The 57,671-nt window shown below is 59.7% G+C and carries 35 protein-coding genes and 1 other RNA gene (2 of these 36 only partly in view); 18 read left to right on the top strand and 18 right to left on the bottom strand.

Going from position 1 to position 57,671, the window contains the following annotated elements; all coding sequences use genetic code 11:
• Positions 1–578, top strand: partial view of an AAA family ATPase gene (locus H0921_RS03500; protein ID WP_194536605.1) — the 3' portion only. Its footprint begins 469 nt before the window's first position; the window shows 578 of its 1,047 coding nt (coding positions 470–1,047); the start codon falls outside the window, past its left edge; it ends in the stop codon at positions 576–578.
• A gap of 65 nt (positions 579–643) precedes the next feature.
• A complete protein-coding gene (locus H0921_RS03495; protein ID WP_194536604.1) occupies positions 644–1,543 on the top strand; it encodes a DUF58 domain-containing protein in 900 nt (299 codons plus the stop codon).
• A gap of 175 nt (positions 1,544–1,718) precedes the next feature.
• On the opposite strand, the gene H0921_RS03490 is transcribed toward H0921_RS03495, so the two are convergent.
• Both H0921_RS03490 and H0921_RS03485 read right to left on the bottom strand, forming a co-directional pair.
• Positions 1,719–2,849, bottom strand: a complete 1,131-nt coding sequence (locus H0921_RS03490; RefSeq protein ID WP_194536603.1) for a lactonase family protein — start codon at positions 2,847–2,849, stop codon at positions 1,719–1,721.
• A 257-nt stretch (positions 2,850–3,106) separates the two neighbouring features.
• On the bottom strand, positions 3,107–5,728 hold the full coding sequence (locus tag H0921_RS03485; protein ID WP_194536602.1) for a S9 family peptidase: 2,622 nt from the start codon (positions 5,726–5,728) through the stop codon (positions 3,107–3,109).
• Positions 5,729–6,297: 569 nt separating this feature from the next.
• Between H0921_RS03485 and H0921_RS03480 the strand changes: the two genes are divergently transcribed.
• Positions 6,298–8,094, top strand: a complete 1,797-nt coding sequence (locus H0921_RS03480) for an amidohydrolase (RefSeq protein WP_194536601.1) — start codon at positions 6,298–6,300, stop codon at positions 8,092–8,094.
• 101 nt (positions 8,095–8,195) lie between these two features.
• Here the strand turns inward: H0921_RS03480 and H0921_RS03475 are convergent, their stop codons facing one another.
• From H0921_RS03475 to H0921_RS03455, 5 genes are all read right to left on the bottom strand, one after another.
• Entirely contained in the window at positions 8,196–8,522 is a 327-nt protein-coding gene (locus H0921_RS03475; protein WP_194536600.1) for a hypothetical protein, read from the bottom strand.
• Positions 8,523–8,577: 55 nt separating this feature from the next.
• The gene (locus H0921_RS03470) at positions 8,578–10,224 is read right to left on the bottom strand and encodes a thiamine pyrophosphate-dependent enzyme (protein WP_194536599.1); all 1,647 of its coding nucleotides are present in this window, start codon (positions 10,222–10,224) and stop codon (positions 8,578–8,580) included.
• Between the two features lie 127 nt (positions 10,225–10,351).
• Entirely contained in the window at positions 10,352–12,343 is a 1,992-nt protein-coding gene (locus H0921_RS03465; RefSeq protein WP_194536598.1) for a 2-oxoacid:acceptor oxidoreductase family protein, read from the bottom strand.
• A gap of 102 nt (positions 12,344–12,445) precedes the next feature.
• Positions 12,446–12,835, bottom strand: a complete 390-nt coding sequence (locus H0921_RS03460) for a hypothetical protein (protein ID WP_194536597.1) — start codon at positions 12,833–12,835, stop codon at positions 12,446–12,448.
• A gap of 250 nt (positions 12,836–13,085) precedes the next feature.
• The gene (locus tag H0921_RS03455) at positions 13,086–14,156 is read right to left on the bottom strand and encodes a hypothetical protein (protein ID WP_194536596.1); all 1,071 of its coding nucleotides are present in this window, start codon (positions 14,154–14,156) and stop codon (positions 13,086–13,088) included.
• Positions 14,157–14,443: 287 nt separating this feature from the next.
• Between H0921_RS03455 and aceE the strand changes: the two genes are divergently transcribed.
• The 3 genes from aceE to H0921_RS03440 all read left to right on the top strand — a co-directional run bounded on the left by aceE (position 14,444) and on the right by H0921_RS03440 (position 21,222).
• On the top strand, positions 14,444–17,272 hold the full coding sequence (aceE, locus tag H0921_RS03450) for a pyruvate dehydrogenase (acetyl-transferring), homodimeric type (protein WP_194536595.1): 2,829 nt from the start codon (positions 14,444–14,446) through the stop codon (positions 17,270–17,272).
• A 78-nt stretch (positions 17,273–17,350) separates the two neighbouring features.
• Complete coding sequence (locus tag H0921_RS03445) at positions 17,351–19,081, top strand: 2-oxo acid dehydrogenase subunit E2 (protein WP_194536594.1); 1,731 nt, start codon at positions 17,351–17,353, stop codon at positions 19,079–19,081.
• A 398-nt stretch (positions 19,082–19,479) separates the two neighbouring features.
• Positions 19,480–21,222: an alginate export family protein gene (locus H0921_RS03440; protein WP_194536593.1), complete on the top strand. Its 1,743-nt coding sequence runs from the start codon at positions 19,480–19,482 to the stop codon at positions 21,220–21,222.
• 146 nt (positions 21,223–21,368) lie between these two features.
• Here the strand turns inward: H0921_RS03440 and H0921_RS03435 are convergent, their stop codons facing one another.
• From H0921_RS03435 to cobA, 6 genes are all read right to left on the bottom strand, one after another.
• Positions 21,369–22,682, bottom strand: a complete 1,314-nt coding sequence (locus H0921_RS03435) for a nitrate/nitrite transporter (RefSeq protein WP_194536592.1) — start codon at positions 22,680–22,682, stop codon at positions 21,369–21,371.
• A 79-nt stretch (positions 22,683–22,761) separates the two neighbouring features.
• Positions 22,762–24,198: an FAD-dependent oxidoreductase gene (locus tag H0921_RS03430; protein WP_194536591.1), complete on the bottom strand. Its 1,437-nt coding sequence runs from the start codon at positions 24,196–24,198 to the stop codon at positions 22,762–22,764.
• The gene (locus tag H0921_RS03425) at positions 24,195–26,315 is read right to left on the bottom strand and encodes a molybdopterin oxidoreductase family protein (protein WP_315851835.1); all 2,121 of its coding nucleotides are present in this window, start codon (positions 26,313–26,315) and stop codon (positions 24,195–24,197) included. The genes H0921_RS03430 and H0921_RS03425 overlap by 4 nt, the downstream gene beginning before the upstream one ends.
• Before the next feature lie 19 nt (positions 26,316–26,334).
• The gene (locus H0921_RS03420) at positions 26,335–26,709 is read right to left on the bottom strand and encodes a Rieske (2Fe-2S) protein (RefSeq protein ID WP_194536590.1); all 375 of its coding nucleotides are present in this window, start codon (positions 26,707–26,709) and stop codon (positions 26,335–26,337) included.
• A gap of 132 nt (positions 26,710–26,841) precedes the next feature.
• Positions 26,842–29,313 (bottom strand): nitrite reductase large subunit NirB, encoded by a 2,472-nt coding sequence (gene nirB / locus H0921_RS03415; protein ID WP_194536589.1) that lies wholly within the window; start codon positions 29,311–29,313, stop codon positions 26,842–26,844.
• A complete protein-coding gene (gene cobA, locus H0921_RS03410; RefSeq protein ID WP_194536588.1) occupies positions 29,310–30,092 on the bottom strand; it encodes a uroporphyrinogen-III C-methyltransferase in 783 nt (260 codons plus the stop codon). The genes nirB and cobA overlap by 4 nt, the downstream gene beginning before the upstream one ends.
• Positions 30,093–30,692: 600 nt before the next feature.
• Between cobA and H0921_RS03405 the strand changes: the two genes are divergently transcribed.
• Positions 30,693–31,274, top strand: coding sequence for a hypothetical protein (locus H0921_RS03405; protein ID WP_194536587.1), 582 nt, complete (start codon positions 30,693–30,695; stop codon positions 31,272–31,274).
• A 115-nt stretch (positions 31,275–31,389) separates the two neighbouring features.
• Positions 31,390–32,448, top strand: a complete 1,059-nt coding sequence (locus tag H0921_RS03400; protein ID WP_194536586.1) for a galactose-1-phosphate uridylyltransferase — start codon at positions 31,390–31,392, stop codon at positions 32,446–32,448.
• 50 nt (positions 32,449–32,498) lie between these two features.
• Here H0921_RS03400 and H0921_RS03395 read toward each other — a convergent pair whose 3' ends face one another.
• The gene (locus H0921_RS03395; protein WP_194536585.1) at positions 32,499–33,902 is read right to left on the bottom strand and encodes a M20/M25/M40 family metallo-hydrolase; all 1,404 of its coding nucleotides are present in this window, start codon (positions 33,900–33,902) and stop codon (positions 32,499–32,501) included.
• A 726-nt stretch (positions 33,903–34,628) separates the two neighbouring features.
• Here H0921_RS03395 and H0921_RS03390 point away from each other — a divergent pair.
• The 4 genes from H0921_RS03390 (at position 34,629) to H0921_RS03375 (ending at position 45,416) form a co-directional block, all read left to right on the top strand.
• The gene (locus H0921_RS03390; protein ID WP_194536584.1) at positions 34,629–38,690 is read left to right on the top strand and encodes a hypothetical protein; all 4,062 of its coding nucleotides are present in this window, start codon (positions 34,629–34,631) and stop codon (positions 38,688–38,690) included.
• Between the two features lie 347 nt (positions 38,691–39,037).
• Positions 39,038–40,456, top strand: coding sequence for an ABC transporter permease (locus H0921_RS03385; RefSeq protein ID WP_228498914.1), 1,419 nt, complete (start codon positions 39,038–39,040; stop codon positions 40,454–40,456).
• Between the two features lie 568 nt (positions 40,457–41,024).
• The gene (locus H0921_RS03380; protein WP_194536583.1) at positions 41,025–42,944 is read left to right on the top strand and encodes a hypothetical protein; all 1,920 of its coding nucleotides are present in this window, start codon (positions 41,025–41,027) and stop codon (positions 42,942–42,944) included.
• A gap of 246 nt (positions 42,945–43,190) precedes the next feature.
• A complete protein-coding gene (locus tag H0921_RS03375; protein WP_194536582.1) occupies positions 43,191–45,416 on the top strand; it encodes a HEAT repeat domain-containing protein in 2,226 nt (741 codons plus the stop codon).
• A gap of 76 nt (positions 45,417–45,492) precedes the next feature.
• Here the strand turns inward: H0921_RS03375 and H0921_RS03370 are convergent, their stop codons facing one another.
• The gene (locus H0921_RS03370; RefSeq protein WP_194536581.1) at positions 45,493–45,894 is read right to left on the bottom strand and encodes a sirohydrochlorin chelatase; all 402 of its coding nucleotides are present in this window, start codon (positions 45,892–45,894) and stop codon (positions 45,493–45,495) included.
• 73 nt (positions 45,895–45,967) lie between these two features.
• Here H0921_RS03370 and H0921_RS03365 point away from each other — a divergent pair, with 73 nt between their 5' ends.
• From H0921_RS03365 to H0921_RS03355, 3 genes are all read left to right on the top strand, one after another.
• A complete protein-coding gene (locus H0921_RS03365; protein WP_194536580.1) occupies positions 45,968–47,569 on the top strand; it encodes a serine/threonine protein kinase in 1,602 nt (533 codons plus the stop codon).
• A gap of 149 nt (positions 47,570–47,718) precedes the next feature.
• A complete protein-coding gene (locus tag H0921_RS03360) occupies positions 47,719–49,407 on the top strand; it encodes a serine/threonine-protein kinase (protein ID WP_194536579.1) in 1,689 nt (562 codons plus the stop codon).
• Positions 49,408–49,450: 43 nt separating this feature from the next.
• The gene (locus H0921_RS03355) at positions 49,451–50,626 is read left to right on the top strand and encodes an N-acetylglucosamine-6-phosphate deacetylase (protein ID WP_194536578.1); all 1,176 of its coding nucleotides are present in this window, start codon (positions 49,451–49,453) and stop codon (positions 50,624–50,626) included.
• Positions 50,627–50,705: 79 nt separating this feature from the next.
• Here H0921_RS03355 and H0921_RS03350 read toward each other — a convergent pair whose 3' ends face one another.
• Positions 50,706–52,223: a carboxypeptidase M32 gene (locus tag H0921_RS03350; RefSeq protein WP_194536577.1), complete on the bottom strand. Its 1,518-nt coding sequence runs from the start codon at positions 52,221–52,223 to the stop codon at positions 50,706–50,708.
• 206 nt (positions 52,224–52,429) lie between these two features.
• Here H0921_RS03350 and H0921_RS03345 point away from each other — a divergent pair, with 206 nt between their 5' ends.
• The 3 genes from H0921_RS03345 to H0921_RS03335 all read left to right on the top strand — a co-directional run bounded on the left by H0921_RS03345 (position 52,430) and on the right by H0921_RS03335 (position 56,314).
• On the top strand, positions 52,430–53,827 hold the full coding sequence (locus H0921_RS03345; RefSeq protein ID WP_194536576.1) for a tRNA modification GTPase: 1,398 nt from the start codon (positions 52,430–52,432) through the stop codon (positions 53,825–53,827).
• 168 nt (positions 53,828–53,995) lie between these two features.
• A complete protein-coding gene (locus H0921_RS03340) occupies positions 53,996–55,489 on the top strand; it encodes an ABC transporter permease (protein WP_194536575.1) in 1,494 nt (497 codons plus the stop codon).
• An 81-nt stretch (positions 55,490–55,570) separates the two neighbouring features.
• Complete coding sequence (locus tag H0921_RS03335; protein WP_194536574.1) at positions 55,571–56,314, top strand: ABC transporter ATP-binding protein; 744 nt, start codon at positions 55,571–55,573, stop codon at positions 56,312–56,314.
• A 140-nt stretch (positions 56,315–56,454) separates the two neighbouring features.
• Here H0921_RS03335 and ssrA read toward each other — a convergent pair.
• Positions 56,455–56,862, bottom strand: a transfer-messenger RNA (tmRNA) gene (gene ssrA, locus H0921_RS03330).
• 92 nt (positions 56,863–56,954) lie between these two features.
• Positions 56,955–57,671, bottom strand: partial view of a helicase HerA-like domain-containing protein gene (locus tag H0921_RS03325; RefSeq protein ID WP_194536573.1) — the end only. The gene runs 2,409 nt beyond the window's last position; the window shows 717 of its 3,126 coding nt (coding positions 2,410–3,126); the start codon falls outside the window, past its right edge; its stop codon occupies positions 56,955–56,957.

Here is a 57,671-nt window from a genome sequence, read left to right as displayed (position 1 = left end):
TGCCTGATCCTTTCTTCGTCCTGGCTACCCAGAATCCGATCGAGCAGGAGGGAACCTATCCTTTGCCCGAAGCCCAACAGGATCGCTTCATGTTCACGATTGTGGTAGATTATCCGCCCGAAGAGGACGAGTTCCGCGTGATTGCCACGACGACAGGCGGCCCAACACCTCAGGTCGAACAGGTCATAACGGCTTCGCAGATTGGCCAAATGCAGGCATTAGTCCGGCGGATACCGGCGGCGGATTACGTGATACGCTACGCCTTGCGGCTGACCCGCTGGACGCGTCCTGTATCTTGGGACGCCCATGCCGCCGTCCCGAAGGATGTGCCAGACTATGTGCGGCAGTATGTCACCTGGGGCGCTGGACCGCGGGCCGGCCAGAACCTAGTCCTGGCCGCAAAAGGCCGGGCGTTGCTTCACGGCCGGCACCATGTGGCCGTCGAGGATATCCAGGCAGTAGCCTTGCCCGTGCTGCGCCATCGCATCATCACCAATTATGCAGCCAAGGCGGACAATGTCACCCCGGATGATCTGATCCGGAGGCTACTCCGCGATGTCCCGGCCCGGACCGCCTAAGGCAAGGAGTGCGGTTGAGCACTCTTCAAGGGAGTGCATGCGCCAAATCCGCAGGAACGTGTCTTATGACCCCGCAACAGCCTTCACCGCTCGATCCCGCGGTTTTGGCACGGATCGAACGCTTAGAACTGGAAGCCCGGCAAGTGGTGGAAGGAATGCTGGCGGGCCGGCACCGCAGCCCCCGGCATGGATTCGCCGTCGAGTTCGCCCAGCACCGCCCCTATGTTCCAGGAGATGATCTCAAACACATCGATTGGAAAGTGTACGGCCGCACCGAACGTTTCCACCTCAAGCAATACGAACAGGAGATCAACCTGGTCGCCTGGATGCTCGTGGATGCCAGCGAGTCGATGAGCTACGCCTCGGCGGAGCGCAGCAAGTATGACGTAGCCGCGATCGCCGCCGCTGCCCTCAGTTATATGGTCTTGGCCCAGACGGACAGTGTCGGCCTGATGACGCTGAGCGGCCTTTCCTCTGGGGCCGAATTGCGGCCTTCCAGTCAGCGAACGCATCTGCGCGAAATCTGCCGGGTGCTAGCTCCAGGACCGGGACGACAGACCACGAACATTGGGCAGGCCTTGCACCAGCTCGCGCCGCGTATGGGCCGCCGCGGAATCGTCTTTCTCTTGAGCGATCTGCTCGATGAGGTGGGGGCCATCCGCCAGGGTTTGCAGCATTTGGTATTCCACAAGCACGAAGTCATCGTGTTCCACGTCTTGGATGCGGCAGAGCTGGACTTTCCCTTCCGCCATTTGACGCTCTTCCGGGGTTTGGAAGGGCTGCCGGATGTCCTCACCGACCCGGCGAGCATTCGGGAGAGCTATTTGAGGGCATTGGCCCAGCACCAAGCCGCCCTTCAGTCCTGTTGCCGGGAACTGGAGATCGACTACGTGTTGCTCCGAACGGACGCCGATTTGGGGCACGAACTGGCCGCCTATCTGCAAAAGCGGCGTCAGCAGCGGTAGCCGGGCCATCTTCCCGCCGGTGCGATGGCCTTGCCGGTTTGGATTGGCCTGTTGGCACGGCGATCCTGATCGTAGGACGGCATCGCTGCAATCCAGATGTTTCGGCAGGCCAGGCACCCTGCTGATGAGGACAGGTCAGTTGGCCCAAACTCCCGGCTCCAGGATGAGGCCACGATTATCGTGCGATAGGTACGAACTTGATGCAAACCGGCCGGCTCACTGGGATCGTTTGGCCTGTCTCCTTAGCCAGACCTGTGGCAGCATCCCGACTCCAAACGCCGACTTTGTCCCCATCTTGGCTAGCGATGAGCAGCCATTTCCCGGTGGGATCGATGTTGAAATTGCGGGGGATTTTGATGTCGCCGGTGATGTGGCCGACTGCCTCCAGAGTGCGATCCGGACGGACACGGAAGACGGCGATGCTGTTATGGCCGCGGTTCGAAACATAGACAAATCGGCCATCGGGAGAAAGGATACACTCGGCGGTAGTGTTTCCTTTGACGGGCTGGGGGAGAGTCGAGAGGGATTGCAAGACTTCGTGTTTCCCCTGGGCGAGGTCCAAGCGGACGGTGTGGACGGTGGAATCCAGTTCGCCGTTGACGTAGGCATATTGGCCGTCGGCTGCCAAGGTGATGTGGCGCGGGCCGCAACCCGCTGGCAGGCGGATGTCCGCTAGGGCTGCATCGTCGATGGCCCCCGAATCGGGTTCGAGTCGGAAGACCTTAACTTGGTCGATTCCCAAATCGACGCTGAAGGCGTACCGTCCATCGGCGCTGAAGGCCGTGCAGTGGGCGTGGGGTGCTTCCTGGCGCCCCTTATTCGGCCCGCTCCCCTGATGCTGGAGCACGGCCAAGCGTTCTCCCAGCCCGCCGTCTTCCCGTAAGCGGAACAAGGCCGTGCTTCCCCCGCCGTAATTGGCCACAAGCAGAAAGCGGCCCTTCGGGTCCACTACGAGATGGCATGGTCCCGCCCCGCCGCTGGTGCTTTCATTGATCAAGGTCAGGGCGCCGGTTTTCGCGTCGATAGCGAAGGCCCGCACGGCTCCGCCGCCTTTGCCGCTCGTTTCTCCGACGGCGTAGAGGAACTTGTGGTTCGGATGGATCGCCAGAAACGATGGACTACCTACCTCGGCGGCCAGCTCCGGTTCGCTGAGCTTCCCCGTGCTCGCCTCCAGCTTGGCCCGATAAATCCCCTTGCTGCCTTTGGCGCTCGTGTAGGTGCCGATGTAAACCCAGTACTCCTGGGCGCTGAGAACGCCGGTGCTTGCCAGTAGTACGCTCCATACCATCGCCAATCGATGTTTCATGATTCATCCTCCTGGAGAAAACCACTTCCGGCTGCCCTGTCCATTTCCACCAGAATCCCAGGACACATCGGCAAGCCGATGGTGTCAGCGCGCCTGCGTTGGTTTATTCGGATCGGTGATAGTGTTTGCAAGTCAGGAAGTCCCTGGGGTGATGTCGTGGCTCGCTCACACGCCACAGTAGGAGTTCCTTTGAGGAATATAGGGGGCATCTGCCAGAAAAACAAATGGTTTTCTGACTGATCTGGCGGCGGATGATGTCACGGATTCACTCCCAACGAGCGGCGGATGAAGTCCAGTTGGACGCGCATGTAATGCTGCCCGCGGATCCCGTGGCGAGACGAGGGATAGAGCATCATCTCGAACGGCTTATTGGCTTTTTGCAGGGCTTCCGCCAATTGCATCGTGTTTTGCACATGGACATTGTCGTCGATCATGCCGTGGAGGATCAGCAAGCGGCCCTGCAGATTTTTGGCGGCGTTGAGACAACTGCTCCGTTCGTAGCCCTTGGGGTTTTCCTGGGGCGTAAGCATGTAGCGTTCTGTATAGATGGTGTCATACAGGTGCCAGTCTGTGACGGGACCCGAAGCGATCCCCGCGGCGAAAAGGGAGGAATGGGTCAGGGCATAAGCGGTCAGGTAGCCTCCGTAGCTATGTCCGCTCAGGCCGAGGCGTTTGGGATCGGCCCACTTTTGGGCTGTGAGCCAGCGGACAACTTCTTCCAGGTCTTTCAATTCCTGGACGCCGAGCTGTTTGTAACAGCTCCAGGCCGACTGTGCTCCCTTGCCACTGGCACTGCGTGGATCGACTCGGACGACGACGATGCCGCTTGATGCCAGCGATTGGTCCAGAACGCGGCCCGCGCTGTAATCATCCCGAATCGTAGGCATCCGCGGCCCCCCATAAATGAACAGCCAGACCGGATAGCGTTTCTGCGGATCGAAGTCGGGCGGATAGGTGATTGCCCCTTCGAGGATGAAGCCGTCCGCCAGAGGGATGCGGACCCGTTCGTGTTTGCCGAAGCGGAAGCGTTCCCTCTCGCGCACCGGGTTGGTATCGAGGCGGCGGATCGTCCCTCGTCCGATCTCCGCGAGGACTTGCTGGTGGGGCGTGTAGGGATCGCTCCAGCGGTCGATGTACAACGATCCTTGCGGGGCCAGGGTGATCTGATGGGTTTTGCCCTTTTCACTGAGCAGCTCGACTTTGCCGTCGAAAGTGGCGGAGCAGAAATCGACCCCCGTCGGTGAGGTCCATCGGGCCGTGAAGTAAATCCGCTGCCGGTCCGGGTCCACCCGGAGGACATCTTGAATCTCCCAGGTGCCATGGGTGATGCGGCGCAGGTAACGGCCATCAGCGGCATAGTGGTATAGATGCTTCCAGCCGCTGCGTTCGCTGAGGAACAGGAAGGAGCCGTCGGGGAGAAAGTGTGGCGGCCCGGCATCTTCGACCCAGGCGGCGGTGGTCTCACGCAGCAAGCGGCGCGGAGGTTGATCGGGGGCCTCCCATACGAGCAAATCGAGCCACGTCTGCGTCCGGTTTTGCACATAGGCATACAAGCCGTGGGTGCTCCAGAAGCGGTCCGAGGAAGGCGGTGCTTCCCGTGGCGGCGGCGGATTCGGAATTGCCTCGGGCGTTGCCGGAGGTTGAGGTGCCGGTGGGTTTTGAGGTTTCGCCATGATAAGCGGACGCCAACCCACGCGGACAATCAGCGTATTGGCCGGGGGATATTCCGGGGGCAGGTCCAACCAGCGAGGCTTTCCGCCTCGGACAGAGACGACCCCAATACGAACATGGGGGTTGGCTTCGCCCGCTTTGGGATAGGGATAACGCTCCACTTCCCCGTAGGTTCCCTCGAAACGAGTGATGGTGAAGCGGCGCACCGGACTGTCGTCAAAACGGAGGAAGGCGATCTGTTGGCCATCGGGACTCCACCAGTAGGCCCGGCCATTGCGGAGGAAAATTTCCTCTTCGTAAACCCAATCGGCTTTGCCGTTGAGGATGTCGCCGCCGCCATCGTGGGTGAGTTGCCGTTCCGCACCGGAGACGATGTCCACGGCGAAAAGGTTGCCGCCGCGCACAAAGGCCAGAGATTGGCCATCGGGACTGAAGGTAACATGTTCCTTTCGCCCGCCGCTGCGAGTCAACACCCTGGCTGGCCGGCCGTTGAAGTAACCAATGGCCAACTCATCTCCGACCTCGAAGAGAAAGCCGCTATGATCCGGCGTAAAACGGAAGCTCGTCGCGGTGCTCCAACGCTGGACTAACGAGGCGGGAATCTCTTTGGCTGCACGTAAGGACCGAGCGATCGATTCCGGATTGGCAAAGAGTTCGGCCTGGCCCGTCCGGGCTTCGACTTTCCAAAGTTTCCCTTCCTTGACTTGCAGGAAATGTTCGCCGTCGAGCCAGTCGACAATCCGGGCAGGCGTTCCCTGGAAGCCTTGCGAGATCGTGCCATCGGGGCGGAACAGCAAGGCTTCGGTAATCGGTTGCAAGGGCCGGCGTTGTTCGGGAAGCAAAGGCGGGGGGCCAGTCCACAAAGGCACCCGCTCCAGCACTCGCCAGATGGGGTAAGGCGGATTTACAGGGTTGCCGGAAAGGTCTGGGAACTGTCGGAGCAGATTCTGGGGACTGTCCGGGTCTAGCCATCGCGCGAGCCAAGGACCCAGGGGTTGCTGCGGAGGAAGGACGTAACTTCCGGCGGGTACCATGAGCCGCTCGCGCCGAGGAATGCCAGACTTGGGGGAAGAGAGCCGGTTCTTTCCGCTTTCTTCCGAAAGCCCAGGATAGAGTTCGACGTACAGGCGGATGTCTTCCAGCAGCTCCCGGACTTCCACGCCGCGGCGCTGGAGTTCCATGGCCAAAGCGGAGCAGGATGCGGGCAAAATATACCCTCCTGGAGCAGCGCTCCAGGCACTCCCGGAATGCAACTTGCCCAAAGAGAATGGAGGCGTGATGATCCTAGATTCCGAGAGCAGGGTAGACGGCGGATTCCCCGCTCCGAGACTCTCAGTCGCCCGAACCGCCTCCGCGGATGCTCCATTACCCTGCCAATATCCCAAGGCGATCAGGGGAATCAACGGAACCACTCCCCAATGCCGAAGGGCGTTTGCCATTATGTCCTTGCCTCGAAGTGTGCGTCCCCTCATGGCTCGATGCCCGCTCGTTGCTGGGATTACTGGGGGTGGCATACCCTTTGTTGTGCACCACCTCAGATTGTAAAGCAGTGTAATCGGAAACCTTCCGCCTGACGAGGGGGAAGGCTTGCTTGGAGATGATTTGTCCGCACTATGGGGAGGACCGAACTTCCTTCAGGAGAACGACACTTTTCTGAAGGGAGATCGATTCGCTTGAGCGGCGGCGGAGTCCTGGTAGATTAGAGCAGGGGGTCAAGCCGTTGGCTTCCTGTTGTGTGAACCGGGAGGAGGTTCCTCCCAATCGGGAGAAAGGAAACATGGCTCCGAGACACTTTTTTACCGCCACGGCAATTTTGGGAGTACTGATCGGGGTGATTTGGGACACTTGCCTCTGCCGCGAAACAGACCTGCGGCAGGTACAAACGGAGAAGAAAGCGGAATCGCCTCCCGCCGACCTGATCCTTCACAATGCGCGGGTGGTCACGGTGGATGAGCGGATGAGTATAGCCGAGGCGTTGGCCGTGCGCGATGGGCGAATTATCGCGGTGGGGAAAAATGCGGATATTCTGCGGTGGCAAGGGCCGAAAACCACGATGATCGATGCCCAGGGGCGCATGGTGCTGCCGGGATTATACGACAGCCATACCCATCCCCTGCAAGCCGCTTGGAGCGAAGCGGAAGGACCGCTGCCGCAATTCCGTTCCGTGGCCGAAGTGCTCGAAGCTATCCGCGCCCAAGCCCAACGCACGCCCAAAGGCGAGTGGATCGTTATCCGCTATGGTTTCCCGACCCGCCTGAAAGAAGCCCGCTTCCCGACCCGCGCCGAGCTAGATGCAGCGGCGCCCGAGCATCCGGTGTTGTACCACGCAGGGCCAGCCGGCGTGGTCAATAGCCTCGGTTTGAAGGTCTCAGGCATCACCCGGCACACCAAGGATCCGCCGGCGGGACAGATTGTGCGGGATCCGAAAACCGGGGAGCCGACCGGTCTGCTTCGCAATGCCTACAGTGTCCTCAAAGGTGTGCCTGGTGGAGGCGAGCGGTTGACTCCGGAGCAACGACAGGCCGCTGTCAAAAAACTTTTCGCATTGTACAACGCTCATGGCTTGACCAGCATCTCCGACCGCAACGCCGGACCGAATGCCTTGAAACTCTATCGCGATCTCCAGCAACGGGGCGAACTGACCGTACGCGTCAACGTCGCCCGCAGTTTTTCTCCTACGGGAAATGCCGATGACCTCATCCGGCGGCTGGAACAACTCCTGGGACCCGAAAAACAGGACGGGCCGACCGGCGCGGGGGATGATTGGGTCCGCATCGGCCCCATCAAAATTTTTCTGGACGGAGGCATGCTCAACGGGACGGCCTACATGCGTCAACCCTGGCCCAAAGGCGAAGCCTATCAGGTGACGGAGGAGAACTACCGGGGCTTGCTCTTCGTTCCTCCGGAACAGTTGCAGACTTTCTGCGTAGAGGCGGCGCGTCGGCGGTGGGCTGTAACAGCTCACTGCGCCGGAGAAGCGGCGATGGATGTGCTCCTCGATGCCTATGAATTTGCGGACCGCTTTGTCCCTATCCGCGACTTGCGCTTCTGCATCACGCACGCCAACTTTCCTAGCCAGCACAATCTCGAACGCTGCCGCAAGCTGGGTGTCTGCGCCGACATCCAACCCGCCTGGCTCTACAAAGATGGCGATACTCTGCTTCGGCTCCTGGGACCGGAACGGATGCGCTGGTTCCAGCCCTATCAATCGTGGTGGAAATACACGACCATCGGCGGGGGCAGCGATCACATGATCCGGACCGATCCGTTCAGCAGCACCAATCCCTGGAGTCCGTGGCTGGGAATGTGGGTGGCCATCACGCGACGGCTGGAAAGCGGACAGGTCCATCAACCGGCGGAAGCCTTAACACGCGAACAAGCCCTGCGCCTTTACACCATCAATAATGCCTACCTCCACCGGGAAGAAAAACAGAAAGGCTCCCTGGAAGTGGGTAAGCTAGCCGATTTCATCCTCATCGACCGGGATATCTTCACGTGTCCCGTAGATGATATTCGGGACACGCGGGTCTTGCTGACAGGGGTGGGAGGCCGCATCGTGTATGACCGCCGCTGAAACCCTTTCGCTCCCCGCTTTCCTGACTGCGGCTGTTTGACAGTGGCGCAAGACAGATACGTACTGAAGTCCAAGAGGTCGGAAAGGACGGGGGTGTCCATCTACATGACGCGATCTTCGGCCCAAGCGTGGCGCCGTCCCGTGGTGAACTCCTTATACTCGGCGGATGTGGCCTCGGCGAGCGTGGCGGGATCGAACGCTGCGTTGACTGCACGCAACAGTGTCGCCGCTGCCGAATGGGGATAACCCACGCCCTGGATTTCCAGGGAATCGCGGTTCACGTCGATGACCAGCAGACGATCCTGGTAAAGGCGGGCGTAACGCAGCTCCCGCAATTCCCAGCGGGCACGCTTGAGAAACTCCAGGGCCGCGCCCACATCGCCCTGGAACACATGCACCGCTTTGGGAGGAGGCAGGGGAGCTGGCATGGCACAACGTTGTCGTGCTAACCCCGATGGGCTTCATCACCATCGGCGATAGGCTTCAGCGCAGACCAGCAAGTTCCTGAAGCAGCCGCCAGTTTTGCAAGCGGTCCTGGTTGGCCGCCAGGAGCACTTCCGACGGGTTGCCGTCTTTGTCGAAATGCTTGGCGAAACGGCCCTCCGTGCGCGCGAAGTCGATGAAGGTGATCTCCTTGCCGGTCTTCGGGTGGATGTACCAATCCCCTTTGACGTTCGGGTTGCCTTGCAGGGAGAGACGGCTTTTGATGGTATCCCCTGCACGCGGATCGTAGATGAGCAAGGGGAAAGCTCGGCTATCGACGGCCAGACGGGCTTGTTCCGCCGCCATGTTATCCGCTACGCCGTGCTCCGGCTGGCAAGTCGTGTAGCAAGAGACAATGGCCGGTCCCGGATACTCCAGGGCGCCTAAGACGGACTTGTAAAAGTGATTGACGTGGGCACAGGTCGTCTGGGCGACGTAAACTCCCGGATGCATCATGGCGATTTGGGCGATCTCCTTGCGGCGTTCCTGCTTGCCGAATACTGCCTTGCCATGCACGGACATCTTGGTGTTCTGGCCGGTGTAGCTACTGGTCGAAGCCTGGCCGCCGGTGTTGGAATACACTTGCGTGTCCAGGACAAACACCTTGATGTTGAGGCCGCTCATGAACATGCGGGAGAGGGCCTGGAAGCCGATGTCGTACATGGCGCCATCCCCACCGATGACCCAAAGGGGTTTGTCCTTCCAGCCCATTTGGTCCCAGCGCATCCGCACGCCAATCGCATAGGTGGGGGCATTCTCGAAGAGGGAGTTGGTCCAGGGCACCAGATACGGATTGTAAGGATAGGTGGAAGTGTACACAGTGTTGCAGCCCGTGGCGGCGACGATGCCCCAATCTTCGCCGTATTTGCTGCCGGTGGCGGCGCAGAGCATACGCAAAGCCGTCCCTTCCCCGCAGCCGGCGCAGGAGCCAGCACCGCCCGTATAGATATGGGCGCTTTCCTTGAGCATGATGTCGATGAGCAGGTTGCCGCTGATGTACTTCTCGTCGGACGGCCCCATGTTCTTGAACAAGCGGTGGCTTTTCCGCGCCTTGTACATGACCTCATCCGTTTTGGGCACCATGCGCAAGGCGTTGTCATCGCAGACTGTCACGCACTCCGCGCAGCCCTTGCACTTGGACGGGTCGATGATGATGTTGAACATCCCGCCGACGCCGAGCTTCTTCTTGAAGCCGTCGTAGTACTTCTTGGTGCGGGACCATTGGGGTTCGTACAGGGCGCGATCTTCCGGCGGCAGTTGGCTCATCTTCTGCTGCCATTCTTCCTCGGAAAGCACCTTGCCGAGGATGGCGGTATCGGGGCATTCCGTCACACACTCCATACAGCCGGTGCAGTTTTCCGGGATGTATTCAGGAATTTCCGGGGCGATGTAGCTAAAGTCCCGCAACGAAGCGGTGCCTGCCGGAATGAGCGAGCGGGCGACAGACAGGTCCGCTGGCAACTCCTTTTCCCCGTACCCTTCCTCATAACCCCGGATGATCCGTTCGTTGAAATCGACCACATCCAGCACGGGGAGACTGACCAATTTGTAAGGCCGGTCGATAGTCGTACCGTAGCAACTGTTGTTGAACGGGTCGCGTTCGTGGGCCGCGTTCATCGAGGGAGCTTGCAGGGTCGCTGTTGCCATAAATTCACCTCGCGAGTTCGATGGTTTCCTGCGGTGAGTGGTTTCCCGGTTATGCAGATTCCTTCAGGCCAAGTGCACACAGCCCGAAACAGCAGGCCCAGAGCCGATGGCCAAGCGGTAGCGCCGCTCACTCCGCCGCGATGATGCTCCGGGGGATTTCCTTCATCTCGCTGTAGCCGCGCTTGACGCAGGTGAGGTTTTCCTGAACCACCTGGTCGCCGCGCTTGCCGAAGTACTTGCGCAGGGCTTTCTCGACCCCGGCGTACACCTGCTCGTCGGTCATGCCGGCTTCCCGTGCATAAGGGGTCAATCGCAGGAACGCCCCCAGGAGTACAATGCCTTGCATGCGCATCTGCAAGTCAGGTTCACTGGCAACTTCCCGGGCAATGCGCACCATGTCGCAGTAATAGACCCGGATGTTGTTTTCTCGAATCGTCCGGCGGTTGAAATCGGGGATGCGTTTCCAGACCTCGGCGGGGTCGCTGTAGGGCGACTGCATGAAGATGGCGCCGCCGGGAACCAGACCTTTGAGAGTCAAAGGACTCAGGATCGCCGTGGGATCGTTGATCACCAGCAATTCCACCCGTTCGAGTTCGGAGTGGAGATTGATATGGCTATCGGCAATGGTGAGGTAATAGGTGGTGGGCAGGCCTTTCTTTTCGGAGCCGTACTTGGGGTAGGCTTGCACATCTTTACCGAAGACGTTGCCGGCGATCGTGGCGATGACTTTGTTCGTGGTAACGGAGCCGAAACCGCCGACGGAGTGCCCGCGCATGGAGAAGGCCCCGCTGGGGCGCAGATCGGGGTCTTCCGTGACCTTAAGAGCGAGCGGATGATCGATGCCGACGCAGAAGTAGTCCGGGCCGTCGATCATCATGTTGTGGAAAGCGGCGATGAGGTCACCGGGACGGACATCCCGGCTGCCCAACCCCGCGGAGCCATGATAGATGCGCGGAATGCGGTCGATCTTTTCCTGGCCATTTTGTCCCGTCATGGCATCGCAGAAGGCCGCCTTGATTTCCCGCGTCAGGTGGTTGCCCGTGGTGGACAGCGGGTCGTCCATGCGTTCCAGGACAGTGAAGGCCGTGCAGTTCTTCAGCGCCTCGACGATGTGGCGGGCCGGGAAGGGGCGGAAGACGAACACCGTCAGGCATCCCGCGGCAATCCCTTTTTTCTCCCGCAGGTAATCCACGACGGCCTTGGCAGTCTCCATGTAACAGCCCATACCGACGAGGATGTATTCGGCATCCTCGCAGCGGTAGGGTTCGACGAAGCCGTAGCGCCGTCCGGTCTTACGGGCAAACTCGTCGAAGGCATCCTCCAGCGCCGGCGCAATGCGGTCGTAGTACCAGCGCTGGGCGATCTTCCCCTTCATGTACGAGTCCTGGTTTTGCACCACGCCGGACATCATAGGGTTGGCGGGGTCCATCAGGTTGATCAGCTTTTCCTTGGGGTTGCCGACGTACTCCTTCATGAATTCCGGTTCCGGCAGGCGGACCGTTTCGACAGTATGAGTTGTGAGGAAGCCGTCCTGGATGTTGAAGAAGGGGGTAAAGGTCGCTTCAGCGACGCGGCGGCAGATGAGGCAGAAATCCCCTGCCTCCTGCGCATTGCGGGCAAAGAGCATGCCCCAGCCGCAGTCCGCCACGCTCATGACGTCGTCATGCCCAGCGTGGACGTTGAGGCCCTGACTGGTCAAAGCCCTGGCTCCGATGTTCATCACCACGGGCAGGCGTTTGCCGGCGATGGTGTAAAGCACCTCTTTCATCAGGACCAAGCCCTGGCCGCTGGTGAAATTGGTGACGCGCCCCCCCGCCACGGCGAACCCTTCGCAGATGGAAGCGGCCGAATGTTCGCTCTCCGGTTCAAAGAACATCAGGGGGTCGCCCCAAAGGTTCTTCGCCCCGTTCATGACCGCCGCATTGAAACCGCCTCCCATGGTGGTGGAGCTGGTGATCGGATACGCCCCTGCCGCCTGGCTGATGTGCGTCTCCACATGGACCACGGCTTCGGCGCCGTCGCACGTGGTCGGAATGCCCGGATACTGATAGCTAGCCTCGACGGCTTCACGGCTGGCCTCGGGAGTCCGGATCGGCGCTTGCGCAACAGCGATGCTCATGAATCGAAAACCTCCCGCTTTGAGGTCATGGATACTGTTGGTGTATGCCCGCAGGGGCGCAAGGGAAACCTGGGCGGAGGAACCACGAGCGATTTTCAACACCTAGCGCAGCGGTCCACGGCGGGCGAGCCGACGATCCCGGCGGAAGACGAACGACAGCGAGCGGGGATCATCCACCTCCGGGAAACGGCTGGGGCGCCGCTGCGATCCCGGCCGGCCCGGCGACCACTGCAAGACACCCCCTTCCAAGCGGTACAGACAGAGCGCCGTCTTACCCCGGTGCTCCGCCGGTCCCGCCAGGATATGCATATCCATCCCCTCTGGCGTCAAGACGAACGTTCCCATGTAAATGTCGCCATCCAAAAACTCGAAACTGAAATGGTCCCCCGCAATCAGCAAGCGGGCCTCACAGGGACCGGCTACCGATCGCCAGGCACCTTGTAACAGTTCCCAATCCGTTCGCAAGCGCGTCGGAGAGGATGTCGCCGGCATGACACTCTTCCCCTCGCTGGGAGTTGGTGCGAAGGCCGCTCAAGAAATCATTTCTGCCCGCTGTTGGAGACGGCCGTTGCGTCTTGGCCGTCGTTCCGATCCGCTTCCCTGCGTGAACCATGCGGTTTCCCTGGGAGGATTATACGGCGTAGTTCCATCTCGTGCAATGGAGAGAACTTGAGTGGCGAAACTCGTCATGGGACAGGGACCGTTCTGGCATGTTGTTCACATGTCGCCGCCAGCACCGCTCTCAGGGAAGCGGGATATTCTCCAAGCGGAAGGGGATGCGGACTTCGCGCAGGGGGGCTGGGACGGTCAAGAGCAACGACCCGCCCGCCGCAAGGGGATCAATGGCCTGCGGGAATTGACAGGCCACCTGGACTTTGCGTCCACTGGCATAAATCTCCTCCCCTTGGGGGCGGACAATTCGGCCTGCGGCGGTGCGCCACTGAATCTGCACATCCCGCAGCCACTTGCTCTCTTCGTAACTATCGAACCGCGGATGGTCGGCTGGATATTCCCCCTCCAGCTCCACCTCCCATACTTGCAGGGTGGGATTTCGCCGCAGCGACTTCCAGGTGAAGATGAGAGGACCGGCTGTTTGTGTCACCATTTTCTCCCGCGGCGGGGTGTCCCAACGGAGGGTGAGCAGGCGCTCGGCCAACGTCACCCGGAACACGCCCTCCAAACATGCAATCCGCTGCGCCTGCCGTCGCACCCCGGTGAGACGTACAAACATCTCGCTGGCGGCGGCAGGGGGATATTGGCGGCTCCTGGAGCTTTCCGCCGCGAGAGATTGCCCCCGCTCGTCCTGAGCCATCGTGATGCTGGGAGAGGCGTCGATTCGGTACACGGGATAACGCGGTTCCCAGTGGACCAGCAGATCGAGGTCACAAACGGCATGGGCCGTGGAAGGCTGCAAGCGGGCATGGACCGTTTGCACCACGATTCGGAAGGGGCCGGCCGAGGCTGCGATCGTTTGCCCTTCCCCCTTTGGGAGCAAGCGCAGGCTTTTCCCGTCAGCACTGACGTTCCACTGTCCCCGAACCTGCCGGGCGGTTCGCTCCAACGCCTCCCACAACGGAACGTTCTCCAACGAGAGAGAGACAGGAAGTTCGGCCAAAGGGGGGGCTACCTCGACTTGGAGGCCCCCTTTTTGGGCCCAAGCAGAAACCACCTGCCGCAGCGGGGACGGCGAGGGGGACCAGCTTACAACGGTCGCGGGGGGAATGTCCGGGGAGGGCGAAGCTGGCAGGAGGGGAAGCAACACACCGGCCAAGCCGCAGGCCAACCCAAAAACAATCGCGGGGCGGGGAGACATTGGCTCGTCCTTTCCAGTGACTCTTTAGGCGATTCGCTCCTCTTTGGGCGAAATCTCTCCACTCCCAGTGGCAGCTCGGTGGTGAAACCCGTGTGTCATCGCCGAGACCAGGGCCAGGAGCAATGGACATCCCTGGGGTTCAACCTATTCTAAACAGTGTCGGATGGAATTGAAACCTTCTCCGCCCCTATTAGATGATGCGGAGGCGGCGTGTTGGGTCAGGATGTCCCATCCACGCCACTACCCTGCCGCTACCTCTCCCTCGGTTGCGCGCTGGAGATCAACGAATGCTCACAACACCCGACGTGCTGGCCCGTCGTGCCGCACGCCTGGCGGAGGACCACGACCCGCAGGAGACCGCGGAGTGGCTCGAATCGATGGAGGCGGTGCTCCGCCACGCCGGACCAGAACGCGCTCACTATTTGCTGGAACAGTTGATGGCCTTGGTGGCCCGCCGGACCCGCACCCCCATGATCGGGGCCATCACCACGCCCTACGTCAACACCATTCCTCTGGAAGAACAGCCTCCTTTCCCTGGCAACCGCGAACTAGAACGGCGCATCAAAAGCATCGTCCGCTGGAATGCGATGGCGATGGTGCTGCGGGCCAATCGCAACACCAACGTTGGCGGGCACATCTCCACTTTTGCCAGTGCGGCGACACTGTACGAAATCGGCTTCAATCACTTTTTCCGCGGTCGGAGCGAAACCCATCCCGGCGATGTCATTTTCTTCCAGGGTCATGCCAGTCCCGGAATGTATGCCCGCGCCTTTCTCGAAGGACGGCTCAGCGAAACGCAGTTGCTGAATTTCCGCCGCGAATTGCAAACCGGAGGCGGCCTGTCCAGCTATCCCCATCCCTGGCTCATGCCCAACTTCTGGCAGTTTCCTACCGTCAGCATGGGCCTCGGCCCGATCATGTCGATCTATCACGCCCGCTTCAACCGCTACCTGCGCGATCGCGGCCTGTTAGATACTGACCCGGTCAAAGTCTGGGCCTTCCTCGGCGATGGTGAATGCGACGAACCGGAGACTCTCGGTTGCATCGGCTTGGCGGGACGCGAACGCCTCGATAACCTCATTTGGGTCATCAACTGCAACTTGCAACGTCTGGATGGCCCCGTCCGCGGCAACGGCAAGATCATCCAGGAACTAGAGGGGATTTTCCGCGGTGCCGGCTGGAATGTCATCAAAGTGATCTGGGGTTCCGATTGGGACCCCCTCTTGCAGGCCGACCACACGGGTGCTTTGGCACGCCGCATGATGGAAGTGGTCGATGGCGAGTACCAGGAATACATCGGCCGAGATGTCCGCACGCCGGAGGAAATCCGCAACAAAGTCGTCCTCAGCGAGGAGGAAGACCTCGAACGCCGGGGAGCCTTCATCCGCGAACATTTCTTCAACACTCCCGAATTGCGAGCCTTGGTCGAGCATCTTCCCAACTCCCGTTTGGCGACTCTCAAGCGTGGCGGACATGATCCCCTCAAGGTTTACGCTGCCTATAAGGCCGCCGTGGAGCATAAGGGACAACCCACGGTCATCCTGGTCAAGACAATCAAAGGGTACGGCATTCCAGGCACGGGCGGGGCAGGCAAGAACACCACGCACCAGTTGAAAAAGCTGGCGGTGGAGATCGAACGGGAACCGAGCCTCGCGCCGGAAGAGATCAGCAAACGCCAGATGATCGCTGCCCTACGCTTGTTCCGCGATCGCTTCGAGCTGCCCTTCACGGATGAACAGCTCGGCGAAGTCCCCTTCTATCGCCCCCCAGAAGACAGCCCGGAGATGAAATACTTGCGGGATCGCCGGCGCGCCCTGGGCGGCTTCCAACCCTTCCGCAATACAACCTTCACCCCCAGTTCGCCTCCCGACCCCAAAGCCTTTGAACCCCTCCTGAAAGGCACACCCCCCGGTAAAGGGCAATCCACCACTCTAGCCTGGGTTGTGCTCATGACACAAATCATGAAGGACCCCGCCATTGGCAAATACATCGTTCCCATTGTCCCGGATGAAGGACAAACCTTTGGCATGCCGCCTATGTATAAATCGTTCGGAATCTATTCCAGTATCGGACAACTTTACACGCCCGTCGATAAGGGAACTCTCACCGAGTATAAAGAGTCAACCAATGGGCAAATATTGCAAGAAGGAATCAATGAAGCTGGAGCTATGTGCAGCTTCATCGCAGCAGGGACGGCTTACAATACTTACGGTGTTAATACCATACCGTTTTATATCTACTACTCGATGTTTGGCTTCCAACGTGTCGGGGATCTGATTTGGGCGGCAGCCGATGCCCGCACGCGGGGTTTCCTCCTCGGAGCGACCGCGGGCCGTACTACGCTCAACGGAGAGGGCCTTCAACACCAGGATGGCCATAGCCATCTGGTCGCCTCCGCTGTCCCCACCTGCCGGGCTTATGATCCGGCTTTTGCCTACGAACTGGCCGTTATTATCGAAGAAGGCATCCATGCCATGTTCATCCGTAATGAAGAGTGCTTCTACTATCTAACGTTGTACAATGAAAGCTATGATATGCCTCCCATGCCTTCACCCCAGATTCGAGAGGGAATCATACGCGGTATCTATCCGTTTCGGAGTTTGCGGCCGCAAGGAGCCATTGCGGAAGTTCAACTCCTGGGGTCAGGTCCTATTCTCATGGAAGTATTACGTGCCCAGAAAATCCTTGCGGAACAATATAATGTGGCCAGTACTGTCTATAGTGTGACGAGTTATCAGATGTTACGCCGGGAAGCCCTGGAATGTGAGCGATATAATCGGTTGCATCCCCTGGCAGAAAAGCGCGTCTCCTTCGTCCGCCAGGTGTTGGGGAATGTTCCCGGTCCGATCATCGCCGCTAGCGATTATGTCCGAGCAGTGCCGGAACTCATCGGCCCCTTTTTGGAAGGGCGGTTGCTGGCGTTGGGAACGGATGGTTTTGGCCGAAGCGACACGCGTAAGGCGCTGCGCCGCTTCTTCGAGATCGACGCGGAGCACGTCACTGTCGCTGCCCTCTACTCCCTGGCAGAGCGTCAGGAGATCGACCGTTCTGTCGTGCAGCAAGCGCTGGAGTCGCTGGGAGTGTCACCCGATGCTCCGCCGCCTTGGACCGTTTGATGGGAGGCAGCAACTCCGGGTAAGTGACAAGGTATGCTCCGGTTACGACGTGCGTGGCTTCTAAGGCAGAGGTGAGGCATGGAATTCCGTTTGCCGCCCTTAGGGGAGGGGATCGACACGGTCACCGTCACCGCGGTCACGGTTCGGCCCGGAGATGTGATACAGGCCGGCCAGAATGTCCTGACCGTTGAGACAGACAAGGCGGCGGTCGAGGTTCCGGTCGATGTCAGCGGTGTTGTCGAAGCGGTTTTGGTTCAACCTGGCGACAAAATACCGATTGATACCCCCGTTCTGCGCTTGCGTGCGAATGCCGAGGGGAACAAGACGCCAACTTCCGCGGGATTGTCACCTCCCTCTGCGGTTCCCCAAGCGGCTGCCCGTGCACCGGCTCCTACTGCGACAGTTTCCACAAGTTCCGTGGCTTCGCTACGAGGTGTCGCGGCGGAATCAGCGGAAACTCCCGCCACGAGTGATTTTCTGCTCCCCGAGTTGGGAGAGGGAATCGAAGCGGCAACGATCACCGCCGTCTTGGTGCAACCGGGGGACACGGTGCAGCCGGGCCAGAACGTGGTGACGGTGGAAACCGACAAGGCCGCCGTGGAGGTGCCGATCGATCGCGCTGGCATTGTGACGGCGGTCCACGTCCAGCCGGGGGATAAGGTGCCGGTCGGGGGACGAGTGTTGAGCCTACAATCGGCGGGACGATCAGCCCGTTCTACGACTTCGCCCGCCGGTGGATCAGCGGCCAGCAGTGCGGGAGCGACGCCGCCGCCATCCGAGCCTTCCGCTTCTTTCACCCCAGAACGAGAAGGTCAGCAAGCTGCCGCGACCAATGGCGTTGCCGCAACTTCATCCATTCCTCCCTCGGCGAAAGATGCCCGCGCGGGTTTGGTTCCCGCGAGTCCGGCGGCGCGGCGCTTGGCACGCGAACTCGGAGTCTCGCTTAATGAGGTGCCTCCCAGCGGACGGGGAGGACGAGTCACTCTGGACGACATCAAAAACTTCATCCGCACCGAACGGCAACGACTCCGCCCAGCCCCCCCATCGCAGGCTTCAGGCGAAGCTGCCGGCCTTGCTCTTCCGCCACTGCCGGATTTCAGCCAATATGGACCGGTAGAAATCCGCGAAGTGTCCACTCTGCGCCAAACCATTGCCCGCAATCTGACCCTGGCCTGGCGGGCAGTGCCGATGGTGACCCAACATGACCTGGCGGACATCACCGATCTAGAAGCTGGGCGCAAGCGCATCGTGGACGCTATGCCGCCGGGCAGTCCCAAAATCACTATGACTGTGCTGGCCATCAAAGCCTGCGTGGCGGCCCTCAAGGAGTTCCCCCACTTCAACAGCAGTTTCGACATGAACACAGGCCGCCTGATCTACAAGCGTTACTACCACATCGGCATTGCTGTGGATACGAAAGAAGGCCTGGTGGTGCCCGTGGTGCGCGACGCCGATAAGAAGAGTATTCGGGACTTGGCCGCGGAAGTCCAGGTCCTCGCCGAAAAGGCCCGTGCCCGTAAGCTTCGCCTCGAAGAAATGCGCGGCGGCACCTTCACCATCTCCAATCTCGGCGGCATCGGGGGTACGGCCTTTACTCCCATTGTGAATTATCCTGAAGTTGCAATCCTCGGCCTGTCTCGATCCACTTGGCAGGCTGTCGTGCGGGATGGGCAAATCGTGCCTCGCCTTATGCTCCCTTTGAGCTTGACTTACGATCACCGTGTGATCGATGGGGCGGATGGATGCCGTTTCGTCGCTCGGCTCGTGCAGCTTTTCAGCGATCCCATCCGGTTGCTCATGGAAACCTGACGCGCGCGATGTGAGGCGCCCTGGGTTTCCACGAACCTCCTCTTTTGCTCGCCCTCTTTTGCTGGATGGTAAATCTTCCCTCACCGCTGCATCTGGCAAAATCGCAGAATTCGACCCATTTCCCAAATCGGAAAATATCGGCACAACCGCGGAAATCGCTCATTCCCATGAAGTGGACAGATTGGGTGTATGAAGAGGTTGGATGTTAAGAAGGCCGCCGATTCCGGGCGTGCGGTTTATGCAGAGTTTAGGAAAAGCGGACGTACCGGGAATGACATCCTCGCAGGTGATGCTTGCAGTTGCCGACTTTCTCAATGCGATATTTTCAGCGATGGCACGGATTCGAGGAAACATGTGCCTGGTATCTCATGGACTTCTCAAACCAAGGAAGGTGAGTTATGCGTTGGTGGAAACATTGGCGATGGAGCATCGCCTTTCTGGGCGGCCTTGGCGGATGGGGAAATGTAGCTCAGGCGCAAGATGTGCCCATGGTCATGCCTGGGCCGCAGCCATCTGCCGTTTCTGCACCAGGCGTGCAGGAAGCAGTGCAGAGTTCACCTGGAGTTGCTTCAGTATCGGCGGACTCTGGAGGTGCTGGTTCGACCGCAACTCCTCCTTCCGGGAGCACCGCCACACCCTGCGCGCCTCAACGGGACCCTTGCGCGTTTGACTTTTCGCGTGTGCCTCCGGTACGGCCCACCCCCCGGCCGGGGATGTTCCCGATTCCGCCCACCGGTTGCGGCTACTACAGCTTGCTGGATGCCCTGCGCGGGGAGATGCGAGACAAGCCGCCGCAGTACGGCTACCCGCCGTTTGCTCTGATGTTCCCCGGACTCTTTGATGCCGATTGGCGCTATCTGGACAACCCCGAGGCGTATGCCCAAGCCGATGCTCTGGATCGCCTCAAACGCGTACGTTTAGGGGATAATTGGCTCCTCAACATTGGCGGAGCCAATTGGGTACGCTACTTTTATGAGCAAAACAGCCGCCTGAGTGGTCGATACAACGACTATGCACAGATCCGTACACGACTCTATACGGACTTGTGGTATCAAGATATTTTCCGCATCTATGTTGAAGGAATCTATGCGGAAACCAATGGTGCGAATCTGCCGTTATTGCCCATTGATGCTACACGCTTTGATTTCCTGAACCTCTTTGTAGACTTGAAGCTCGGCCAGATCGCGAATGATGGTGTCTATCTCCGTGTTGGCCGTCAGGAGCTACTCCTCGGTTCCCAACGATTGGTATCTACTTTGGAGTGGGCGAATACACGACGGACATTCCAAGGGGTCCGCCTGTTCCGCACAGGTGAAAAATGGGATACGGACCTGTTCTGGTTGCAGCCAGTGATTCCCAATCGTACAGCACTCGATTCCATTGATAACAACCAAAACTTTATCGGTGCCTGGGCGACCTATAAGCCGAAGAGAGGAACGTATTTAGATTTCTACTACATGTTGTACGATAACACCAATCGTGTCAATCAGTTGGGTATCGATCGCTTCCCTGTGACGTTGCATACGTTCGGCTCACGGTTTGCGGGAGATATTGACAACCAGATTCTCTTCGATTTTGAGGGTGCCATGCAGTTGGGCCGCCGGGGAAGTGCGGACGTGGTAGCGGGCATGGCCACAGCAGGTTTGGGCTATCACTTTGTAGATATGCCGTGGAATCCCACCTTCTGGGTGTACTATGAATACGCGAGTGGCGACCGGAATCCGAATAGTGGCAACTTCACAACGTTCAACCAACTATTCCCCTTCGGACATTTCTACTTCGGCTGGGCTGATATGATAGGACGGCAGAATATCCATGATGTTTTCCTCGCCATGTATCTGTATCCAACGAATTGGATTACCTTATGGTTCCAATATCATAACTTCTGGCTGGCTAGCAGTCGGGATGCACTTTACAATGTGGCGGGGAATGCTATCCGCCGTGATCCGACTGGTGCCGCTGGCAGTTATATTGGTAACGAGTTGGATATTATCGTCAATTTCCATCTCACTAAGAGAACGGACTTGCTCGTTGCTTATGCTTACTTGTTCTCTGGTGACTTTCTACGCAATACACAGCCACCGGGTAGTGGTGGTGCTGACTCCGCCAGTTTCTACTTGATCTTCAACACACGCTGGTAGTGTAGATTGTGCAGAATGTGAATATCACATTGAGATGTTCAAAAAAAAATGGATGGCGGGGATGACTCAGGTCGTCCCGCCATCCGTGGTTTTCTAAGGCTACCCGCAGAGGGTAGGACTGGGCCGCACGATGCTGATGCTATCCGTTACGAGGAGGCCTTATTCACCTCAGTCACCGAAACAGGCAAGGGGATCGCCTGTTGGATGCTCTGGAGTTGTTGTTGGAGTTTGAGTCGCAGAACAGTCCAATGGAGCCATCCCAAGCTCAAGAGGGTCAGCAGCAGCAAGGCCAGAAACGCCGCCTGCGGGGACTGCAACCAGCGACCGAGGATGCCGAAGAGCGGGGGGAGGATAAAGCCGCCTAGAGCGCCGAGCATCCCGACCATCCCGCCGACCGCACCGACATCGTTCGGGAAGTAGTTTGGTATGTATTTGTAAACCGAACCTTTCCCGATGCCCATCGCACATCCCACGATGAACATCAGGGCGGTAAAGCCGATCACACCGGGGTCGCACCAGTGATTGGGCAGGCAGATGAAGGCCAATGCGACCGTCATGGTGATAAAGACGCCATAGGTGACGCACCGCGGTCCGTAACGATCGGAAAGCCAACCGCCTAGGGGCCGCAGGAGACTGGCAGGGAAGATGTACAGCGCGGTCAGGTACCCCGCCGTGGCCAGTGGCAGGCCATAGACATCGACATAATACTTCGGCAGGTAGGCGGCGAGGGCCACATAAGCCCCGAATACCACCACATAATAGAGGCTAAACCGCCAGACTCGCATGTGTTGGAGTGGGGCGTAAAGGTCCCTGCGGGATCGCCCTTGGCCGGGGCAGCGATCCGGACGGGGAGCGACGAACCAGACGGCCGCCGCGGTGAGAAGCAGCAGCAGCGTGTACACCAGCGGTATGAAACGCCAGCCGCCGGGGATGGCTCCTTGGGCAAAGCCTGCGGCGGGAATCAGGGCCAGCAGCGGCGGAGCGAGAAACTTAGTCAGCGACGCCCCGACATTGCCAGCACCGAAGATTCCCAAGGCTGTGCCCTTGATCCGGTCCGGGAACCACGCAGAGTTCCAGGAAATGCCTACTGTGAAGGCGTTGCCCGCAAGACCGAAAATGGCGGCACAGAGAAGCAGTTCCCAGTAGCTGGAAGCATAACTGACCCACAGCGTGGGAAGTACGACCAGGAGGAGCAAGGCGGTCATGACCTTGCGGCCCCCGTATCGGTCAGCCCAGATGCCGAAGTGCAAGCGGGGCAACGAGCCGGCGAGGATCGCTACAGCCAGGAGCCACTCGAATTGACCGGGCGTCAGGGACAGTTCATCCCGGATTTTGACTCCCAGCACACCGTACATGAGCCACACGGCAAAGAGCAGGGTAAACGACCAGGTGGACAGCCAGAGGACGCGTTGCCGCGGTCCCGTGGCCTCGGAAGGGGCAGCCTCCACAGTCTCGCGCATGGATGCTCCTTTCTAAGGGCAGGAAAGAACGAGCCATCACGGGGAGAGCGTGGAGAGGAAGTCTTGTGTCCGTGGGTTGTCATGAAGGTGCGCCCGCTGCTGCCGCGGCATGCTGAAGCAGGAGCCGGGCGAGTTGACCCCGGCAGGAGCCACAACCGGTTCCCGCCCCCGTTCGGCTGCCGAGTTCTGAAAGCGTCCGGCAACCGTTCTGGATGGCTTGGATCAGTTGCTGCGGGCGGATTTGGTGACAATGGCAGACCACATCCTCTTGTTCCTGAGTGTCGCGGCGGTAAGGCGAGGCGAGCCAATCCAGACGATTGGACGGAACCAGATCGCCGCGTTGCAGGCGCCGCAAAAGGGAAGCGGCAGCAGTAGCATCCCCGACTAACACGGCTCCGACCAATTGTTCCTGGCGGATGATCAGCTTGCGATAAACACCCCGCTGCGGTTCGATGACCTGGATGATCTCATCCTGTTCCCCTTCGGATTCGATCTCCCCCATGCTCGCCACATCCACACCGGCGACTTTCAAGCGCGTGTAGAGGAGGGAACCCCGGTAACGGGCTTGGGGACGGACGCCGCTGAGGATGTCAGCCAATACGCTGCACTGTTCGTAGAGCGGTGCGACGATGCCGTAGACGACGCCTCGATGCTCGGCACACTCACCCACTGCGTAAATCTGGGGCTGGCTGGTGCGGAGCTGGTCGTCCACAACGATGCCTTTGCGAACCTCCAGGCCGGCCTGGCGGGCCAGTTCCACCCGCGGCGAGACGCCGCACGCCAGCACGAGGAGGTCCGCGGGCAATGTGGCACCATCCGCCAGTTGCACGGCCTCAACTGCGGTCTCACCCAGGAGACGGGTAGCCTGGACTGCGGTGCGAATGGCCAGTCCCATCCGTTCCAGGGCTTGCTGAAGGAAGCGCCCGGCCGGGGCATCCAATTGGCGGTTCATGAGCCACTCGGCGGCATGGAGCACGGTCACGTGCAGGCCCTGATCGTGCAGGGTTTTGGCGGCTTCCAAGCCGAGTAATCCGCCACCAATGACTACGGCTTGTCTTCCCGCACGTAGATACTGACGCAGTCGCTCACAATCCGCAGCGGTGCGGTAGGGAACGACTCCGGGCCGCCATTGCCCGTCAGCCAGGCGCAGGCCTTCCAGGGGAGGAATGACCGGCACGCTTCCCGTCGCCAGCACGAGCTGATCGAAAGCATGCCACTGACCGTCGGCTGTCTGTAACTGCTGATGCCAGGGATCAATGTGCGTGACAGTCGCGGGATGGAAGGCGATGCCATGCTCTGCGTACCAAGCGGGTGGCTTGAGGAGAATCTCTTCCAAGGTACCGCCCGAAAGCAAGCGGTGGAGGAGAATGCGGTTGTAGCACCCCTGCGGTTCTTCGCCAAAGACGGAAATCTGGAGCTGGCGCAGGGCATCCCGGCGGAGCAATTCATCGAGGAGCCGGCCGCTCGCCATGCCATTACCCACAATCGCCAAACGCGCTCGTGCTGAGAGGTTCATGCTGGCTCCTTGGCTGGATGACCGTTGGGGGAAGGCGGATGGACAGCCACGATGCGGGCTGCCGAGAGCTTGAATTCGGGCATGCGGCTGGTCGGGTCTAATGCCCCTTGGGTTAGCAGGTTGGCGGCTTGGGCATCCCCCCAGTGAAAGGGGGCGAAGAGGGTATCGGGCCGGATGTCGCTCGTGACCTCAGCCTGGAAAGCGGCCTGGCCGCGGCGGGTTTCCACGACCACTTCCGCACCGTCGCCAATGCCGTAGTGTGCCGCCAGCTCCGGATGAATCCACAGAACAGGATGGGGACAAGTTCGTGACAATCGACTGACACGCCGGCTCTGCGCGCCGGAGTTGTAGTGTTCCAGGGTGCGCCCCGTGGTGAAGTACAAGGGGAAGTCGCCATCCGGCTCTTCGGCAGCAGAGCGATGCTCGACCGCATGGAAGCGAGCTTTGCCATCCGCGTGGAAAAAGCGCTCGGCAAACAGCCGCGGCGTACCGGGATGATCGGGATGGGGACAGGGCCAAAATATGCCGTTTTGTTCCTCCAGGCGGTCGTAACTGAGGCCGGAGTAATCGGCGATGCTGCCCGAAGTGACGCGGCAGAGTTCTGCGAAAACCTCGCGCGGTTGGGCCGTGGGAAAGTGGGACGCATGGCCGAGGCGGTGGGCCAAATCCCGCAGGATTTCCAGATCGCTTTTGACACCAGCCGGCGGGGTTAAGACCCGGCGGCGACGCAGGACGCGCCCTTCCAGGTTGGTGACGGTGCCGTCTTCCTCGGCCCATTGGGTGACCGGTAAAACCACATGGGCCAGGCGGGCGGTTTCCTGGAGGAAAGCGTCACAGACGACGAGCAGGTCCAGGCTTTGCAGGCGCTGCTGGATGCGGCGGGCATCGGGAGAAGCCACCACCACATTCGAGCCAAAGACCAACAAGGCTCGTATGCCCTTGGGGCCGAGCGAGTCGAGCAGTTCCCAGGCGCTGCGCCCTTTTCCGGGCAGTGACTGCGGATCGACACCCCAGTGTCGGGCGACTTGCTCGCGGTGTTCCGGGACTTCGATGAGGCGGTAACCGGGGAGCTGGTCGGCCTTCTGACCATGTTCGCGTCCGCCTTGGCCATTGGCCTGTCCCGTCAGGCAACCGTACCCGCCGCCGGGTTGCCCGATGTGTCCGAGGGCCAAAGCCAGGTTGATGTAGGCTAAAACAGTATCGACGCCTTTGCTATGCTGTTCCGCGCCGCGACCCGTGAGAATCAGCGACGGTTTCTCGGCAAGCCAGCGGATGGCCTGGCGCAAGGCGGATTCCGGCAATCCGGTCAACTGTTCCACACGGGCGGGATGGTAATGGAGCACGGTGCGGCGGACGGCCTCATAACCCACGGTGCGGCACCGGATGAACTCCAGGTCCACCAGCTTTTCTTCGATGGCGAGGAAAAGCAAACCGTTGGCCAGGGCCAGATCGCTGCCCGGAGTGATGGCGAGGTGCAAATCCGCGGTTCGGGCCGTAGCCGTGCGCCGGGGGTCCACGACGATGAGCCGCCCGCCATTCGCACGCTGTTCCTCGAACCATTGGGCCATCGGGGGGAGGGTTTCCAGGGGATTGCCCCCCACCAGAAGGATGGTGCGGGCCAGGGCCAAATCGCTGACGGGGAAGGGGAGTCCGCGGTCGATACCGAAGGCTTTGTTGCTGGCTGCAGCGGCGCTGGACATGCAATAGCGGCCGTTGTAGTCGATGTGTGGTGTGCGCAGGACCAGACGTGCGAATTTCCCCAGGTAATAGGCCTTTTCGTTGGTTAGCGCCCCGGAACCGAAGACGCCGATCGTTTGCGGGCCGTATCGCTGGAGGAGGTCGCGGAGGCGTTCCGTGATGTAGTCGTAGGCGGTGTCCCAATCGACGGGCTGGCCGTGGAGCAGGGGTTGCCGCAGGCGCTGGGGGTGCTGCAACAATTCTGTCGCGCTCCAGCCTTTGATACAGAGCCGCCCTCGGTTCACGGGAAAGTGGGGGTCGCCGGAGATCCGCCAGCCGTCATCCGCTTCGCCCATGACAATCCCGCATTGAAAGGCGCAGAAGGGGCAATGGGTTCGTCCCGCCGCGGCGGTATCCAATTGGGGTAAGGTCGTCGCCACTCCCGGTCCCTTTCTCTGGTCAGCAGGATGTCAGCAACGGGGAGACATCCTCAGAACTGCGGAAGCGCGTGGGAATGCCGATGCGGATCCAACCTTCCGGCGTGATGTCCACAGGGTAGGTTTGCACCGGGCAGACATGGCTTTGTTCACATTGGCCCGTATGCAGGTCGAAGCGGAAGGCGTGCAGCGGGCAGACGACCTGTTCTCCGACAAGCATGCCGTCCGCCAGGGGGCCGCCGCGATGGGGGCATCTCTGAGCCGTGGCAAAGACCCGGCCGCTGCGTGTGCGGAAGACGGCGATCCGATGGGGACCCACGTGATACGCTCGTCCCATTCCGGGTGGGATCGCGGATACGGGGCCAACCGTGACATAGGTGATTTCACCCGAACTCATCGGTGCAAAACCTCCCTTCTCCAGGGGCAAAACGATAGTCATCACCCACCTGTCCAACAGGCGGGTTGATGGTATGCTCTGGTAGGACGAAGCGGGGGAGAGGGAATACGGGGGAGTTCCACCCGGACGATTTCACGTCACCATGGGCAGGGGGATGCGGCTTTCTCCGTCGAATTGGCCCTCGTAAGCGGGGTGTTCCCGTTCCAGCCACGGATCCACGTAGGCGGCGGCCATCTTTTCGACTTCCGCATCCAAGTACTCGCCCAGGCCGAGCTTATCATGCACGATGATGTCTCGGATTTTGTCCAAACCGATCCGTGGGACGAAGTCGTAGGTGCGTTCCAGCCATTTGGCGTTATCTCGATAGTAGATGAGGAAGCGGCCGATGATGCGGAGCACCTCTTCCCGGCTGGACACCCGGCAGAGGACGTCCGATTTGCGGACATGAGCACCGGCGGCCCCGCCGATGGAGATTTCCCATTCGCCGCCTTCCGTGGCCACCACACCGACGTCTTTGACCGTGGCTTCGGCACAATTGCGTGGGCAGCCGCTGACCGCCATTTTGACCTTGGCGGGAAACTCGAAGCCCTGGAACCGCTTCTCGATGGCAATCCCCATGCCCGTGCTGTCATTGAGGCCGAAGCGGCAGAACTCGCTGCCCACGCAGGTTTTGACGGTACGCAGCGCCTTGGTATAGGCGTAGCCGCTCGGCATGCCGAGATCCGCCCAGACTTTCGGGAGGTCCTCCTTGCGGATGCCTAAGAGGTCGATCCGCTGCCCGCCGGTGATCTTGACCATCGGCACCTGGTATTTTTTGGCGACCTGTCCGATACGGATCAGTTCGTCCGGCGTCGTGACGCCGCCATACATGCGGGGAACCACGGAAAACGTGCCGTCCTTCTGAATGTTGGCATGGACGCGGTCGTTGATGAAGCGGGCATCGCGTTCATCGATGTATTCCTTCCCCCAGAGGCTTTTCAGGAGGGATGCCAGGCCGTTTTTGCTCTTTTCGTCTTCCCCGTGGCCGAGTTCCTGGAGCACGGCGGAGACGCTTTTGAGGCCGCGGCGGCGGATTTCGGCCACCAGGGTCGGCTTGTCCATCGGGACCGCCGGGACATACCAGTCCTCGCTGGGGTCCGGGGTCACCGAATCGGCGAAGCATTCGATGAGTCCCTTGATGATTTTCTTGCAACTGCCGCAGCCAGTGCCTGCACGGGTCGCTTTGCCGATCGCCGGAAGAGTGCATTTGCCGGCCCGAATGGCCGCCACGATGGTGCCTTTGCTGACGCCGTTGCAATCGCAGATTTGCTGCGCATCGGGCAAGTCCGCCAAAGTGACAGGGGCAGCACTGGCCGCGGGGGGAAAGAAAATCTCGACGCGCCGTTGGGGGACCTCTGCACCGCTGTGGAAGAGGCGCTGGAGTTGATCCGCCGGACCTAGATCGCCGAGTAAGCAGGCGGCATGCAAGCGCCCGTTGCGAATGATGGCTTTCCAGTACACTTGACGAGCCGGCTCGCTGAATTGCACCACCTCATCGCTGGATTGCACATCCTGAATGCGGCCTAGACTGACCAGGTCCACCCCCATGACTTTCAGGCGTGTGGCGATGCGGGAGCCGGTGTAACGGGCGTGGGGATCGCTGCCGGTCAGCACGCGGGCCAGGACTTTGGTCTGCTCCCAAATCGGCGCCACGAGGCCGTAAACGACACCATTATGCTGTACGCATTCTCCCACCGCATAGATGTTCGGGTCGGAGGTGCGCAGTTGATCGTCCACCACGATGGCGCGTTCGCAGGCCAGGCCGCACTCACGGGCCAGATCGATGTTGGGCCGAATGCCCGCGGCGATGACGACCATATCCGCCGGGATTTCCGTACCGTCGGCGAATCGCACCGCAGTGACATGGGTATGTCCGACAATCTCCTTAGTCGTGGTGGCGGTGCGGACGTGAATACCCAGCCGCTCGATGGTTTGACCCAGGACTCTGCCGCCGGGTTCGTCTAGTTGCACGCTCATCAGATACGGGGCCATCTCCACCACGGTGACATCCAGGTCATGGGTCATCAACCCCTTGGCGGCTTCCAGGCCAAGCAATCCGCCGCCGATGACCACCGCCCGTCGGCATTGCCGGGCATAAGATGCGATGTGCCGGCAATCATCGAGGGTGCGAAAGACGAAGACACCTCGCAAAGTTGTGCCCGGAATCGGCGGGATAAACGGTTTGCTGCCTGTCGCCAGGACGAGAAGATCGTAGGGTTCGCTCTGGCCGTCCTCGCAATAGACACGGCGCTGTTCCCGGTCGATGCGGACGACTTTGCGCCCGGCATGCAAAGTGATGCCATTTTCCGCGTACCAGGCCAGAGGATTGAGGAAGATATTCTGGGCTTCCTGGCTGCCGTTGAGAACTTCGGATAGGAGGATGCGGTTGTAGTTGCCGTAGGGTTCCTCTCCGAAAACGGTGATGGCGAAGCGCTGGGGATCGCAGGCGAGAATGTCTTCCAGCAGCCGCCCGCCTGCCATGCCATTCCCGACCACGACCAGCCGTGGACGCCCTTCACGCTGGACAGAGAGTGCAGGGGGAGTGAGAGCAGGACTTCCGGTCATGGAGCAGTCACCTCCGCGAAGCTTTCCCAAGGCCGATACAGCCCCTGACGGTGGCGGACGCACTCACCGACGAGGAATAACGAGGGTCCGACCTCGCCGGGGAGTGTCAGATCGTCTGCGATCTCGGCCAAGGTGGCGACGACGATACGCTGTTCAGGCGTGGTGGCTTTTTCGATAACGGCGGCGGCGGTGGTCGGCGGCAGACCATGCTCGATCAGGCGGCGGGCGATGGCCGTCCGATAGCGGCTGGCCATGTAGAAAATGACGTTCCCCAAGCGGGCCAAGGCGTCCCAATCGAGCTTGCAGTCTGGCCCTTCCGGGTCGTGATGGCCTGTAGCTAGGACCACGGCAGGTCCCACCGCCCGGTGGGTCAGCGGAATCTGCGCCGCCGCACAGGCTCCGGTGGCCGCCGTGATTCCCGGCACGACCTCGAACGGAACCCCCGCCTGAGCCAGCGCCTCGGCCTCTTCACCGCCCCGGCCAAAGACGTACGGATCGCCCCCTTTGAGGCGGCAGACGGAGCGCCCGGAGCGAGCCAAGCGGATCAAGGCTTCCTGAATCGCTTCCTGGCGGGTGCTGCCGAGGCAATAGCCGCGCTTTCCCACGCTGAGGATTTCCGCATCCGGCCGGGCTTCCTCCAGCAACTCCCGTGGGATGAGCGCGTCGTGGAGCACCACGTCCGCCGTGCGTAAAATCCGCAAGCCGCGCACCGTGATCAGGTCCGCAGCACCCGGTCCTGCGCCCACCAAATACACCCACCCCGCTTGGGCTGCCTTCATCCGTTTCCTCTGACTTGGCCCTGTTTTTACCTCCCGGTCAATCCGGTCGCAGAACTCTCGAGCAACTTCCGTACCATGTGGGATTTCTTCCGGCAGACCAATCGACTTTTGCCTAGAAAACAAGGGGAAAACGGCGGAGTGAACCACGCAGAGCCTACCCGATTTCCCGCTTCTCGAAAGGTTTGGCGTTGCCCGGTTTGTAAGCAGTGGCTTCACTCAGGCTGCGCAGGCCCCGATCAGCGGAACCGCGGTCAACCCCGCAAGCGGAACGGCTGAGACAGAGCGAGGACGAGCTAGGCGTCCCGCGTGGCGAGGAGAACTCTACCTCCTCAGCTACTTCCGTGGCAGTAGCAACAGCACGGGATATGCGGAAGATGCGGGGGAAAGGTTCCAGTAGTCCCAGACATGGTTTGAAGGAGTTTTCTCTGGCCCCTCCGCGACTCCCGCGGCGGAGTTAGGGGAATTGGAGCAGTTCGGTCCGCATGCAAAATTCCTCTCGACACCCCGAAAAGCCGCCGTTATAGAGCGGGCGCTTCAAGGCATATTCGGAACTATCGAGGGGGAAAGGTTCCATAGGGTTTGTTGCATGGGAGGGGGCAGATGGCAAGCCAAGCACCTCAAACGTGGGCGGTTCGGAATGTGAATCAGCGTTGGATCAGCTTATTGCTGGCCGTGGGAGTGATCGCGAATTTGAGCGGATGCGCCACGGCTCGCTATGTGGAACGGCATGCCGATGGGGGTGTTGTGGCCATCCCGGAAAACAGCAATCACTGGCCCACCTATTACCGGCAGGCAGCGTTGGATTTGATCACGCAGCATGTCGGGCCGCATTACGAAATCCTGGAAGAGCGCGAGGTGGTCGTTGGGCAGCAGACGAATAACAATCAGCAAGTGGGTCCGGATTTTCTGGCAGGGATTACCACGACCCGCGAGCTGACGGAATGGCGGATAGCTTATCGCCGCGCTGCTAGCCCGCATTATCCACCGGCCCCGGGGAATCCGCAGCCCCGCAATAGCAGCCCCGCCGCGGGACCACGGCCAGCGGCGAACGGCACTTCACCGGGCAGCCCGCATGCTGTCCAACCGGCCGGTGGCGTACCCGTGGCACCTCCAGGTTCAGCCGGTGTGGTTCCCTCCGTGGCTCCTCCACCAACGGGCCAAACCTTTGGCACAGGCCGCTGACGGGATTGCACCGGGCACTGACAGGTTCCCGCCACTCGGTCCGATGTGGTACTCTTTCCCGGGGGCGATCGCTAAGAATGTCTCCGGAGCAGCCGCCGGGATTTGCCGGTGTTCCGTGTTTCGAGCGTCAGATGATCTGCTTATGCCGCAGCCGCCGCAGTTCCGCCGCGATCCTTTCCGCAGCCACTGGACGATTCTCGCTCCGGAACGGTCCGCCCGCCCCCAAGTCGGCCTAGGGATGTTACCCCGCCAAAGCTTCCCGGATGATCCGGCGCTGTGCCCTTTCTGTCCCGGTCGTGAAGATCAGACCCCGCCGGCGGTGCTCACCTATCCGGCTGATCCTAGCGGGGATCGAACGGCGGCTTGGCGCCTGCGGGTCGTTCCCAATAAGTATCCTGCGGTGCGTCCGGATCTCGGAACGCCCTACTGCCAGGCTGATGAGTCTCAAGCCGAGGCTCCGGCGATGGGCCGCAGCGAGGTGGTCATCGAAACTCCCCGCCATCTCGACGATCCCAAGCGGCTCACCCTGGCCGAACTCGCCGATCTGTTCCGCGCCTACCAGGACCGCTTGCTGGCCTTGGCGCAGGAGGGGACATGGACCTGTGCGGCGGTGTTCAAAAACGTCGGCGCGGAGGCAGGAGCATCTTTGCCGCACACCCACTCGCAGATCATTGCTCTGCCGTTGCTCCCCCGCCCCCTGGCTCAGGAAAGTGCAGTATGCCGGACCTACCTTGAGCGTACAGGACGCTGCCTGACCTGTGCGCTTCTGGAGCGCGAACTGCACAAAGGACACCGCCTCATTGCCCGCAGCGAACATTTTGCGGTTTTGGCGGCTAATGCCCCGCGATTTCCATATGAACTATGGCTGGCTCCCCTCCGTCATCAGGCACGTTTTGAGCACCAGGACCCGACCGCGTTCCAGGAACTGGCTCAAATCTGGCATCAGGTTCTGGCGGCTTTAGATGATGCCTGCCACCAACCCGCCTACAACTGGATTCTCCAAACAGCCCCCTGGCAGGGCGACGGCGTAGACCACCTGCACTGGCGCGTGGAGTTATTACCTCGCTTGACCCGCCCGGCGGGACTGGAGTGGGGCTTTGGTTGCTACATCGTGGCGGTTACGCCGGAGGAGGCGGCTGCGACTTTGCGGCAACATCTCCCCCCGCTCCCGTGACGGAGGAGGGGGTGGACATCGAGGGGCGAACGCAAGGCAAGTGCTTGCGGTCAGCGGATGCGCTCCGGTGTCAGCCGGCCCAGGTTGTCGAAAAGCCGTACCAGAGAAGCCATGAGCTTGCGGAAGTCGCCTTCATGCAAGCTTTCGTTGGGGGCGTGGGCGTTGCTGGCCGGGTCTTCAATCCCCAAGAGCAGGGCGGGGGCGCCGCCGAAGAGCTGGGACAGCGGGCCGACAAACCCGATTGTACCGCCGCAACCGATGGGCACGGGGTCCCGGTCGTAACCCTCTCGTAAGGCCGACAAAGCCGCCTCGAACGCCGGGCCGCTCGGATCGATCATCCACCAATCCACGGAGGGACCGTAGGGAGTGACGTGGACCTCACAGCCCCAAGGCGGATCGTGGGTGAGGAAGGCGGTCAGATCGGCGAGGACTTTCTCCGGTTTCTGATCAGGGACGATGCGGCAGCTCACGATCGCCGAGGCCCGCGGCAGGACCTGATTGGAGGCCCCTTTGAGGGAGCTGGCCTCTTGCGCGATCACCGTGATGGCGGGACGCCGCCAGGTTTGCGCATAGAAGCTGTAGCCTTCCTCCATGGCGAAGCGGACGGTAGGAACCATCCCGATTTCCTGCCGCAGTTTCTGGGCGTCGAAGGGGAGGCGGGTGAAGGCTGCCCGTTCCCGCTCGGTCAGGGGGCGGACATCGTCGTAAAAATGCGGGATCGGCAGGGGGCCGTTGTCCCAATAGAGCCGTCCGAGGATGTGGTTGAGGGCGATCGCGGCATCGGGAATACCCCCTCCGCTGGTGCCGCTATGAATCGGGGTGCGGGCCGTCACCACATCGACACGCACCATGACGATCCCCCGCAAGGAATAAGTGATGCTGGGGACCCCCACTTCGATGTTCTCGGTGTCACATACGACGATCACGTCGGATTGCAGCTTCTGCTTGTACATCTCGAAAAACTTCATCAAGTTCTTCGAGCCGACCTCTTCTTCCCCCTCCACCAGCATTTTGATGTTGACGGGCAAAGCATTCCCTGTCTTGCGATAGGCGGCGACCGCGCCGAGAAAAGCGGCAATAGCTCCCTTATCATCGGCGGAACCGCGCCCAAAGAGTCGGCCATCCCGCCGCGTTAGCTTCCAGGGGTCCGTCTTCCATTGCTCCACGTAGTTGATGGGCTGAACGTCGTGATGGGCATAGAGGAACACCGTCGGCTTGCCATTGGCTTCCAGCCACTCGCCGTAGGCGTAAGGGTTAGAACCGCCGATGCGGAGGATGTCCACATTGTGCAGGCCGGCCTGGCGCATCTGCTCGCAGGTCAACTGGGCTGTGCGTTCGATCTCGGCCTGGTGTTCCCCGTCCGTGCTAATACTCTGAATGGCCACGAGTTCGGCCAGGTTCCGCACGATCTCTTCGTGGTTCTTTTGCAGCCAGTTCAACGCGGTTTCCAGCATAGGGCAGCACCTCCTCTTCTGTCCGGCCTATGGGGACGGCTGCGTCTGGCGTCAGCTCCCCAATTCTAGGATACCGTCTGGCTCCTCGACCTTTATGGCGGGTCGCGCGGGAGCGTCCCATAACTCTCTGAGCACATTCTAGCGGATTCTCCTCTCCAAGGCGGTCCGGAACAGCGCTGTGCCGCCTGCTGCCATTTCAGCCGAATTGATGGCCGCCGCGTGTTGAGCGATGGCCGCGGTGTGCTCAAAGCCCCCCAAGGTCCCCTCCCGTGGTTTGTGATTCCTTGGTTCCCAGGGGTATGTTGACGATTCCTGGCTTAGCTCCGGGGAAGGAGCGGCGGGGGACGAGCAACTTCTGTTCCTTTCGAGTTTACCCATCATACGGAGTGAGATGTTTTCTGCGGAACGGGGGCAATTTTGCGGGGTTGGCCATGTCTTGCGTGGTTTACCGTCCTGGCGGGATGGAAGGGGAAAAATTTGGGGAGAAAGTGCCAAAAAAAGTGATGGGATGCTTGACTTGCGGGAAGGGGGTCGTTATAGGCCGGTGCTTGATTGGAGGAACCGACGCGGCAGCGTCTCGTCGGCGGATGGAGGGAGATCGGCCAGCGTATCCAGCAGGGGGTGGCCGAGGTCCGCCGGAGGGGACGCCTCACGATCGAGACATCGGGGGATGACGGTCGTGAGAGATCGCGGTCCACAGATCACCCGGCAAAGGGGAAGGAGGCCATGGTGAGTAGGGCAAGGACGTGGAGCGGGCGTGGCTATGCCGTCCGCTTGCTGGTGGCGCCGCTGTTGTGTGGCTTGTCAGCCGCAACGCTCGAAGCGCAAGGACTGGGAACCAAGGGCGGGGCTGCTCCCAGTGGAGTCACAGCCAAGAGCATGCCGGGTCGGGATGCCCGTGCCTTGTTGCGGGAAGGGCGGCGGGCCTTGGAAGCGGGGCAGTTCGACCGTGCCCAGGATTTAGCCCGTGCCGCGGAAGCCAGCAATCCGAGTGGACGCTGGGGCTTGTTTGAAGACACCCCGCAGGCGCTGCTCAAAGACATCCAGGCCGCTGTGGCCAAAGCCCAGAAGAAGGAGGCCGAACAACTCCTCCGTCAGGCCAAGGCACTACTGGCCCAGCCAGCGCGTTCGGACCGCGAAAAAGCCGAGCAACTCGATCGGGCCTTGCAACTGGCTCAGCGGGCGGAACAACTCCACGGCCCCTACTCCATCTGGGATTTCGGCGACCGCCCGGACAAGCTCATCCGGCAGATTCAAGCGGCCCGTGCCCGGCTCAATGTGCCGCCCATTACTCCGCCCGGTACACCGCACGGCGTCACCACCGCCTCGGTCCGGCCGGGACAGACCCCTTCCTCGCTCACGCCGGCCCACTCGGCGGGGACGGGTTCGACGCCGAGCCGTCCCGCTGCTTCTCCGCCGCCCGCCACCGCCGACAGCAAAAAGGCCGCCGCTCAGCGGCTCCTCGCCGAAGGGAAACGCTTGGCGGACGAGGGACAATTTGCCGCCGCTAAGGCCCGCTTCCTTGAAGCGGATCGCCTCGGAGCCAGTTTCGGACCGCAGGAGTACTCCCCGGCCTACGCCTTGCAGGACCTCAATGCTCGCGGCCAGCGCGCCATCGATCAACTGGTGGCCCAAGCCCGGACCCATCTGAACAAAAACGAAACCTCCGCGGCCGAGACGGCCCTCCAGCGCGCGGCCCAGATCGCCGGTCAGTTGGGATTGCACTCCCGGCCGATTGACGAATTGCGTGCCCAAATACGCGGCGGTACTTCCGCAACTGTTGCTGGAGGAGCGGGGCCGACTCCACCACCGGCCGCTCCTGTGCCGCCCTTGGCTCCCGTTTCACCTGGTGCTCCTGCCGCTCCCCAGTCTCCCGCCGGACTGACCGCCCGGCAACTCCTCGATCAGGCCGCCCAGGAGTTCGCCGCGGGACGGCTCGACATCGCCGAACAACTCGCCCTCAAGGCCCATAATCATCCCGATGGCGGTTTGCACAACGAAGCCCGCGCCTTGCTCAATTCCATCGACGCGGAACGCCTGGCCCAGAAAAAGGTCAATGCCCTGCGTTCCCTGGAAGCCGCTGAAACGGCGACGCAGCAACGCGACTACAATCAGGCCCTCGGCGTGCTCCTGCTCATTGATCCGAATCACTTACCGGCGGACAAAAAGGCCCGACGCGAAGAATTGCTCACTCTCTGCCGCAACGAACTGGAAAAGAGCGGTACTTCCGGGGCGGCCCACAGCACCCCATCGCCTTCTTCACCGGTTCCCTCCGACCCGGCACAACCCAAAAATCCCGAATCGGTGGCCACCCAAACCGAAGCCCTGCGGCAGGTCCAATTCCAAAAGCTCCGCAGTGAAGGGCTGAAGGTCCAAGCGGAAGCCACCAAGGCGTTTGGCAACGGGGAAACCGACCTGGCGATCCAGATGCTTCAGGACTACATCCAAAAAGTTCGGGCTTCTGACCTGGATGCGTCGAGCATCGCTCTGTTGCTCCGGCCCATTGAGAGCCGCCTGGACACCTTCCGGGTCATGAAAGGCCAGACGGATGCCATCGCCCGGCAGCAGCGGGAGAACCGCGAGGCCCGCGAGTTGATCGCCGGACGAGCCGCTGCCGAAGAGCAACGCAAAGCCGAGATCACGCAACTGGTCCGCCGTTATCACGAGCTGGTCAAGCGGGCCGACTTCAGCGAAGCGGAAAAAGTCGCCTTGCAGGCCAAGCAGTTGGACCCCGACAATCCCGCCCTGGCCCAGCTTGTGTACATGGCCAAGATGAGCAAACGCGTCCGCGAAGCGGAAAAACTCAAAAGCGACAAGGAGCAGTTTGTGCTGGACGCCCTCAACAAGGCGGAGCAACCGGGGCCGTTCGTCGATGTGGACAATCCCGTCGCCGTCAAACTCGAAGCCTACCGTCGCGCGCGCAACCGCGGCTCCCTCGACGACGCCTACCTCAAGACCCGCTCCGAGGCGGAATACGACATCGAATTGAAGCTCAACAAACCGATCGAGATCGAATTCACCCAGACGCCAATCAACCAGGCGATCGAAAACCTCAAGACCCTCATCGGAGTGCCGATCCTGCTCGACGAAGCTGCTCTGGAGGCGGAGGGTCTCAGTCCGGTCAAGCCAGTGACGGTCAAACCCGGTTACCCGGTCGCCGCCAAGCACCTGCTCAGCTTCACCCTGGAGCAAGCGGGACTGAGCTACGTCATCGAAAACGACATGGTCAAAGTGACGACCACGCGCAAGGCCAAGGGACGGCTTTACACCAAAGTCTTCGCCGTGGCGGACCTGGTGACTCCCATCCCCAACTTCGCCATGCCGGACTACGCCAACGTGGACAAGATGTTCGCCAATAGCGCGGCCAAAGCCCAAATCGGCGCCAGCGGCTTGCCTACGCCGTTGAATCCTCCCGGCGGTCTGGGAGGCGGTCTGCCAGCTTCGATGACGGCGGGCTTGCAGCCGGGCATCCACGGCGGCGTACCCCTCAGTCAAGCGGGACGGCTGGAGAGCCAATGGCAATCCGGCGGGCCGGTCAGCGCCTCGGCTCCTGTGACCACGGAGCAGAACAGCCGCCATGAGCAACTCATCCAGCTCATCACCAGCTTGATCAAACCCCACACCTGGGATGGCATGGGCGGTGCCGGACGCATCCAGTACTACGACGTTAGCAGCGCCCTGGTGGTCAATCAAACCGCCGACGTCATCCGGGAAGTCGAGGACCTGCTCGAAGCCTTGCGCCGGCTCCAGGACCTGGCCCTGGCCGTCGAAGTCCGTATCGTCTCGGTCTCGGAAAGCTGGTTCGAGCGAATGGGTCTGGACTTCTCGATGAACATCAAGACCCACACGACGCAGTTCGAGCCGCAATTGACCGCCGTCGATCCCAACACGGGCTTTTCGGGTGTCTTCCGCCCTGTCCCCTTCATCAACGACATCAACGCGCGGGGTGTGACGGTCGGCTTGACGCCCGCCGGCACCTTCACTCCAGACCTGGACGTGCCCATCCGCCCGCGGAACTTCCAAATGGCCATCCCGCCCTTTGGCGGTTATCCGAACATGCCCGGCAACAACGGCGGCATCGCGTTGGGACTGGCCTTCCTCAACGACATCCAGGTGTATATGTTCATGGAGGCTGCCCAAGGCGACCGGCGCGTCAACGTCATGCAAGCGCCGAAACTGACCCTCTTCAACGGCCAGACGGCGACCCTGACAGTCTCCAACCTCCAGTTCTTCGTGACCAACGTCCAGGTGATCTCGGTCAACGGCCAACTGGTCTTCGTGCCGCAGAACGTACCCTTCCCCGGACCGGGCGACTTCAACCAGGGGGGTATCGTCTCGATCACCATCCAGGGGGTGATTTCTGCGGATCGGCGCTTCGTCCGCCTCAACATGCCGATCACGATGAGCGCTCAGACCGGTGCCAACGTGCCCCTCTTCCCCTTCACCACCTTCGTCATCCCTGTGTTTGAGGGAGGCAGCCAGGGACAACCGGTGCCGTTCACACAGTTCCTGCAACAGCCGGCCTTTACCACGCTCAACATCAACACCACGGTCGTCTGCCCCGATGGCGGGACCGTCCTGCTCGGCGGCTTCAAGCAAGTCTCGGAAGGACGCAACGAGTTCGGACCGCCAGTGTTGAGCAAGGTTCCCTACCTGAACCGCTTGTTCAAAAATGTCGGCATTGGCCGGGAAACCACACACATCATGATCATGGTCACGCCGCGGATCATCATCAATTCGGAGGAGGAGATCTTCCAGACGGAAGGCCGGCCGCCGCTGGGGCAATGACCCGCGGTTCAACTTCCACCCCGCCGATGTGATCCGCCGGCATCCGAACCTCACACTCGGCTCCAGACAGGCTTCCCTGCGGCTTGTCTGGAGCTGGCTTTTTTGCTGAGCCGTTCCGAAAGGAACGCCCCTGGGACATTTCGGGAGTGCTGCGTGAAGGAGTTTCGGCAGTGGAAGGCAGGGTTACCTGCTATAATAGCTCCGTAAACAACCAGGGGGCGCACGATTCGTGCTCCTGGATTGTCACCAAGCGAAGGGATAGTTCTCGCTGTCCTCCCTCCTGCGATTCGGCGAATAGCGCCTGCGGATGCGGTCGACTGTGCTCGTTCGGCTCCCACGGAGTTGCCATGCTGCCAATGTACTCCGATTTCCCCTGGTGGTTCTGGCTTTTGCTCGCAGTCGCGGGAGCGGCCTTCGTGGCCCTCATCGCCTCCAATTCCTGGGCGCAACGCGCCGCGATCATCAAGCTCCGCCGCAATATCGCCTTGGCCATCAAAAGCCTCTGGCTCCACAAACTCCGGTCTTTTCTCTCGGTCTTGGGCATCATTATTGGAATCGCCTCGGTTATCTCCCTGATGGCCTTCGGCGAGGGATCGATGCAGGACGCCCTGGAGGACATCAAGCGGCAAGGAGCGACCAACATCATCATTCGCAGTGTCAAGCCGCCGGATGATTCGGCCACGGCGACGCGTACCTGGGTGACCACCTACGGGCTGACCCGCCGGGACCTGGAACGGTTCAAGACGTTCGGGGATGCGATCGTGCGCATCGTCCCCTTGCGGGTTTTGCCCACGGAAGCCCGCTATCTGGAGCGCATGGCCAACGCCCGTGTCATCGCCACGACGCCAGAATATGCCGACATCCACCGTTTTGAACTAGCATCGGGACGTTTCCTGACCGACATCGACGACCGGGAACGCAAAAACGTCTGCGTCCTCGGCTCAGCGGTGGCGGACAAACTCTTCCCCTTTGAAGACCCGCTTGGTCGTTCGATCCTGATGCGTTCCTTTGAATTTCAGGTCGTGGGGGTCATCCGCGAGCGCATGCCCACGGGCGGCAGCGGCGGTTCCCAAGCCGCGGAAGACTTCAACGATGATATTTACATCCCCCTCCACACCAGCTTTGCCCGCTTCGGCGAGATCATCTCGGTCCGGACTTCCGGTTCCCGCATCAACGAAAAGGTCCAATATACCCAGATCACGCTCACGGTGTCCGATATCGACCTCGTTCGGCCTGTCGGCGATGCCATCAAACAAATCCTGGAAGAAGAGCATGCCCCCAAGCGCGATTGGGCCGTCACGATTCCCCTGGACCGCCTCGAAGAGGCGGAGCGGGCCAAGAACCGCTTCATCACCCTGATGGCCATGATCGCCTCGATCTCTCTGCTCGTCGGCGGCATCGGCATCATGAACATCATGCTGGCCACCGTCACGGAACGGACGCGTGAGATCGGCATCCGCCGAGCTTTGGGAGCCAAACAGCGGGACATTGTCCTGCAATTCCTCGTGGAAGCCGTCGTTCAGACGACGTTGGGCGGTCTGCTCGGCGTGCTCATCGGACTGGCGATGGTGTATGCCGTCCCGGCCCTCTGGTCCCAGATGCTCCAGTGGGGTTGGTTCACGGGCAGTCCCTTGCCAGCGAAAGTGCACGTACCCATCATCTTCGTCTCGTTGATCTTTTCCGTCCTGGTCGGAGTTGGCTTTGGTTTGTACCCCGCCTGGCGGGCCTCCCGGCTCGATCCGATCGAAGCCCTCCGCCACGAATAACCTGAGCCGCTTGGAGATTTTCCCCTTCCTCCGCCCCCGCAGCCTTCTCTAAGGCCGTAAGCTGTAACGCTGCGGCTCAGCGTGCCTTTTGCAATCGCATGGTGAACCCCGGGGAAGGGCCGGGTGTCCTGAAACGGAACAGACTCGCGTTTTGGGGGTCCGACCGGCCTAGGGCATCAAAATAAGCCTGAAAACAGGCCGTTTTTCACTTTTTTGGAAAAAATGGATTTTTCGATTTGACAGCGGCGAATTTATGGGACATATTTACAGTTGAAGTCAGCGAAATGGAAAAATGTCCAATACGAAGGAGGTACCAGCCATGACTACGAATCACCATCCTGTTCGGCGTGGGATTGCTCGCCGTTTCGACGGCACGAGTCGGGGCGGCCAAGGCAGCGGATCGCTTGGGGAGGCTCGATCTGCCCCTGTTGCGGCAACGGCGGGTGTGATACACTGGAAAGGCAAGGGGGAAGCGGCGTCTGTGCCGTATGCCTTTGCGCTCAGGAAGTGGAATCCGAGGGATCATCGGGTTGCGGGATTCATATCAGCCGCGAAAACGGGAGGCTTCATGATGCGGAAAAGCGGCATACTTTTGGCTATTCTCCTCGGGCTGCTCGTATACATGGCTGCGCCGGCGCGTGCGGCGGATCCGAAACAGGTGGATGCGGCGATTCAGCGCGGCGTGGCTTGGATCAAGAAGAAGTATCTCCAGCCCAACGCGGGGCCAAACATCAACATTCCGTTCAATCATGCTCTGGGCGGGACGTGTCTGGCGGGGTTAGCCTTGCTGGAGGCGGGGGTGCCGCCCACAGACCCGGCGGTGCAGAACATCACCCGGATTGTCCGGGAGGCAGCCTATACCCAGGTCCAGACTTACCAGATTTCGCTCTGCCTGATGTATCTCGACCGCTTGGGGGACCCGAACGATGTCCCGTTGATTCAAGCTTTGGCGGCGCGGCTTCTCGTGGGCCAGACCCAAACAGGGGGTTGGGGTTACGGCTGCATCGCGGAGGTGAGCGCGAAAGAAGTGCAGTTTTTGCGAGCCGTGAAGCCAATGGGACAAGCGGGCCGCATGCATCCCGACATCGAACGCTATGCCCAAGTTCTGTTCAGCCGCCGCAATCCGCAGAACAGTGTGGGGGATGACAACTCGAACACACAATTTGCCGTCTTGGCCTTGTGGCTGGCGCGCAAGCACGGCGTGCCGGTGGATACGGCTTTGGACCTGGTGGAGCGGCGCTTCCTGCTCACCCAAACACGCACGGGAGGATGGCCCTATACCGGCCCGGCTGCGGGCGCTTCCGTGGCCATCGTCCAGGAAGGGTCGCCGTCCATGATCTGCGCGGGACTCTTGGGCCTGGCGACGGGCATTGCTCGGCGGCAAGAGCGGAGCCTGAAAGCCACGGAAGAACCCGCTCCGAAGAAGATGCCAGAGAAACCGAAGGAGGGAGCCTCCACCCCGGATGATCCCTTCTTCCAGCCGCCGGACCCTGCCTCTCCGCCACCGCCCAAGAAAACGGCCGAACCCAAAGCGGAAGAGAAGGGGAAGCTGCGGTTGGATGCGCGGGACCGAGCGGCCCAGTTTGCCTTCGCGGCCTTGGGTGCGGTGCTCCACAACTCCGTGCGCCCGGATGGCCGAGGCGGCAGTGCCTTCGTCCTCGGCGGACAGGGTGGAGGGCATGGGCGCAACGATTTCTACTTCCTCTGGTCGCTGGAGCGGGTCGGTGTGATTTACGGCCTCGATGTCATTGCCAACATCGATTGGTACGAAGCGGTTTCCACGACTTTGGTGATGACGCAAGCGGCGGATGGTTCCTGGGAAGTCGGCGGATATGACCCAGAGGTCAATACGGCCTTTGCGATCCTCGTTTTGTGCAAGTCGAACCTGGCGCGGGATTTGTCCGGCAAAGTCCAAAATGACATCAACACAGAAATGCGAGCGGGTCCCGGTCCGTCGGGAAGCGGTACGCCTTCGGGTGTGGGGCGTCCTTCCAAAGCCGCCAGTCCTTCTTACTTGAACAGCGAAGCGGCCACGCTCGCCGCCACTTTGCTGCGGAGTAGTGAGAGCCAGTGGGCGGTCACTCTGCGTAAAATCCGCGACAGCAACGGAAGCGTCAACACGCAAGCTCTGGCACTGGCGGCGGATCGCCTCGAAGGGGTCCGCTTGCTCGATGTGCGGACTGCCCTGGCCGAACGTTTGACCCGCCTGAGTGCGGAGACCTTGCGGGCTTATTCACGAGCCAAGGATTATCCGGAACTCCGCCGAGCAGCAGTCCTCGCCATGGCGATGAAAGATGACAAATCCCACATCCCGGATTTGATCGAGGTGCTACTCGATGAAGAAGAGCTGGTGGTGCGGGCGGCCAAAGCGGGGCTAAAGGCCCTCACCGGACAAGACTTCGGGCCGCCGCCCTTCGCCTCCGCTCACGACAAACGCCTTGCGGTGGAAGCCTGGAAACAGTGGTGGGAATTGCAACGCCAGAAGTGATAGCCTAAGCCCTGCTCCGACGGCTTCCTGCCCCTGACGTCAATGGGGATGAGCGGTCAAGGATTCCTCAAACGCACATGACCGCATTCCCCGCTCTGGGAGTGGTCGAGCCGCCCGTGGAACCGTCTTCGATGATCGGCCACTGCATCGCCTGTGAAGCCGAAGCGTGGGCTTCCCTGATGGAGTCCGACACATAAGCACATTCGATTTCCCAAGTGGAAGTCGTGGAAAACAGGAGAGTGAATCATGAAGCGCCCTTGGATACTGTGCACCTTGTTGTATCTGCTCGGCATGGCGGGGATTATTGGCGGTTCTTCGCCTATGTCAGCCGCGACTCCGCGGGAAGTCGATGCCGCGATTCAAAAGGGAGTCCATTTTCTCAAGCGAAATGTGGGGGGAGGCGGCAGAGGAGGGGAGCGAGAGTTAGGTGAGACGGCTCTGGCCGGCTTGGCGCTCCTGGAATGCGGGGTGCCGGGAGATGATCCCGCCCTCAAAGGAGTCACAGCTCGTATTCGCGAAGCGGCTTTTGCGGAAACACAGACCTATCACCTGGCCCTGTACATCCTCTATCTGGATCGCTTAGGCGATCCGGCAGATGTCCCGATTATCCAGATGCTAGCGGTTCGTTTGTTGGCAGGTCAGAACGCGCAGGGAGGCTGGACGTACACTTGCAGTCACGGCACGGCCGCGATGGAGGCGCAGTTGCGCAGCGCATTGCTGACCGCCGAATTGCGTAGTGGCGATGTTCGTCCCGCAGTGGAAAAGGCGGCATCGGTACGACCCACGTCACCAGCACGAGACCTTAGCCGCCTCCACCCGGCAGTCCAGCGTTATGCCCGGCAACTCCAAGCGGAGTTCCGCCGCGGAGTGGGGTGGGGGGATTTTGGGGATGACAACTCCAACACGCAGTTTGCCATACTCGGACTGTGGGCCGCACGCAAGCATGGCGTGCCGGTGGAGGAAGCATTCGATCTCATCCAGCAGCGGTTTCTCCTCACCCAATGTCACAATGGCGGCTGGCCTTACTCCGGTCGGGGCGTTCCCGGTTCTCCTTCGATGACCTGCGCCGGCTTGCTGGCTTTAGCCACGGCCGTGGGCCGGCGGCAAGAACGCCTGCTCCGCAACGATCCCTCTCCCCTGACTCCCCCTGCCAAGTCTGCCCCCACCCCAGCGAAAGCCGCCGGCTTGAAGAACCAAGACACACGCCTCGACGATCCGTTTTTCCAGCCGCCGCCGGAGTTGCCAAATCCCAAAGGCGTGGACAAGGGCGATCCGTTTTTCCAGCCGCCGCTGCAAGATCAGAAATTAAATCAACCGCACCAGCCACCGGTTCAGAAGCTGCCGGCTGCGAAAGCATTGCCGCCCGTCCAGGAAAGGAAAATGCCCTTCGCAGGAGATCCGTGTGCTCCTGCCATTCAAAGAGGATTGGACAACCTCGCTGCCGTCCTCCAAGGGAATCTCCCCGGCGGCAAAGGCAAACGCATCCGCGATATCCTCGGCGGACGGGACTACTACTTCCTCTGGTCTCTGGAACGTGTGGGCGTAATTTACGGTCTGGAAAAGATCGGACCAGTCGATTGGTATCAGTATGGGACAGATATCCTTCTCCCAGCGCAACACCCCAATGGAAGTTGGGGGAACCGAGTGGATACCGCCTTTGCCCTCTTGTTTCTGGCCCGTTCCAATGTGGTGCGTGATCTGAGCCGGGTCGTTCAGGGAAAAACCCGTGATGCTGAATTGCGTTCCGGGGGATTGCCTCCTTTTTCCCCATTACCTCATGGAGAAAGGCCAATGGGAGGGGAAAACTCCACTTCTGTCCCGGAAGCAAATCAGTCGGTGGCCACTGGAACCGCACCACCTGTTCCCAAACCGCGTACAGAAGAAGTGGGGGGAACGCCTGGCCCTACGGTATCACCCGCCGGTGCCATTACGCCGCCGCCTCAGCTTCCCCCGATTCCCATACCTCGGCCGGAGCCGAAAACGGGCGGGACCGCTGGTTCAATTCAACCGGCGGATGCAATGCCTTTGGTGGAGGAGTTGATGCGGGCCACGGAGGATCAGTGGATTCTCCGCCTGGCCGCGGTCCGGGATGGCAAGGGCAGCGTTTACACCCAAGCATTGCTCATGGCCATCCGCCGAGTAGCAGAGGACAAAGCCGGTGCGGTCCGGCAAGCCCTGGCGGAGCGCTTAGCCCGCATGACGGCAGAAACCTTGCGACAGTATATGAAGGGGGAGGATCCAGAGCTGCGCCGGGCTGCAGTTTTGGCTATGGCCATGAAAGATGATATAACGCTTGTTCCCGATTTGATCACCGCCTTGTTGGATGAGGAAGAGATGGTGGTGCGTGCCGCGCGAGTTGGTTTGAAAAGCTTGACCGGTCAGGATTTTGGCCCTCTGCCTGGTGCCGATCTGCGAGCCAGAAGGGCTGCGGCCCAAGCTTGGCTGGACTGGTTCCGTAAACAGCAGCGTTGAAGGAGATCACGGAATCCCTCAAATTTATCGATTTCACCCAGGGCCATTGGATAGGCACACACACTGAGGGGTTAGGTTAGCGTGACGGGGGTGTTTCCGTCTTGGCAAGCGTCTCCCAAGCGTGATGCAGAAGGATGTCGATGATGGCGGGATGCTGCCCTAAGGGTGGAGCGAGGGCGAAATGAACATGGGGGTAAAGCCGGCGAAGCTGCTGGCAGGCAGCGTTTAAGTCCTCGGCCACATGACGGCCCGGTGACAAAAAATACGGGAGCAGGATGACGACACGGGCATCATGAGCGACACAGGCAGCAGCTCCTTGTTCGATGGTTGGTTCTGCTAACTCCAGATACGCCGGCTGGACGAAATCGAAATGGCCGCGCTGGCGGAGCGATTCGGCAACGTTTTCCAGCTCCGCGTTGGCTTGCGGCCGACGGCTGCCATGAGCGATCAAAAGAATGGCCCGGCGGGACGACGGCATGGAAAAACCTCGTGATCGGGTATTCATAGTCTAGTTATATGACGTCATATGGTCCTCCTGCTGGCGGTTTCCCATGAGCGGTGCATGGATCGGTGCTCGAATCGGTAACTGGTATCTGGAAGAAGAAGTCGCACGAGGAGCACAAGGCCTACTCTACCGTGCCCGGAGTTATCAAGATGATGGCCGCTTGGCTGCTGTGAAAATCTTGGAAAACGTAGTCGCCCGCCAGCCCGACATTCAGCAGACGCTTGCAGCCGATATGCTGCCGTTGCAGCGCCTCGAGCACGCCAACATTGCCCGTTATTACGAAAGCGGTATCAGTGCCGGTGTGGTGTACATCGCATGCGAATGGGTCAACGGTGAGGACTATGGCCGGCGTTTGCGCCAAGGTCCGCGGCCGTGGCAGGAAGTGCTCCAGGTGGCCGTCCAGATGGCCCGCGCCTTGAAACATGCTCACAATCGCAACGTTCTTCATCGAGAACTCAAACCCGCCCATGTGATGAGGACGGAGGAAGGCGTTGTCAAATTGCTCTCCTGCGGTCTAGCCCGCATCTTTCCTCCGCCGGTGGCAATGACGCCTTCGCCCTTGGGAGCCGAATCGTTCCAGCCCCCCGAATTATCCAGCGGCAAGCCGTACAGTCGGCGGAGCGACTTTTATGCCTTTGGGGGTGTGCTCTACGCCCTCTTGACTGGCCGTCCACCCTTTGCCGCAGCGAGTTTGGTCGAACTGACTCACAAACACTGCTACATGCTTCCAGAGCGGCCGGCTATGCTGGTTCCGGACATTCCGCCGGAGTTGGACGAGTTCGTGTGCCTGCTTCTGGAGAAGAATCCCTCGCGCCGCCCAGTGAATGCCATGCAGATACTGGACGAGCTAGAGCGGATTCGCGCGAAACTGGAGCGCCGCGGCCGAAAGATCGATTGGCCTGCCCCTCTGACACCCGACACGGTCGAGACAGTGGCGCTAACCCAGCAGAAAGACGGACAGACCGACTCAGAAATACGCCAGGAACCGCGCCCTCTGCTCCAGCGAGCGTGGGTGGTCATTCCCGCTTTTGTTATCGTCGTGGGGTTACTCTTGTATGCCTTCCTGCGTCCGCGCGTACCTGCTGAGGAACTCTACGAGGCGGCACGACCGCTCATGCAATCTCACCGGCCCGAAGACTGGGAGTACGCTTGGCAACACTATCTCGAACCCCTCAGCCGGTATTATCCTGACCGCTACACGGGAGAGGTTGCGGCATTCCGGCAAAAGCTGCGGGAATATCGGGAACTCCAGCGCTTGATCGCCGAAGCGACCCATTGGCAACCCCGCTCGGAAGCTGAGCGCGCCTATTGGCGAGGGTTGAGGATGGTACAGATGGGAGATGTCGCCGCAGCACGGCGCCTCTGGAATGCCCTGATCGTGGTGTTCGAACCTCAACAATCGGAGCGCGTGTGGGTCGAGTTAGCGCGCACGGGCCTGATGCTCTTAGACCAGTACGACGCTTCGCGGATGGGAACCAGAGAAGCCTCCGCTATTCCCACGCACTTACAGCCCGTTATCGAACGCATCCGGGAATTGCGCCGGGCAGGCCGCACAGCGGATGCCGACCTTGTTCGCCGGAGCCTGGAGGAATTGTATCGAAGCGACCCGGCAATGCTGGAGTTTCTCCAAAAAGCCTCCGAGAATTGATCACCTTCCCATCCGGAAAAGTGCTATACCCTAAAGTAGGTGAAGTTTATCCCCCTCCCCGGTCCACCGCTGGATGAGCGGACTTGGAGGGAAGGGATGAATTGTACGGAAAGATCGTGACTTGAGATTCTGAGAGAGTAGCCATCAACATGCCCACGCCTCCCGCCACGATTGAAGACTACTGTGCCCTGCTAGCCAGGAGCCGTCTGTTGCTAAATGAAGAGGTGGAAGCGGCCTATCAGCGGTTCCAGAAAGAAAGTGAGGCGGAAGGAAAGTCCACGACCGACATTGACCGCTTTCGCCGCTATCTCGTCCGCCAGCGCTTGTTGACCGAATATCAGGCTCATATGATCCAGCGCGGCCGAGCGGAAGGATTTTTCATCGGCGGATACAAGATTCTCGATCGCGTTGGCAAAGGCCATATGGGTGTAGGAGGGGTGTATAAGGCCCTTCATCACCTCGGCCAGATTGTCGCCTTAAAGATTCTACCCGCTTCCAAAGCCTCGGATCCTCACACTCTGGCCCGTTTCCAACGTGAAGCCCGCTTGCTTTTGCAGTTGGATCACCCCAACATCGTCCGGGCTTTTCAGGTGGGTGAAGCCCATGGCGTCCATTACCTGGTGATGGAGTATCTGGAGGGCGAAACCCTCCAGGAAGTGTTGCAGCGCCGCGGTCGGTTGCCTTGGCAGGAAGCTGTGCGCTTGATCCATCAGGCATTCCAGGGATTGCAACATTTGCACGAACGCCACATGGTCCACCGGGACCTCAAGCCCGCCAACCTTATGCTGGTAGATGGCCGCGAGAGTGAAAAGGAAACGGAGGAAAGCCGCCGGGACCATGATGACACGACCTGGGATGCGACTCTGAAGATTCTCGATATCGGCTTAGGCCGCGAACTTTTTGACGAAAACGCTCCGGAAGGACAAATCGAGACGCAGATCACCCAAGAAGGCTCTGTGTTGGGAACCCCTGACTACATGGCCCCGGAACAGGCTCGTGACGCTAGTAGTGCGGATATCCGGGCGGATATCTACAGCTTGGGGTGTGTCCTGTATCACTGCATTACAGGTCAACCTCCTTTTCCAGATAGCAATATCATGGCTCAGATGGTCCGGCATGCGATGGAACCACCTCGGCCTCTGGGGGAGTTTGTTCCCGATATCCCACCGATGTTACAGGCGGTTATGGATACTCTGTTAGCCAAACAACCCGAGAAGCGCTATGCAACCCCCGCGGCTGCCAGTACTGCCTTGCAACCCTTGTTGACTTCGCGCGGTGCTCGGCCTACCCTCGCTCGTCTGACTCCGGCTTACAAAGCCTGGTTGGAAAACGAATCCGCACTGGAACTGGCTCCACCCCCACTAGGTGTCAAAGGTACATCCAGCGATGTCCCGCATCGTTCGTCCGGCATTCGGAAGGCAGCTCCGGATACGGCTCCCAAGCCGATTCTACCTCCAGAGTCTGTTCCCACGGCAATTCCTCCTGGGGGAAATGTCCAGCAGATGGCTGGACTCAGTGCTCCCCCAGGCCTGGCCACTGCAGCTCCTGCTTACCCTTTACCGCAAGCTGTACCGATGCCCCAACCTGGACCAGCAGTTGCGCCTCAGCCTGTGCCCCCATCTCCGCCCATGCTCGAAGTCGATGTGGAATTGGTGACGGGACCAACGGAATTGGCGAATCGCCCGGTGACGGAGGACCGTCCCTTGACCGAGCTGAGCCGCCGGGATTGGATGATGCTTATCGCAGGGTCAGCCTCCGTTTTTTCTGCCACAGCTCTGGGGTTTGTGATCGCCCGACTCTTAAGTCCCAAACCTCCGGAACCGCCGCCGAGCGAATGAGTTTTCACCCTGCTACCGTGGACCCCGCCACAGTCGTAATTCCATGACTCGTGTTATCGCTCGCCATTACGAAACCGCCCAACCCTTAGAACTCGTCGTCGATGGCCAAACCATCGTTACGGTCCGCGAAGTTGCGGCAGGGGTGAGCCTTGCGGACGATTTGCCTTGGCTGGCTCCCGGCTTCTGCGATCCACAGATCAACGGAGCTGTAGGCATCTCATTCCTCTATCCCCATCGGCGGATGACGCAGAGCGGGCCAGTCTCGATGGAACCAGAGGAAGCGTGGGATCGTGTCCTCCAGGCATGCCGCTCACATGGTATTGGCATTTTTCTTCCCACGTTGATCACGGCGAGTTTTGAGACTTTGCAGCAAGCCCTGAGCACATGGGAACGTGTGTGTGAAAGCCATTCCCAATACCGTCAAGTCTGTCCCGGTTATCATTTGGAGGGGCCGTATCTTTCACCCGAAGACGGTCCTCGCGGCGCGCATCCCCGCGCCCATATCCGTAATCCCGATTGGGACGAATTTCAACGCCTTCAAGAAGCGGCTGGCGGTCACATTCGCATGGTCACTTTGGCTCCCGAACGGCCTGGTGCCATCACCATGATCGAGAAACTTGTAGCCGCGGGGATCATCGTGGCCATTGGTCATACTGCTGCCTCGGCGGAAGCGATTCGGGCGGCTGTACGAGCAGGTGCTCGCTTGAGTACGCATTTAGGCAACGGCTGTCATGCTCTTCTGCCGCGCCATGAGAACTACCTCTGGGAACAACTGGCTTGCGACGACCTCTGGGCCAGTATCATCTGCGACGGCTTCCATCTTCCCCCTGCTGTGGTCAAGTGCCTGGTGCGCGGGAAGACTTTGGACCGCCTGCTGCTCACCTGTGATGCGAGCAGCCTAGCAGGACTGCCCCCCGGCCGTTATCGGGAATGGGATACGGATGTGGAAATCAGCCCGGAAGGCCGCATCGGCGTCGCCGGTACGCCCTTTCTGGCGGGAAGCGGCTTGTTCACGGATACCTGTGTCACCAACGTCATCCGTTATGCGGGTTTGACTTTGTCTCAAGCGATTCACCTGGCGGCGCTACAACCGCGCCGGTTGTTGGGACTGCCGCTACCGGAACTAGCCCCAGGCCGGCCAGCCGATTGGCTCACCTTTCGCTGGCATCCCGATGGCGTGATCCAAGATATCCAATGGCTGAATGCGTGTTGTACCTGAATGGCAATCCATGAAACACCTGAATGTATTTCTCGGATAATGTAATGGATTCTATTCTCGTCATTTTTGAATAAAATGTTTATGATCCATAGAGTGGTTCATATTTTTCACGGAGGTAGGTAAGCAGAGGTTCCGTACGCAGCGGCTCGCCCGTTGCTCGCTGGCACAGCTCTTGGGCGCGATAACGTTGTCCATGCCGGTGGATGTGATCAATCAGCCACTCTCGCAAACGCCTAAATTGACCGTTGCGGAAATCACGCATCAGTTCTGCATCGCCCAGTTGTGCCTTGGCCGCTGCCATGAATTGAGCTGCGTAGAGATTGCCCAAGGTATAGGTAGGAAAATAGCCGATTCCCCCGAAACTCCAGTGGATGTCCTGCAAACATCCTTGAGTGTCATCCGGTGGCGTCAATCCCAGATACTGTTGCATCTTCTCGCTCCAGGCTCCTGGCAAGTCCGCGACCTGAAGATTCCCCGTCAGCATCTCCGTTTCCAGTTCAAATCGCAGGACAATATGGAGATTGTAAGTGACCTCATCGGCTTCTACACGGATCAAAGATGGGCGCACTTCATTGATAGCAAAGTAAAATGTCTCCAGTGATATGTCAGCAAGGGCGTGAGGGAATGTCTGTTGCAAGCGCGGGAAGAAATGTTCCCAGAAAGGCCGGCCCCTGCCGACCTGATTCTCCCACAGACGGGACTGGGATTCATGGATGCCCAGAGAACACGCTGTGCCCAGCGGGGTCCCGGCATGCTCTGCAGGAAGATGCATTTCATACAACGCGTGGCCTGTCTCATGAAGTACCCCAAAGAAAGCCTCGCTGAAATAACGCGGATTGTAGCGGGTGGTGATGCGGCAGTCCCCAGGCCCGATGCCGGTGCAAAAAGGATGAGCGGTGACATCCAGGCGCCCTTGGGAGAAGTCAAAACCTAAAGCTGCCGCGGCAGCCTCGGCGAAAATCCGCTGACGCTCGACAGGGTAATCCCGCCGCAGAATACTCGTATCAGGACGGCGAGCACTCTCCGACCAGCGTTGAATTAACGGGGTCAATTCCCGCGTCAAATGAGTGAAGAGCGAGCGAACTTCCTCGGTGGTCATCCCCGGTTCGTATTCATCCAGCAAAGCATCATAGGGATGGCCAGAATAGCCGAGAGCGTGGGCCTCCTCTCTTTTGAGGGAGACGATTCTCTCCAGATGCGGCTGGAATGCCTTATAGCGGTTTTGCGCTTTGGCTTCCTGCCAAACTTGCTGAGCGGCAGTCGTCACCCGCGCCAACTCCTCAACTAAAGCCGCGGGAACACGAATCGCTCGTTCATAACTGCGCCGCCACTCCCGGATATTTGCAGCCTCATCGGATTGTGGGTCCGCTGTCAGTGTCGAGGATTCCACCTGGGCGAGCCATTCTCCTACCTGCGGATCGGCCAGTTTCTGATGAGCCAGCGCCGAGAGATAGGCCATCTGCTCTCCACGCCAGCGTGCACCTTGCGGCGGCATATAGGTCTGTTGATCCCAACTCAGGAGAGCCGCACACGAATGGATGATACCGATTTCCTTCGACCGCCGTACCAGTGCGGCGTAGGCTTCAGTAGGCGTCATGGTGTTATCCTTTCTCGGTGTGTCCTCGAACTCGTGAGCGGCATCGTACTCTGGATTGTACGCAAAGAGGTCTCTGTATTCCTAAGATGTTTCCTCATATCATTTCTGGCCAGCTCTGTTTTTCTCTCTTGTTCCAAGGACAGATAGCGACAGCGAAGGAGAAGGGAGCAGAATATGATGACAATAGGGAGGATGGACACAATATCATGGCATTCGAAAAGGTTGATCTGCCGGACCCCGAAGATACGATCGTCGCGCTCAGTTCCGCTCCAGGAGCGGGGACGCGTGCCATTGTACGCCTCAGCGGCCCCGAGGCACACCATATCACAGCGGCCATTTTCCGGCCAACGGGGAGCGATGGTAGCATTAGCCCTACCCAGGCCGATCGCCGCAGGGTGATTCCCGGTTCTGTCTTTCTCCAAGGCGTTTCCGCGCCGTTACCCGCTTGGCTTTATCGCTTCTTTGCCCCCCGCTCTTATACTGGGCAAGATATGGCGGAAATTCACACCCTGGGGTCCCCACCTCTGGTCGAGCAACTCATCGCGGAGCTTTTGCGCGCAGGCGCCCGAGCAGCCCGGCCTGGAGAGTTCACTTTGCGTGCGTTTCTTGCAGGAAAAAAAGACCTGGCCCAAGCTGAAGCCATCCGTGCCGTCATTGAGGCCGATGATCAGAGCGATCTCCAGCGTGCCCTACAACAACTCGCGGGAGGGTTATCCGGACCGCTTCAGACATTACGCGACGACTTGCTGAACCTGTTGGCGGACCTGGAGGCCAATTTGGATTTCGTGGACGAAGACATCACGTTCCTCACGCCCCAGGAAGCGTTCCAGCGGATTCAAGATGGGATGGATCGCTTGCAGGGATTGTTACAGCAACTTCAAGGACGGCAGGTCGCGGGCCGGCTCCCCCGGATCGTTCTGGTGGGTCCTCCCAATGCGGGCAAGAGCAGTCTCTTCAATGCTCTCAGCGGTGCCCAAGCATTGGTGAGTCCTATGCCGGGTACGACCCGCGATTACCTGACGCACTGCTGCAACCTTGAGGGAGTCCGTGTCGAACTCGTCGATACAGCGGGTTGGCAACCGGCGGGGGACGGCATCGAAGAACAAGCGCAGCATCTGGCCCGTCAAGCGGCAGAACACGCAGATGTCATTCTCTGGTGTGATGAGAAGGGCGCCTTTCTTCCTCCGGATCACCCCCAATCGCCCGAAGCCTGGAGTTCGGCCATTGTCGTGCGGGTACGCACCAAAGCGGACTTGCCGACTGATACCCATCCAAGTCTGACCGCGGGCGCTTGGCCAGCGGATGTGGCCTGTTCCGTATTATCAGCGGAGGGATTGGGCCCGCTCCGCTTGCTCTTGCGCGAGAAGCTGGCCACGCGGCCTCCGTCTTCCCTGGCTCCGGGATCCAGCCGGTGTCAACATCACTTGGAAGCGGCTGTCCGGCACTTGCAAGCGGCGGCGGAACAGATTGTTGCTCAGGAACCGTTGGAATTTCCAGCGGCTGCTCTGCGCGCGGCCCTGCATCAGTTGGGTGAACTCACTGGGGTCGTCTATACCAACGAGCTGCTCGATCGCATATTCTCGCGGTTTTGCATCGGCAAGTAATTCCAAGGCGGGATAACCACCGCGGAAATGAACAACCTAGCTACTCCGTGCACTTCGGCTTTTCAGAAAGCGCAGAAACTGGTATGAACCGCTAGCGAACTCGTTGGAAGAGTACCCTCTTCGGGTAAAATTGGACAGGGTGTTTCACTCGCCTGCTGAGGATTGACCGTGTATCGCTTGCTCCTGTGTCTTCGCTATCTCCAGACGCGTTATCTGGCTTTCATTTGTATTGTGAGCATGATGCTGGGGGTGGCAACTCTCATCGTCGTCAATTCCGTGATGAGTGGTTTCAGTACCAAGTTGAAAGATCGACTTCACGGCATACTTTCCGATGTCATCATCGATACGACACGTATGGATGGATTTGTGAAATATGATGCTGTAGGTTATCCATTATTTGATGCGGATGGCCGAACGATACCGCTCACGCCAGATGAGATGATGAGTCTGATTCGCTCCAGTGCTGTGGCCTCTCACATCGAGGCGATGACTCCCACCATAGAAGTCTTTGCCATTTTGCGCTTCCGCTTTGGGATGGAAGAGCAAACAAAGCCGGTCCGTCTTATCGGTATCGATCCCGTGGGGCGGGCAGCGGTAGGCGGCTTTCGCGAGTACTTGGTACGGCAGAAAGGTGCGGAAAAACCCAGCTTCGACCTGTCCCCCGAAGCCCGCGAGCGGCACGAGCAACTGCGGCGCCATTCTCGCCTGTTCTCTCCTCCCTCCGGGGATGCCGCTTCGCCCGTCTTGTCCCCAGTGGGGGAAACGATCCCTCCACCGGACCCGCAGATGATGACCCAAGGCATGCCGCAGCCGCAATTGCATGGCTTGATCGCAGGGTACACGCTGGCCCATTTCCGCTACCGGGATGATCAGGGAAAAGTCATCGAGGAACCACTCCTCAGACCTGGTGATGATGTCACTGTGATAACCATCGGTGGCCGAGACATCAAACCTGTCTGGGGAACATTCATTATTACAGATTATTTGAAAACGGAAATGAGTGAATACGATCAGACATTTGTGTTTGTTCCATTGGAGCAATTGCAATCCATAAGGGGTATGGAAAATCGCTGTACATCATTGCAGATTAAATTGAAGGATTACGAAGGCTCGAAAGCCTTAGTTGTCCACGAATTGCGGCGTATCTTTACCCATCCTGAAGTCCGGGTCGCCACTTGGGAAGAACACCAGGGACCGCTTCTGGCGGCTATCGACATCGAACGAGGCATCCTCAACCTCTTGCTCTTCATGATCGTCGGTGTTGCGGGATTCAGTATTCTTGCTATCTTCACCATGATTGTCTCTGAAAAATATCGCGATATTGGAATACTCAAATCTTTGGGAGCAAGTCATCGTGGAGTTATGAGTATATTCCTAGGTTACGGATTACTCTTAGGAATTGTTGGTTGTATATTGGGTACAGTACTAGGATTGTGGATAACATCGAATATCAATGAAATTGAGGTTTTCCTCACACGCATGAGTGGGCGAGCACTCTTCCCGCGAGATGTGTACTACTTCAAGGAGATACCTACCAACGTCGAACCATTCGCTGTTGTATTGGTCAACCTGGGTGCCATTGGAATCGCAGTGTTATTCAGTCTGCTTCCGGCCTGGCGGGCGGCACGACTGCATCCCGTGCAAGCGCTGCGGTTTGAATGATACCGCCAGCGTTTTCCGGAACACGAGCGTTTGACCTAGGGTGGAGCCGATGACTCCTTGAGCTGATGAAAAGGATACGCTATGCTGATCGCAGAAAATCTCCACAAATCCTACCGCCGTCATTCCCTCACGATACCCGTGCTCAAGAATTTGAACCTTGAGGTTAAACATGGTGAATTCATCAGTATTGTTGGAGCATCGGGGTCCGGTAAGAGCACACTCTTACATTTGTTAGGTACCCTGGATGTTCCGGATCAGGGTCGAATTGTACTCGAAGGAAAACGTATCGATAATCTTCCACCAAAAGAACGAGATTTATTACGCAATTGTACGTTTGGTTATATTTTCCAATTTTATCACTTGCTGCCGGAATTGAATGCTTTGGATAATGTGCTCATGCCTGCTTACATTGCCCATACTGTATGGGGTTGGTGGAAGTCGCGGAGTCGGTGGCGCTCCCGAGCGATCGATTTGCTGCGCCGAGTGGGTTTGGAACACCGCATGTTTCACCGTCCGCGAGAATTGTCCGGCGGAGAGATGCAGCGGGCGGCGGTCGCTCGCGCTCTGCTGATGCAACCCCGCGTGCTTTTAGCAGATGAACCCACGGGGAATTTGGATGCCGCCACGGGGGCGGAGATTGTCCAACTTTTACGGGAACTGAATCGAAACGAAGGAGTGACCATCGTTATGGTCACCCACAATATGGAAATTGCTGCTCTGACAGATCGCGTTCTGCGGATGAATCAGGGCACGCTCCACGAAGAATCCTTTCCCGGTGTGTTCGGCGAGTTCCGTTCCTGCCTCTCCGCTTCACCGATCTCCTGAGCTTGCAGGTGCAGTGCAGGTCTCATTAGGAATCAAGTGACCGGATAAGGTTCGGGAAGTGTGAGTCATATCGCCAATGCGGGTCTAAACTCCTGATATGCTAAGTTGACAGTTTCCCCAGAGTTTACTCAGTGGGTGATCAGTGGAGGCGGCGGGAATTGAACCCGCGTCCCGGTGCGTGTCCATGACGGCATCTACGTGTGTAGTTCGTCTTTTTTCGGAAGGCTGTCCGTAAGGCTTCCCTCCGTGTTCGCTCCCTCGTGCTCCGACGAACAGGATCACAAGGTCGCTAGCGGGCAGAGAATCTAGCGATCGTCGCCCCCGCGGCGGACTGGTGATTGGACCAGTCCTCAGACGATCGCGAGCCTGAATTGCCAGCCGCTATTTACTCCCTCAGGCGAGGAGCAAAGGCGGTCGCGGGCTGCATTAAGCCGCGAGAGAAACCTGCGGTTCGGCAGGTTGGTGCGATCAGCTTTTTACGTGGCCTGCTGATCAACCACGACACGCAGCCGATCACTTTCAGCGCCCGGTCGAAACCTTTCGCCCCCGAGCTTGGGCGTCACTCTTTTAGAGTGCTGCTCTCATTATATCGGTTCGCAGGGCGAACCAAATTATTTTCATTTTGAGTGGCGAGAGCTAACTAAGCACAAGGGCACGTTTGGCGCGCCAATTGTCGGATTTGCTCTTGAGGAAGTTGCTGGGTGCGAATCCAGGATGAACGTGAGAGGAATCGCAAAGGCTCCTGATGCGATGTGGCCAAGTAAAATTCGCCAGTTTTCAGGCTGGACAGGTGATCGGCGGCCTGTTTGTCCCGGCTGGCTTCCAGTAAAGTGCGGACTTTTTGCAATGCTCGTTCTTGCGTGATCCGTCCGAGAAACCAAGTGGTGATATTTTCCCGGCAACGGTAGTCGAAATCTCCAGGTGTTTGAGTGGCTAACAACAAGCCCAAGCCAGCGGAGCGAGCACGCCGCAAGAGGTGCTCCAAAGGTTCCTTCGTGGCTGGAGGACGCCCCTGGGCCGGTAAGTATTTATCAGCCTCATCCAAAAGCAGGACAGCCTGCAACTGAGAACTGGGATGAAAGGTACACCAACGGCCCAGGGCAATCAGGAATTGGGCCATCCAAAAATCCCGGGAAATATCGTCGGGCAGGAATTGAGTGCAGATGATGGTCAGACGGACTTGGCCGTTTGGGGAAGGCGAACGCGGTCTGAGTAAGGTTTCGATATCTAGTTGGCTCGGCCCACTGAAGAGTTTCTCATAACGCACCCAAAAGGTTTGTAGGCGTTCGGCTAGATTATCGTAGTGTGACTCACGATAAGTTCCTTCTACGGAGGAGATCAAATCATCGTCCTTGCT

Origin of the sequence: Thermogemmata fonticola (genome assembly GCF_013694095.1) — a bacterium.
In the GTDB taxonomy this organism is placed as follows: domain Bacteria; phylum Planctomycetota; class Planctomycetia; order Gemmatales; family Gemmataceae; genus Thermogemmata; species Thermogemmata fonticola.
The sequence above is the reverse complement of the archived record's forward strand: the minus strand, read 5'-3'. Positions and strand labels throughout refer to the sequence as shown.

Excerpts from the sequence above, each read along its gene's own strand:
- H0921_RS03470 (WP_194536599.1), bottom strand. The coding sequence starts at position 10,224 with ATGGCAACAGCGACCCTGCAAGCTCCCTCGATGAACGCGGCCCACGAA.
- H0921_RS03375 (WP_194536582.1), top strand. The coding sequence starts at position 43,191 with ATGAAGCGCCCTTGGATACTGTGCACCTTGTTGTATCTGCTCGGCATG.
- H0921_RS03345 (WP_194536576.1), top strand. The coding sequence starts at position 52,430 with ATGGCATTCGAAAAGGTTGATCTGCCGGACCCCGAAGATACGATCGTC.
- H0921_RS03495 (WP_194536604.1), top strand. The coding sequence starts at position 644 with ATGACCCCGCAACAGCCTTCACCGCTCGATCCCGCGGTTTTGGCACGG.
- H0921_RS03465 (WP_194536598.1), bottom strand. The coding sequence starts at position 12,343 with ATGAGCATCGCTGTTGCGCAAGCGCCGATCCGGACTCCCGAGGCCAGC.
- H0921_RS03445 (WP_194536594.1), top strand. The coding sequence starts at position 17,351 with ATGGAATTCCGTTTGCCGCCCTTAGGGGAGGGGATCGACACGGTCACC.
- H0921_RS03430 (WP_194536591.1), bottom strand. The coding sequence starts at position 24,198 with ATGAACCTCTCAGCACGAGCGCGTTTGGCGATTGTGGGTAATGGCATG.
- H0921_RS03420 (WP_194536590.1), bottom strand. The coding sequence starts at position 26,709 with ATGAGTTCGGGTGAAATCACCTATGTCACGGTTGGCCCCGTATCCGCG.
- H0921_RS03460 (WP_194536597.1), bottom strand. The coding sequence starts at position 12,835 with ATGCCGGCGACATCCTCTCCGACGCGCTTGCGAACGGATTGGGAACTG.
- H0921_RS03380 (WP_194536583.1), top strand. The coding sequence starts at position 41,025 with ATGATGCGGAAAAGCGGCATACTTTTGGCTATTCTCCTCGGGCTGCTC.
- H0921_RS03395 (WP_194536585.1), bottom strand. The coding sequence starts at position 33,902 with ATGCTGGAAACCGCGTTGAACTGGCTGCAAAAGAACCACGAAGAGATC.
- H0921_RS03370 (WP_194536581.1), bottom strand. The coding sequence starts at position 45,894 with ATGCCGTCGTCCCGCCGGGCCATTCTTTTGATCGCTCATGGCAGCCGT.
- H0921_RS03440 (WP_194536593.1), top strand. The coding sequence starts at position 19,480 with ATGCGTTGGTGGAAACATTGGCGATGGAGCATCGCCTTTCTGGGCGGC.
- H0921_RS03355 (WP_194536578.1), top strand. The coding sequence starts at position 49,451 with ATGACTCGTGTTATCGCTCGCCATTACGAAACCGCCCAACCCTTAGAA.
- H0921_RS03335 (WP_194536574.1), top strand. The coding sequence starts at position 55,571 with ATGCTGATCGCAGAAAATCTCCACAAATCCTACCGCCGTCATTCCCTC.
- H0921_RS03490 (WP_194536603.1), bottom strand. The coding sequence starts at position 2,849 with ATGAAACATCGATTGGCGATGGTATGGAGCGTACTACTGGCAAGCACC.
- H0921_RS03480 (WP_194536601.1), top strand. The coding sequence starts at position 6,298 with ATGGCTCCGAGACACTTTTTTACCGCCACGGCAATTTTGGGAGTACTG.
- H0921_RS03455 (WP_194536596.1), bottom strand. The coding sequence starts at position 14,156 with ATGTCTCCCCGCCCCGCGATTGTTTTTGGGTTGGCCTGCGGCTTGGCC.
- nirB (WP_194536589.1), bottom strand. The coding sequence starts at position 29,313 with ATGACCGGAAGTCCTGCTCTCACTCCCCCTGCACTCTCTGTCCAGCGT.
- H0921_RS03350 (WP_194536577.1), bottom strand. The coding sequence starts at position 52,223 with ATGACGCCTACTGAAGCCTACGCCGCACTGGTACGGCGGTCGAAGGAA.
- H0921_RS03390 (WP_194536584.1), top strand. The coding sequence starts at position 34,629 with ATGGTGAGTAGGGCAAGGACGTGGAGCGGGCGTGGCTATGCCGTCCGC.
- H0921_RS03385 (WP_228498914.1), top strand. The coding sequence starts at position 39,038 with ATGCTGCCAATGTACTCCGATTTCCCCTGGTGGTTCTGGCTTTTGCTC.
- cobA (WP_194536588.1), bottom strand. The coding sequence starts at position 30,092 with ATGAAGGCAGCCCAAGCGGGGTGGGTGTATTTGGTGGGCGCAGGACCG.
- H0921_RS03435 (WP_194536592.1), bottom strand. The coding sequence starts at position 22,682 with ATGCGCGAGACTGTGGAGGCTGCCCCTTCCGAGGCCACGGGACCGCGG.
- aceE (WP_194536595.1), top strand. The coding sequence starts at position 14,444 with ATGCTCACAACACCCGACGTGCTGGCCCGTCGTGCCGCACGCCTGGCG.
- H0921_RS03475 (WP_194536600.1), bottom strand. The coding sequence starts at position 8,522 with ATGCCAGCTCCCCTGCCTCCTCCCAAAGCGGTGCATGTGTTCCAGGGC.
- H0921_RS03405 (WP_194536587.1), top strand. The coding sequence starts at position 30,693 with ATGGCAAGCCAAGCACCTCAAACGTGGGCGGTTCGGAATGTGAATCAG.
- H0921_RS03365 (WP_194536580.1), top strand. The coding sequence starts at position 45,968 with ATGAGCGGTGCATGGATCGGTGCTCGAATCGGTAACTGGTATCTGGAA.
- H0921_RS03360 (WP_194536579.1), top strand. The coding sequence starts at position 47,719 with ATGCCCACGCCTCCCGCCACGATTGAAGACTACTGTGCCCTGCTAGCC.